This window comes from Agrobacterium sp. MS2, from assembly GCF_003261015.1.
GTDB classification, from domain to species: Bacteria; Pseudomonadota; Alphaproteobacteria; order Rhizobiales; family Rhizobiaceae; genus Agrobacterium; species Agrobacterium pusense.
Window position 1 is genome coordinate 1 of record NZ_QLNF01000028.1, and the last position, 45,173, is coordinate 45,173.

The following is a 45,173-nucleotide window of genomic DNA, read 5'->3' on the forward strand; positions in this document are numbered from 1 at the left end:
GGCTGTGGGCGGCGGGTTTCATCGGCAGGGTGGTGATGCGGCCGTTAGCGAAAGCCTCTCCCAACGCGGTGACGGTCGCTTCCATCGGGGTGTTGATAGCGCTGACGGAAAGTGCAAGGCTGGCCGCCGATACACGGCAATTATGGCTCCCGCCGCTTTTGTCGGAGCCGATACGTTTCTGGGCCGATGGCGGCTTCGCCGTGACGCTGACGCCGATGCAAATGCTGAATACGACGGCCTTCAGCCTGCTCATTCTCGCCGGATCGTTTTATCTTGGCCGCTCCGCTTTCGGCAGGCGCTGGAAGGCAGTGTCGGACGATGCTTTTGCTGCAGCCTTGTGCGGGGTAAATGCAGGCCGGATATTTCTCATGTCCTATTGCGCGGCGGGTCTCGTCGCCGCCATCGCGGGCGTGCAGGCCACATTTTATTACGGCACCATGGATTTCGGGGCCGGTCTGGTCTTTGGCCTGAAGGTGGTGCTGATTTCTGCGGCAGGCGGTTATGCCAGTCCGCTGATCTGTGGGCTGGGGGCCGCCGCCGTCGGTTTTGCGGAAACTTTCTGGGTCGGTTACGGACCGGCCGCCTGGCGGGATGCGATGGTCCTCGCGATGCTGGTCGGCTGGCTGGTTATCATGCGCAGCAGGGTTGAAGCGCCTTAGGGCATTGACGAAAGCGGTGCCCGCTTCCACCGGACCATGCGGGAAGAACAAGGCGTTATCGCCACTTTTCCCTGGCCGTATCGTCGGTTGTCTTTGCCGCAACCCACTCGCCCGCCTTTCCATCCTTGCCATGTTCCTTTTTCCAGAACGGCGCGGATGTCTTCAAGTAGTCCATCACGAAATTCGCGCCATCGAAGGCTGCCTGTCGATGCGATGAAGCAGCGATAACGAGGACGATATTTTCGCCCGTGGCGATCTTGCCGTGGCGATGGATGGCGGTGAGGCCAAGCAGGCCGAAGCGTTCCATCGCGAGCTTGGCGATGCGCGTCATTTCCGCTTCCGCCATGCCGGGATAATGTTCCAGTTCCAGCGCCGCGAGCGTGCCGCCATCATCCCGGCAGAGCCCGGTGAAGGCGACAACCGCGCCGATGCTCCTGTCACCTTCCGTCAGCCGGCGGGTTTCTTCCGCAGCGTCGAAATCCTCTGCCTGGACACGGACGGTCGGCTGCATTCGCTCATCCCCCCGTCATCGGTGGGAATATGCCGATCTCGCGCGCGCCGACGATGCTTTCATCATGCTCGACGTGTTCCTGATTGACCGCAACGCGGATGACATTGGGAAATTCGAAGGCAGCCTCGTAATTTTCACCGCGCGTCGCAAGCCAGGCAATCAGCTCGCCGGCCGTAGCGATGGAGGAAGGGAGGTCCAGCTCCTCTTCATCCGTGCCGATCTTCTCGCGAACCCAGGCGAAATAAACGATCCGTGTCATCATTCTTCGTCCACGATGTGCTTGAGGCCAGCCTTGAAGTAATCATAACCGGTATACATGGTGAGCGCTGCGGCCAGCCAGAGAAGCGTGATGCCCATCTCGGTCGTGTATGGCAGAACCTTGTCGCCAGCAGGACCCGCGAGCAGGAAAGCGATGGCGACCATCTGGATGGTGGTCTTCCATTTGGCGATGCGGGTGACGGGAACGCTGACCTTCAGCGCCGCCAGATATTCGCGCAGGCCGGAAACAAGAATTTCACGGCAGAGAATGGTGATGGCCGCCCAGAGCGACCAGCCGGCAATGGTGCCGTCGGCCGCCATCAGAAGCAGGACGGATGCGACCAGCAGCTTGTCAGCGATCGGGTCCAGCATGCGGCCGATATTCGACGTCTGGTTCCAGATGCGTGCCAGATAACCGTCAAGGAAATCGGTCAGCGAGGCGATGATGAACAGCCACAGTGCCGTCCAGCGCGCAAAATCCGAACTCTCCAGTTTTCCTTCAACGTAAAAGCAAAGGACAATGACCGGAACAGCGAGAATCCGGCCATAGGTGAGGAGGTTGGGAATGCTGTATGCGCGCGAAGCCATGGGGAAACCTGTCAGTCTGAGATCAGCTGCCTTGATGCCGCCGCTAGGGCATAGCGTCAACACGTGATTATGTTTTTTTAGCAGGTCAGCCCCGCCGTTCTGCGTCAATCGCTGCCGCTCTCGTGGAAGTGATTGTAAATTTGCCGCGCCACCGTCTCGGAAATGCCGGTGACGGCCATCAGGTCATTGAGGCCCGCGCGGGAAACCGCCTTGGCGGTTCCAAAATGCTGCAGCAACGAACGTTTGCGCCCCGGTCCGATTCCCGAGATTTCGTCCAGCGGATTGCGCACCATTTCCTTCTTGCGCCGGGCCCGGTGCGATCCGATCGCGAAACGGTGCGCCTCGTCACGCATGCGCTGAATGAAGTAGAGCACGGGATCACGTGGCGGCAGGGAAAAATCGCTGCGCCCGTCCGCGAAGAAACGTTCACGGCCCGCCTCGCGGTCCACGCCTTTGGCGACGCCGATGGCGGTCACGCAGTCGCGAATGCCGAGTTCGTCGAGGATGGCCCGCACCGCCGTCATCTGCCCCTGACCACCATCGATCAGGATCACGTCCGGCCAGGCGGGGAAGGGCATGTCGGCAGCTTCTTCTGCTGTCGGTATACGCTCGCGATCCGGCTTTCCTTCTTCTTTCAGCAGGCGAGAGAAGCGGCGGGTCATCACCTCCCGCATCATGCCGAAATCGTCGCCCGGCGTGATGTCGGTCGATTTGATATTGAACTTGCGATACTGGTTCTTCACGAAACCTTCCGGCCCCGCCACCACCATGCCGCCGACCGCATTAGTGCCCATGATGTGCGAGTTATCGTAGATTTCGATCCGCCGAGGCACGTAGGCAAGGCCGAAAGTCTCGGCAAAGCCCTTCAGCAGCCGCGCCTGAGACGATGTTTCCGCGAGCTTGCGGCCGTGCGCCTCGCGGGCATTGGCAAGCACGTGATCGGTAATGTCCTTCTTCTCGCCACGCTGCGGCACGCTGATCGTGACCTTGTGCCCGGCTTTTTCACCGAGGGCGGCCGCCAGCAGTTCCTGTTCCTCCACCGTTTCGGAAAGCAGGATCTGTTTCGGCACCGGCTTGTCGTCGTAGAACTGCGCCAGAAACGCGTTGAGAATTTCCGAGCCGGGCAGGGAAGGATCGGCCTTGGGGAAATAGGCGCGGTTGCCCCAGTTCTGGCCGGTGCGGAAAAAGAACACCTGAATACAGGAAATGCCGCCTTCGTGGTGGATGGCGAAGACATCCGCCTCTTCAATGCCGGCGGGGTTGATGCCCTGGTGGCTCTGGACGTGCGAAAGTGCCGCCAGCCGGTCGCGATAGATGGCGGCGCGCTCGAAATCGAGGTCTTCGGAAGCCTCGTTCATTTGTCGCGCAATTGCGGTCTTGACGCTCTGGCTCTTGCCGGACAGGAAATCCTTGGCTTCCTTGACCAGCTCCGCGTAGCCCTCGTCGCTGATCTCATGCGTACAGGGCCCGGAACAGCGCTTGATCTGGTACAGAAGACAGGGACGGGTGCGGGTTTCGAACACACTGTCTGTGCATGTGCGTATCAAGAAGGCGCGCTGCAGCGAATTGATCGTGCGGCCAACCGCGCCGGCGGACGCGAAGGGTCCGAAATAGTCGCCCTTGCGCGCCCTTGCTCCCCGGTGCTTGAAGATCGCTGGGGCACGGTTGTCGGCGGTGATGAGAATATAGGGGAAGGACTTGTCGTCGCGCAGAAGTACGTTAAATCGCGGCCGCAAGCGCTTGATTAGATTCGCTTCCAGAAGAAGCGCTTCGGTCTCCGTGCGGGTGGTGACGAATTCCATGTGCGTGGTGTGACGCACCATCTGGGCGATGCGGTTGGAATGCACGCGGCCCTGCGCATAATTGCCGACGCGCTTCTTCAACGAGCGTGCCTTGCCGACGTAAAGCACGTCGCCCGCCTCGTTGAACATGCGATAGACACCCGGCGCATTTGGCAGGTGTTTGACGAATTCGCCAATGAGGTCCATGCCCTTCAGGCCGGATTCGTTCTTCCATCCCGCATTCCAGTCCATGCCGGCGACGTCGCGCGGAGCCTCGGCCGATTCCGTTGCGGCAAGGCTTGCATCGTCATCTTCGTCGTCGGTGTCATCGAAGAGAATACCGCCATCAGGCAGCTTCTTTCCGTTCATTCAGGTATCTCCGCCACGTCAGGGGTTTCCCAGCCAAGGTGCTGGCCGCCGTCGAGCGCGATCATTTGTCCGGTGACCGACGGCGTGTCGTAAAGAAAGCGAATCGTCCGCCCGAATTCGTCCGGCGCAGGACCACGCTTTAATATAAGGCCGTCGATCTGCGCCTGAAAGTCCTCGGGCGCCTGTCTTTCGCTTTTGAAGGTGGGCCCAGGCCCGATGGCATTCACCCTGACGCGCGGCGCGAAGCTCTGCGCCATCGTCCGCGTTGCGGTCCAAAGCGCTGATTTCGAAAGGGTGTAGGAATAAAAGCGTGGCGTGAGCGCAAGCACACGCTGGTCGATGATATTGACGATCAGCCCGGATTTATCGGCAGGCAATTGTTCGACAAAGGCGGCGGCGATGAGGGAAGGCGCCCGCACATGCACGGCAAAATGCGCATCGAAGATATCAGGGTCAGGCGCTTCCGCCGTGTCGCCGAGAAAAACAGACGCATTGTTGACGACGACGCCGATGGGGCCGAGGGCGGAAGACGCCTTTTCGATGAGCGCCGCTGTCGGGGCTGATTGTGTCAGGTCCGCCTGAACGGCTGCAGCCCTGCCACCTTTCTGCCTTATTTCGTTAGCGAATTCCTCCGCCTGCGCGATCGATTCATTGGCATGGACCACGATCGCAAAGCCATGGCTGGCCAGATCGGTGGCGATAGCGCGCCCAAGCCGCCGCGCGGCCCCGGTAATCAAGACTGTCTTCGGTATATCTTCTTTCACAGCGGACCTGCATTTGCTCATACACGCCCTATTTGCTGGATATAAATGCAAATCGCAAGCTGTCACTCGGCCCGAAAAGAATTGGGCGATTTTTTATTCACAATGCAATTTCGGTTTAATTTTAATATAACGAAGTTTAAAGGCGATCTATTTTTGTTTAGCCTTCTGTTAGGGTTAATAAAACCCTTGTGGCAATTAGGCAACGTCTAATTCTAGTCACGCGTCTGCCCCAAACAATTCACATTTTGGCTCTTTGATCTCCGCATTCTCCCATCAAATTCGGTTTCCAGAGGGGCGATCAACCCGACGAATTATGCCGCGTCTGAAAACAATGTTTTGAGTGCAGAGCGGTCCTGAAAGGAGAATAACATGCGTATTTTCGTAGCAACCCTTATGGCTTCGACCATGGCCGCCGCTGGCTTTTCGGCTGCTCACGCCGCTGACGCCGTAAACGAAGTGCCGCAGGCACCGGTTTCCTACGACCAGCCAGCACCGGTCAAGGACTGGTCCGGCGCTTACCTCGGTGGTACCGTCAACTACGACTGGGGCCGTTTCAGCTCCAGCAACGACGGCCGTGACGCCAAGGGCGCTGGCGGCGGTCTGTACGGCGGTTACAACTGGCAGAATGGCCAGATCGTTTACGGTGCCGAAGCTGACGTCAACATGGGTGACGAGCGCGGTTCCGCCGGTACGGTCGCAGGTCGCTCGGTCGAAGGCAAGCAGGGCGTCAATGGCTCGCTGCGTGGCCGCGTTGGTTACGACATGAACCCGTTCCTGCTCTATGGTACGGCCGGTCTTGCTGTCTCCGACAACAAGGTTCGTGACGGCGTCAACAAGGACAGCGCCACGGCTCTCGGTTACACGGTTGGTGCCGGTGTAGAAGCTATGGTGACCGACAACATCACCGCCCGTCTGGAATATCGCTACAGCGATTACCAGAAGAAGGACTACACGCTCGGCAACGACGCCTTCTCGCGCGGTTATGACGACCACTCGGTCAAGGCCGGTATCGGCGTCAAGTTCTGATACTTTCCGGATCGGTCAAAGAAAAGCCGGGGTCATGCCCCGGCTTTTTTGTGTCTGTAATTTGCCGTTGAACGCCCGGCAAAAAGCCGGGTGTTCTGCGCGGTCACGTCAGGCGGCGGCCTTCATTTCCGTATAGGCCTCGAAACGCTTGCCGAAGGTTTCCGGCCACGCCGCCAGCGCATCGCGTCCTTCGGCCCACTCGCCCGCAAAACGCAGGTCTAGATAACCGATCATCGCAGCCAGCGCGAAATGGCCGCCGTGCAGCTTCTTGCCGGTCTTCGGCAGGTTGGCGTTGAGATGGTCGAGCCCGCGCACCACCTTGCTCCACTGCTTGTCGATCCAGGGCTGGTGAATTTTCTCTTCCGGTCGGAAACGGCGCTCGTAGACGATGGCCAGCAGGCAATCCATGATGCCGTCGCACAGCGCCTCCAGAATTTCCACATCCGTGCGCTTGCCGTTCTTTTTGGGGTAGAGTTTACCGCCTGAAAGACGGTCGAGATAATGCATGATGGCCACGCTGTCGTAGACCGATCCGCCATCATCAAGCAGCAGCACCGGAATCTTTCCCAGCGGATTATTTTCCATCAGCGTGGCCGGCTCGGCGTTGGTGTCAACGCGAACGGAGGTTATGTCGATGTCGAGATGACGGGCCGCCATGCGCACCTTGGCGGAATAGGGGGAGGCGGGCGAATAGAGCAGTTCCATGGTTGGGTCCCTGTGGGTTGATCAGCGAATGGGGATGATTTCGGTTGAACTCGCGCGGCAGCCCTTGCGGTCAAGCTCCGGGCAATCGCGGAATGTCATGTCCCGGTTAAGGCAGATGCGCACTTCTTCGAGGCGCTTGCCGTCGCAGCTGATGGAAATGCCGCGTTTCGACAGGCCGGGATTGGCATCGGTAAAGGCGGTTTCTATCGCATCGGCTGAAAGCGTGGCTGTTTCGGCGCCGGAAGCGATTCTCTCCGGCAGCCGGATGGCCTCGAAGGCGGCCCGCGTCGCCGAGAAATAGTCTCGCTGCGACAGGCCGGAACAGGAGCCGTGTTTGCGCCACTGATGGCCGATCAGGCCCATGGAGGGCATGATGTCGAACATGGTGCGGCCAATCGCGTCCGGAACACGCTCAGGCTCGTCGCTTCGGCAGAATTCGGGATAGCCGTTTTCGTTCTGCGGCCATAGCCCGTGCACCACGAATCCGTAACGCCTGTCGCTGCCGCACTGCTGTCGGTTGCCAGAGCCTTCGGAACTGGCGCAGAATGCCGGTGACCATGAAAGCGAGAGCACATAAAAATCGAAGCCGCTTCCGCGCGGCGGAGGCCTCTTATCCGGCTTCGCTTGAGAAACCGAGCGCCCTGGAGCATCCGGCCCGGAATTGCCGGCGGTCTGCGATTGGGGTTGTGTCTGCCGGTCGGCCGGTGTGGTTGGGGCCGGATTTTGCTGCGCGAACCATAAGGCGCCGAGCGACAGAAGGCCCAGGGCGATGAAACCGGCATAACGCTTCATTCCGTGTACGTTCCCCGGAAAATGGACGACCTCATATCGCCGGCAGGCGACGATCCGGTCTTACATCAACTTGTGAACGGGGCAAACCGCCAATCTTTGATGAAAAGGTTGAAAGCTTCGCCGCATAACGAATAGAGTCGAACGAATCTCCGCAAAAGACGGAACAGGCTGGGGTGAAGCTGGAGGAAATAGGCGGGCATGACCGCATGAAATTCAAGAAATATATCTGGCCCGTCGTTGGCTTTGCGACGATCGGTTTTTCCGCCTGGTTGCTCTTTCACGAATTGCGCGGCCTGTCGCTCGATGATCTCTGGGACAGCCTGAAGGCCATTCGGGTGCGGGACTGGTTGTGTTCGGGTCTCTCCACCCTGCTGGCCTATGCGGCGCTTGCCGGTTATGACCGCATCGCGTTGCAGCATCTTGGCCGCAAGGTGAACTGGCTCTTCATCACGCTCACCTCCTTCACCACCTATGCGCTGTCCCACAATGTCGGCGCGTCGGTGTTTTCGGGCGCCGTGGTGCGATATCGGGCATATACGTCGAAGGGACTAAGTGTGGCGGAAGTGGGCGTTCTCGTCGGCCTCTGCTCTTTCACCTTCCTCATCGGCACGATCATGCTGATCGGACTGGTGCTGCTTTACGAGCCTGACATCACTGAACGGTTCACGGGCATACTGCCGGTCGAAGCCTCGACCACGACAGGCGTCGTGCTGCTCTTTTTCGTCAGCCTTTATGTTCTCGGCAGCCTGCTCAGGCTGAAGCCTCTGAAGATCGGCTCCTTCGTGTTGCCATACCCGGCGCCGAAGCTTGTGGCGCAGCAACTGGTCATTGGCCCCATCGAGCTGATCGGCGCGGCGGGCATCATCTATTTCGCGCTGCCGGAAGCCGGCAATCCCGGCTATATGGTCATTCTCGGCATATTTCTGGTGTCGTTTTCCGCAGCGCTCATATCGCATGCGCCGGGCGGATTGGGCGTGCTGGAACTCGTCTTCGTCACCGGCCTGCCGGACATGAACCCGGCCGACGTCATCGCAGCGCTCCTGGTCTTCCGCCTGTTTTACCTCATCATCCCGTTCATCATGGCGCTGTTCGTGATCCTGTTCTTCGAAAGATCACAGCTTGCCGCGGCGCAGAAAAGGGAAGGGTTGAGGTAACTCAGCCGTCTTCCGGCTTTTCCTCGCCGCGCAGCCAGAAGGCGCGTTGCGAGGCGAACCTGTCCTGCGCCAGCCTTGTCTTGAGGTAAGGCAGCAGCGTGTGCAACTCTTCTTTCAGCGTGTAGGGCGGATTGACGATGATGAGGCCGGAGCCGCTCAGCCCATCCAGCCGGTCGCTCCTGACGGAAAGTTCCGCGCATAGCATCTTCGGAATCTCGAAGGATTGCAGCCGCTCGTGGAAATCCTTGATCGGCGCGCCTTTCTTGAGCGGATACCACAGGCAATATGTGCCAGTGGAAAAACGTCGGTAGGCCTTGTTCAAACCATCGGCCAGGCGCTGATATTCATTCTCCAGCTCGAATGGCGGATCAACGAGGATGAGGCCGCGTTTTTCTTTCGGCGGCAGATGCGCGCCAAGCGACAGCCAGCCATCGAGCTCGGTCACCCGCACCTGATAGTCACCTTCGAATAGCCGCGCGAGCGCGCGGCTGTCATCCGGGTGCAGTTCCATGGCCGAAAGCCGGTCCTGCGGGCGAAACAGCATACGCGCGAGTTTCGGTGAGCCGGGGTAGAATTTGACACCGCCTTCAGGATTGAGTTCCTTCACGGCGGCAAGATAGGGCTCCAGCAGCTCGGCGATAGGGTCGGGCAGATCACCCTCCATCAGCTTTCCGATGCCGGTCTGCCATTCGCCGGTTTTCTGCGCCTCTTCAGACGTCAGGTCGTAAAGACCGATGCCGGCATGGGTGTCCAGTACCCGAAAGGCCTTGTCCTTGTTCTGCAGGTAACGCACGAGGCGGGCGAGAACGACATGTTTGAGGACATCCGCGAAATTGCCGGCGTGATAAATGTGGCGGTAGTTCATGGATGTGTCTCGCTTGCCGTTTATCCGGATGAATGGTCAGGATGAATATTCTTGATGGACGTCACTTCGGCCTTTTTGCCGCATCGTTGATGCAATATACAAAAGACATGAACGTTGCGACCCCGATTTCCGCTGAAAAAGCCACCCTGAAGGCCGAAGTCCGTATCGGACACACGGTCTGCCCGCATGACTGTCCGAGCGCGTGCGCGCTGGAGGTCGATATCAATGCCGATGGCCGCATCGGTCGTGTGCGCGGCGCCAATGCCAACACCTATACCGCCGGCGTGATCTGCGCCAAGGTGGCGCGGTATTCCGAGCGCATCTATCATCCCGGTCGTCTGCTGACCCCGAAGCGCCGCAAGGGCGCAAAAGGGGCGGGCGACTGGCAGGAAATTTCCTGGGAAGCGGCGCTGGACGAGGTCGCCGACGCTTTTGTGAAGGCAGAAGCTCGGCACGGCGCGGAGGCCATCTGGCCCTATTTCTATGCGGGCACCATGGGGCAGGTGCAACGCGATTCCATCGAGCGGCTGCGCCACGCCAAGAAATATTCGGGCTTCTTCGGCTCGATTTGCACCAACATGGCCTGGACCGGCTATGTGATGGGCACGGGCGCCTTGCGCGGCCCCGATCCGCGCGAGATCGGCAAGGCCGATGTCGTCGTCATCTGGGGCACCAACGCGGTCGCCACGCAGGTCAATGTCATGACCCATGCGGTCAAGGCCCGCAAGGAACGCGGCGCGAAGATCGTCGTGGTCGATATCTATGACAATCCGACCATGAAACAGGCGGATATGCGCCTCGTCGTCCGACCCGGCACGGATGCGGCGCTGGCCTGCGCCGTAATGCACATCGCCTTCCGCGACGGTTACGCCGACCGTGGTTACATGGCGCGCTTCGCCGACGACCCAGCCGGGCTCGAGGCGCATTTGAAGACGAAGACGCCGCAGTGGGCATCAGAGATCACGGGCCTTTCGGTCGACGAGATCGAGGATTTCGCGAGGCTGGTTGGTGTCACGAAAAAGACCTTCTTCCGGCTCGGATATGGCTTTGCCCGACAGCGCAACGGCGCGGTCGCCATGCATGCAGCGCTTTCGATCGCCACGGTGCTCGGTTCCTGGCAATATGAGGGCGGCGGCGCGTTCCACAATAATGGCGACATCTTCCGGCTCAACAAGGCGGAGCTCATGGGCACGGCCTATGCCGATCCCGACGTGCGCCAGCTCGACCAGTCGCAGATCGGCCGCGTGCTGACGGGGGACGCCGAAGCGCTGCGCCACGGCGGCCCGGTGACGGCGCTGCTCATCCAGAACACCAATCCGGTCAATGTCGCGCCCGAACAGAGGCTGGTGAAGCAGGGCTTCCTGCGCGATGATCTCTTCGTCGCCGTGCATGAGCAATTCATGACGGAAACGGCCGAGCTTGCCGATATCGTGCTGCCCGCCACCATGTTCCTCGAACATGACGACATTTACCGCGCCGGCGGCCAGAATCACATCTTGCTTGGTCCTAAACTGGTGGAGCCGCCCGAAACGGTGCGTACCAACCTCTTCGTCATCGAGGAGCTGGCAAAGCGTCTCGGGATCGACCACATGCCGGGCTTTGGCCTTTCAGCGCGCGATCATGTCGATCATATGCTGAAAGTCAGTGGCTGGGGCGACTTCGATACGCTCGCCGAAGAGAAATGGATCGATGCGCAGCCACCGTTTGAGGTCGCGCATTATCTTGAAGGCTTCGGTTACGGTGACGGGAAGTTCCGTTTCAGCCCCGATTGGGCAACAGGGCCGTCTCCCAACAAACCGCCGAAGAACATCGGCGTGATGGGGCCGGTGTCGGAATTTCCGAAATTCCCGGATCAGGTCGATGTCATCGAGGTTGCGGATGCTGACCATCCCTTCCGACTGGCGACATCGCCCGCGCGCAACTTCCTGAATTCCACTTTCGCGGAAACCAAAACCTCCGTGCAGAAGGAAGGTCGCCCGGAACTGATGATCTGTCCTGAGGATGCCGCCATCAACGGCATTTCTGATGGCGACATCGTCCGCATCGGCAACGGGCGAGGCGAGGTCCGGCTCCACGCGAAAATCGTGGTAGGTGCTAGGCCGGGAGTGCTCATTGCCGAAGGGCTATGGCCGAACAAGGCGCATCTGGACGGCGAGGGCATCAACGTGCTGACCGGTGCCGACGCCGTCGCTCCCTATGGCGGCGCGGCCTTTCACGACAACAAGGTTTGGCTGCGCAAGAGCTGACGGAAGATTTTGAATGACGAAGTTCGACAACGTGAAAATTGAAATTCTGAAAGACGAAACGCTTTCAAAGAACTGGTATCACCTCCGCAACATAACCTACAATTACACCAATTCCCGTGGCGAAACGAAAGTCATCAGGCGCGAAGCCTATGACCGTGGCAACGGCGCGACGATCCTGCTGTTTGATCCACGACGCCAGACGGTTGTCCTGGTACGGCAGTTTCGCATGCCGGCCCATGTGAACGGTCATCCCGGCTGGCTCCTTGAAGCCCCGGCCGGCCTGCTGGACGGCGATAATCCGGCCGAAGCCATCCGCCGCGAGGTGACGGAAGAAACGGGCTACGTCGTGAGGGACGTGCGGTTCCTGTTCAAATCGTTCATGTCGCCCGGTTCTGTCACCGAGATCATTCATTTCTTCGCCGCGATTGTCGAATCTTCGGATCGTGTCGAAGAAGGCGGCGGTGCGGCCCATGAGGACGAGGATATCGAGGTCGTGGAAATCCCGCTGGACGACGCCATGAAGATGATCGAGACGGGCGAGATATGCGATGGCAAGACGATCATGCTGCTGCAATGGGCGGCCTTGAACCGCGCCTCCCTGACAGCCTGAGATTTCATCATCTTTCGGAGACTCTTATGAACGTGTCGCTCTTAAAGTCGCCCGCTGCCGCGACTGACCGGATCCGGCTGGTGGAAAAGGAAACCGTCTGGAAGGGCTTCGTGCATTTGCAGAAGCTCGTTTTTGACCAGCGCATGCCTGACGGCAAGACGATCCGTATTGTGAGGGAGGTCCATGATCACGGCCTCGCCGCCGCCATTCTCCTGTACGACCCGAAACGTGACAGCGTGGTAATGGTGCGGCAGTTTCGCCCCGCCGCCTTCGTCAACGGCGATCCGAACTTCATGATCGAAGTTCCGGCAGGGCTTCTCGATGGCGACGATGCCGCTGATGCGATCCGCCGTGAGGCGATGGAGGAATCCGGTTACGCCGTCGAAAAGGTTGAATACCTCTTCGACATGTATGCCAGCCCCGGCACACTGACGGAAAAGGTGAGCCTCTTCGTCGCCCGTATCGATCTCGACGTGCAAGCGGGCAGCGGTGGTGGACTGGAGGATGAAGGCGAAGATATCGAGGTTCTGACCTACGGTCTCGACGAAGCCTTCGGAATGATCGCCTCGGGTGAGATCACGGATTCCAAGACGATCATTCTGCTGCAATGGGCGATGTTGAATCGTGATCGGCTTTAAAGGCGGGGCGGCTTGAGCATATCCAGTGAACTAACCCACGGATACAGCCATCAACGCTAAAACCGCCCCCTGACGCCGGCACCCACGAAAATCGACTGCAAGTCGCCGCCACCAGCGTTCTTCTCCGACGACAGGCTTCCGGCGCCCGCGCCGCTATAATGCGTGTTCCCGCGCCCGAGGCTGGTATAGTCGTAAGCGCCGTCGAGGTAGATCGAGGCGTTTTCAGTCACGTCATAGGCAACGCCTGCCTTCACCCCGAACATGCCGGCAACGTCGAATTTGTCAGTGAAGCGCATGTCGCGCAGCCAGTGATCGTCAGTCGCCTTGGCGTAGACCATGGCGCCACCTTCGAGACCGAGATTGAGCGACCAGTTGCCGAATCTCTGGCCGCCCGTCAGGTTGCCGTAGAAAACCGGTATCTGTTGGCGATAGGTGATTCCCTTGAGGCCATCCTTGAATTTGCCTGAGAAATCGCGGCGGGAGAAAACACTGTAAACAGCGTTGCCGCCATAGGCCGACCATTGCACATCGGTGTAGCGAAAACCGACGCCCGCGCTGAGATATTGCTGCGGATCCTCCAGCAATGTGCGATTGAGTTCGAGGCCTCCCGAAAAATAATGGTCGAGCCGTGTGTCATCATGCTGGGAGCGATCGCTCCAATTCTCCTTGGAGCTGTCTTTCGAAAAGGGCCATACCCAGTCGTAGTCGGTCATGTAGCCATCGCCTTCAAAACCGATGCGGCCTTCCGCCTTGACGCGCCAGCCGGGCGCTAGTTCAAGGCCGAGCGAGCCGCGCAACGCCATGGCGTTTTTCGTTTCCCATTCCAGTTCGCTCACCTTGCGGCCACCGAGATGAACAGTTTCCGTCGCCCGGAGATTGAGAACGCCGGCATCCAGTGAAGCCGTAATGCCGTTTTGTTCGGCGGCGAGTGGCAGGCAGGTACCCATCAGTAAAGCCGCAGAAAGCGGCAGGGGAAATCTCGAAAATCGCATAATCGCTCCTGAACGTCCGGAGGGCCTGAAGTAGAGGCCGTTGCGGTCATTAAAGACGATTATGGTAAATGATCGGTTTATTTCACCGAAGATACCAATTCTGATTTATCTATGTACTTTAGGAATAGCTACATCACGAGGCAGAAACAAGGATGGAATACTCGGTTTTACTTTCGCTCTTGTCGAAAACGGCTTTTCCGCCTTCCATCCGTACCTTGCCTTCGGCGAGTAATTTCAGCGCCAGTGGATAGAGCTGGTGCTCGACGGTGAGGATCCGCGCAGCCAGGGTATCGGCCGTGTCGTCGGAAAGAACCGGCACAGCCCCCTGCGCAATCGTCGGGCCCTCATCCATGCCTTCGGTGACGAAATGGACCGTGCAGCCGGAAATCTTCATGCCGCTGTCGATGGCACGCTGATGCGTATGCAAACCGGGGAAAAGCGGCAGCAGGGAAGGGTGGATATTGATGATGCGGCCTTCATAGGGGGCAATGAAATCCCCCGAGATCAGCCGCATATAGCCGGCGAGACAGACGATGTCAGGCGCAATCTCCCCAAGAGCGGCCAGAATGGCGCCCTCATGTTCCGTCTTGCTCGCATAGGTCCTGCGTTCGAAGACGAGGGTCGGAATGCCGAAACCCCGTGCCTTTTCCAGCCCGCCGGCAGTTGCCTTGTCCGAGATCACGCAGGCGATTTCCGCCGGAAAATCCGCCGTCTGGCAGGCCTTTACCAGCGACACCATGTTGGAGCCGCTGCCGGAGATGAAAACGACGACACGTTTGCGGCCGGACGACAGGGCGGCGGGCATCATAGGGCGAGGGCGCCCTTGTAGATGGTGCCATGCGCGCCTTCTTCACGGGCGACCATGCGGCCGAGCGGGAAGACGGTCTCGCCTTGGGCCGTCAGAACTTCGGTGACCTTTTCGGCATTTTCAGCCGAAACCACGACGATCATGCCGACGCCGCAATTGAAGGTGCGCAGCATTTCCTTTGCTTCGACACCACCGGTTTTCGCAAGCCAGGAGAAGACGGCAGGAACCTCTATCGCTTCGAGGTCGATCTCGGCGGCGAGATGTTTGGGCAGAACGCGCGGAATATTCTCCGGGAAACCGCCGCCGGTAATATGCGCCAGTGCCTTCAGCGCGCCGGTCTCGCGGATCGCCTTCAGGAGCGGCTTCACATAGATGCGGGTTGGAGTCAGCAGCGCTTCGCCCAGCTTCTTGCCATCGGCGAAGGGAGCAGGTGCATCCCAGTCGAGTCCGGAGATCGATACGATCTTGCGCACCAGCGAGAAGCCGTTGGAGTGGACGCCGGATGAGGACAGGCCAAGAATGACGTCGCCCTCGGAAATGTCGCCGGCGGGCAGAAGCTGGCCGCGTTCGGCCGCGCCCACGGCAAAGCCCGCGAGGTCGTAATCGCCATCTGAGTACATTCCCGGCATTTCAGCGGTTTCGCCGCCGATCAGCGCACAACCGGATTCGCGGCAGCCGGCGGCGATGCCGGAAACGATCGCAGCGCCCTGGTCGGGATCGAGCTTGCCGGTGGCAAAATAATCGAGGAAGAACAGCGGTTCTGCACCCTGAACCACGAGATCGTTGACGCACATGGCGACGAGATCGATACCGACGGTGTCGTGATAGTTTGCGTCGATGGCGATCTTCAGCTTGGTGCCGACGCCGTCATTGGCGGCCACCAGAACCGGGTCGGTGAAGCCAGCGGCTTTCAGATCGAACAGGCCGCCGAAGCCGCCGATTTCGCCGTCCGCGCCGGGACGTCGCGTGGAACGCACCGCCGGTTTGATCTTCTCGACCATCAGATTGCCGGCGTCGATATCCACCCCTGCGTCACTATAGGTAAGACCGTTCTTGCCCGACTGGCTCATGGCTCTCGTCTCCGCTGGTTCCTTTGGCGTCGCCATTCGCACGGGACGGGGCCTGATGCAAGGGTTTGAGTGGCAAAACCTCCGGTTTTTAACGGCTTTGACGTTCCGCGATGGCCGCTCTCGGCAGCATTTGCCGCAATGCGGCGAAGGTGGGACCGAATATTCTGCGTTGTCGGCTTTTTCAGCCCCCGTTATCCCTTTGCCGACGCAGTCTTGACCATGTGCCCACGCCCATCCTATCTCCATGATGCGGGATGACGATGCGGTGACAGAAGGATGAACGGATGCAACCCCATGTAAGCGGTACCAGCCTGCGCCGGCAGGTGTTTTTCTGGATCGGCGTGCTTGCCGTCTTTATCCTCTTCCTGATGGTCTTCAGCTCCATTCTCCTGCCTTTCGTGGCTGGCATGGCGCTAGCCTATTTTCTCGATCCGGTGGCCGATTGGCTGGAGAGGCGCGGCCTCAGCCGGCTGATGGCCACAGTCGTCATTCTCATCTCCTTCGTGCTGGTCTTCGCGCTGTCGCTCATCATCATCATTCCGCTCATTGCCGCCCAGGCCTCGGAATTCATCACGCGCATCCCGCAATATATCTCGTCGCTGCAGCAGCTGATCGCCGGCGCGGATACCAATCTCCTGCCGGACTGGGTGAGCAGCCAGATCGATGCGGTAAAGGAGAACTTCTCGAAACTCCTCACCGAAGGTGCGGGTTTCATCGGCACATTGCTGACGCAGATATGGAATTCCGGCAAATCGCTGGTCGATGTCGTGTCGCTCCTGGTGGTCACCCCCGTCGTCGCCTTTTACCTGTTGCTTGACTGGGACCGGATGATCGACAAGGTCGACAGCTGGATACCGCGCGATTACGTGCACACGGTGCGCCAGATCGCCCGCGACATGGACAAGACCATTGCCGGTTTCGTGCGTGGGCAGGGCTCGCTCTGCCTCATTCTCGGGGTTTATTACGCCGTCGGCCTGTCGCTGGTCGGGCTTAATTTCGGCCTTTTGATCGGCCTTTTTTCGGGCCTCATCAGCTTCATTCCCTATATCGGCTCCATGGTCGGCCTGATCCTGGCGGTTGGCGTCGCCATCGTGCAGTTCTGGCCGGATTATCTCTATGTCGTACTGACCCTGGTCGTGTTCTTTTCCGGCCAGTTCATCGAAGGCAACATCCTGCAGCCGAAACTTGTCGGCAGCAGCGTCGGCCTGCATCCTGTCTGGCTGATGTTTGCCCTCTTCGCTTTCGGCGCGCTTTTCGGCTTCGTCGGGCTTCTCGTCGCGGTGCCGGCTGCGGCGGCGGTCGGCGTGCTTGTCCGCTTCGCCTTGTCGCGGTATCTTGAAAGCGATCTTTACCACGGGCACGCCGCCAACCTTCCCTGGGAAGCCAACCTCACCCTGGAAGAAAGGGAAACGTCCTCCGGCAAGGTTGACTCTCAGAGCTGACAATGACTGACCCAATCAAAACCGACAACGCCCGGTCGAAGGCCGAGCAGCTGCCGCTCGCATTTTCGCATCCGTCCGCCTCCGGCCGGGACGATCTCCTCGTGTCGGCTTCGCTGGAGGCCGCCGTCAGCCTCGTTGACGCATGGCCGCACTGGCCCTCGCCGGTGGTCGTGCTGGCAGGGCCGCCCGGTTCCGGAAAATCGCACCTTGCCAATATCTGGAAAAATATCAGCGAAGCCCGCGAGATTCATCCGCAAGCGGGCGCGGATGCCGCGCGCGCGGCCGAAAGGGGGGCGGTGCTATTCGAGGATGCCGATCGGCGTGATTTTGACGATACCGAACTCTTCCATGTCATCAACAGCGTACGCCAGAATGGCACGACGCTTCTGATGACCAGTCGGCAATGGCCGTCGGCTTGGCCGGTCACGCTGCCGGATCTGCGCTCGCGCCTCAAGGCCGTGACGGTGGTGGAAACGGGTGAACCGGACGAGGCGTTGCTGGCGCAGGTGCTGGTGAAGCTCTTCGCTGACCGGCAGCTTTACATGGATGACAAACTCATAGGCTACATCGTCAACAGAATGGAACGTTCGCTCGATACGGCGCAGACGATCGTAGAGCGGATCGACAGGCTGGCGCTTTCGCGCGGAACGAGGATCACCCGCCCACTGGTCGCGGAAGTCCTCAACGCGATGGACAATGCCGAGAGACATAACGGACCGGACGACGATTGACTGTCACAGTTCCGTCGTCAAACTGTTATACGGGCAAGAAGGACGATCGCGGGATGCAGCAGGATCACGGATTGGAAATTGGTCAGGGGATGGAACAGGGCATGGACGCTGTCGCGCAGGAAGATTTCAACAAGGTTCAGCCGCAGACCGAGGGCGAGAACCTCTGGGATAGCCCCGCGCGTTTCATCAACCGCGAATTCTCCTGGCTCCAGTTCAACCGCCGTGTCCTTGAGGAAACGCTGAACACCGATCACCCGCTGCTGGAGCGGCTGCGTTTCCTGTCCATCTCGGCGGCCAATCTCGATGAGTTCTTCATGGTTCGCGTCGCCGGCCTCGAAGGCCAGGTGCGCCAGAAGATCACCGTCAGGACCCCGGACGGCAAGACCCCGGCAGAACAGCTCGAAGATATTCTGAAGGAAATCGACAACCTGCAGATGGAGCAGCAGGCCTCGCTTGCCGTTCTGCAGCAATATCTTGCCAAGGAAGAAATCTACATCGTACGCCCGGCTGCGCTTTCGGATGAGGATCGCAACTGGCTGGAGACCGAGTTTGAGGAGCGCATGTTCCCGGTGCTGACGCCGCTCTCCATCGATCCGGCGCACCCGTTCCCCTTCATTCCCAATCTCGGCTTTTCCATGGGCCTGCAGCTGGACAGCGTCAACGGCCGCGAGCCGATGACGGCGCTTTTGCGCCTGCCGCCGGCGCTCGACCGCTTCGTGCGGTTGCCGGATGAAAAGAACGCCATCCGCTACATCACGCTCGAGGATGTGGTCGGTCTGTTCATTCACCGGCTCTATCCCGGCTATACCGTTCGCGGTTCCGGCACGTTCCGCATCATCCGCGATAGCGATATCGAGGTGGAGGAAGAGGCCGAAGATCTGGTGCGCTTCTTTGAAAGCGCGCTGAAACGCCGCCGCCGCGGTTCCGTCATCCGCATCGAGACCGACAGTGAAATGCCGCAGTCGCTGAGGCAGTTCGTGGTGCACGAACTCGGTGTGCCGGATAATCGCGTCGCGGTTCTGCCCGGTCTTCTCGCGCTCAACACTATCTCGGAAATCGTGCGCGCCCCGCGCGACGACCTGAAATTCGAGCCCTACAATGCCCGTTTCCCGGAGCGCGTTCGTGAACATGCCGGCGATTGCCTCGCTGCTATCCGCGAAAAGGACATGGTGGTTCACCATCCCTATGAAAGCTTCGACGTGGTGGTGCAGTTCCTCCTGCAGGCTGCGCGCGATCCCGAAGTACTCGCCATCAAGCAGACGCTTTACCGCACCTCTAACGACAGCCCGATCGTTCGCGCGCTGATCGATGCCGCGGAAGCAGGTAAATCCGTCACCGCGCTGGTCGAGCTCAAAGCGCGTTTCGACGAGGAAGCAAACATCCGCTGGGCGCGCGATCTGGAGCGCGCCGGCGTGCAGGTCGTGTTCGGCTTCATAGAACTCAAGACCCACGCCAAGATGTCGATGGTGGTGCGCCGCGAGGATGGCAAGCTCCGGACCTATTGCCACCTTGGCACGGGCAACTATCACCCGATCACGGCCAAGATCTATACCGACCTGTCCTTCTTCACCTGCAACCCGAAGATCGCCCACGATATGGCGAATATCTTCAACTTCATCACGGGTTACGGCGAACCGGAGGAGGGCATGAAGCTGGCCGTCTCGCCCTATACGTTACGCGCGCGCATCCTCAAGCATATTCACGAGGAAATCGAGCACGCCAAGCGCGGCGCGCCGGCGGCGATCTGGATGAAGATGAATTCGCTTGTCGATCCAGAGATCATCGATGCGCTCTACCATGCCAGCGCCGCCGGTGTTGAGGTGGACCTCGTCGTGCGCGGCATCTGCTGCCTGCGCCCGCAGGTGCCCGGCCTGTCGGACAATATCCGCGTCAAATCCATCGTCGGCCGCTTCCTGGAGCACAGCCGCATCTTCTGCTTCGGCAATGGTTTCGGCCTGCCGTCGGACAAGGCGCTGGTCTATATCGGCTCCGCCGACATGATGCCGCGCAATCTTGACCGCCGCGTGGAAACGCTGGTGCCGCTGACCAATCCCACCGTGCATGAGCAGGTTCTTTCACAGATTATGCTGGGCAATCTCATTGACAACCAGCAGAGCTACGAGATACTTGCGGACGGAACGTCGAGGCGCATCGAGGTGCGTAAAGGCGAAGAACCGTTCAACGCGCAGCACTATTTCATGACCAATCCCAGCCTTTCCGGACGTGGTGAAGCCCTGAAATCCAGTGCGCCCAAATTGATTGCCGGGTTGATTTCGTCCCGCAAGAAACAGGCTGAATGACTCGATCAGAAGCACAGGGGCGGCTGACCGGCCTTGCCCCCGTTTCCGTCATAGATATTGGCTCGAACTCCGTTCGTCTTGTCGTATATGAAGGTCTTTCCCGCGCGCCTGCGGTGCTGTTCAACGAAAAGGTGCTTTGCGGGCTTGGCAAAGGTTTGGCGCTGACGGGGCGCATGCATGAGGAAGGTGTAAGCCGCGCGCTCCTGGCGCTCAGGCGTTTTCACGCCCTCTCCGAGCAGGCGCAGGCGCAGCAGCTTTATGTGCTGGCCACGGCCGCGGCCCGAGAAGCGGAAAATGGTCCCGATTTCATTCGTGAGGCCGAAGCCATCCTCGGCTGTGAGATCGAGGTTCTGTCGGGTGAGAAGGAAGCGCTTTATTCGGCCTATGGCGTGATCAGCGGTTTCCATGATCCTGATGGCATCGCCGGCGACCTCGGGGGCGGCTCGCTGGAACTGATCGACATCAAGGGCAAGAGCTGCGGCGAAGGCATCACCCTGCCGCTTGGCGGTTTGCGGCTTTCGGAGCAATCGGACGGCTCGCTGGAAAAAGCGGCGACCATTGCCAGAAAGCACGTCAAATCCTTCGCCAAACTTCTGGCGGCGGGTGAGGGGCGCACCTTTTACGCCGTCGGCGGCACTTGGCGAAATATCGCCAAGCTGCACATGGAGATATCCGGTTATCCCCTGCACATGATGCAGGGTTATGAATTGCCGCTAGAGGAAATGCTGAATTTCCTCGAGGAGGTCATCGTCTCCCGGGATAGCAAGGATCCCGCCTGGCAGGCGGTCTCCAAGAACCGCCGCTCGCTCCTGCCATTCGGTGCCATCGCCATGCGCGAAGTTCTGAAGATGATGAAGCCGGCCAGGATCGCTTTTTCCGCACAGGGCGTACGCGAGGGTTACCTTTATTCGCTGCTGACGGAGGCGGAGCGCGAATCCGATCCGCTGCTGGTGGCCGCCGACGAACTTGCCATTCTGCGCGCCCGTTCTCCGGAGCATGCGCGAGAACTGGCGGACTGGAGCGGTCGCACCTTCCCGGTTTTCGGCATCGACGAGACGGAAGAGGAAAGCCGCTATCGGCAGGCCGCCTGCCTGCTGGCCGACATCAGCTGGCGCGCGCATCCGGATTACCGCGGTCTGCAGGCGCTCAATATCATCGCCCACTCGTCCTTTGTGGCGATCACCCATCCCGGGCGCGCCTATATTGCACTTGCCAATTATTACCGCTTTGAAGGCCTGAACGACAACGGCACCACCGAGCCGCTTGCCGCCATGGCGGGGGAGCGTCTGCAGGAACTCGCCAAACTGCTGGGCGGCCTGCTGCGCGTCGTATATCTTTTTTCAGCCTCCATGCCGGGTGTCGTGGATCACCTGAAATTCCGCAAGACAGATAATCCGGATCTCGATCTGGAATTTGTGGTGCCGCATGATTATTGCGATTTTGCCGGCGAGCGGCTGGACGGACGTTTGCAGCAACTGGCGAAGCTGACGGGCAAGCGGCTGGCCTTCGTGTTCGAATAAGAAGCGGCGGAGTTTCCGTTCACGACAGAAACGACATTGGCCCCGTGCTAGGACCAGCGCTCGCAGAACGCTTCGATATCGTTTGACTGAAAGTCGCCAAGCCGCGCCATGATCGTCTCGAAGGGCCAGTCCCACCAGGCAATAGCGGTAAGCTTCTGCGCAATCGATCGTGAAAAGCGCTCGCGAATGATTTTTGCGGGTACGCCGCCGACGATGGTATAGGGCGGCACGTCCCTGGTTACCACGGCGCCGGCGGCCAGCACCGCGCCGTCTCCCACCTTGACGCCCGGCAGGACGATGACCCCGTGCCCGATCCAGACATCGTGACCGATAACGGCGCGATCCTGCTTCCGCTGCGCAAAAAAGGCCTCGTCGCGCACTGCATCGACCGAGTAATATTCAGGGCAGTAGCTGAAACGGTGCATGGATGGCCGGTCCATCGGATGGTTGGGAGCGCCTATCCTGACCTCCGCGGCGATGGCGCAGAACTTGCCGATGATCGCATCCCCCACCATGCAGCGGGGACCGAGATAGGAGTAATTCCCGAGTTCGACATTGTGCAACGAGGTATCAGCCAGAATTTCGCAGCATCTGCCGATACTCGAATCTCTTACGCTCGCCGTCGCGTGAATGACGGTCTCTGCGAGCTTCGGGCGTTTGATCTGTGCGGTGGGGTCCATTCCAGTCTCCGGATTTTGCGCCTGCTTAACCGGGAATGATGAAGGGCCTGTGACGCGGAATGGCGAAGCAGTGTGGTCGTGACCAGCATCTCCTCACAAATGGGGATCAAACCTATTGCTTCGCGCAACACCTCCTTTCTTGGAGGGGTATCACCTATCGGTGACTTTAGCCGCAATGTCGTTTTTCTTCCAGTAGTGCTCGGTTATGTTCTGCGCGTTCCGAATGATATGACCGGCGATGTCAGGGTCTCCACCCTCGAATGTTTCCGGGTCGGCACCGCATAACAGCAAGAAGAGCTGCTGATGAGCGACAGCGGTAAAATAATCGCGGGGTGGGGGCTGCATGTCTGAATCGGCGGCCTGGAATGCCTCGGAAACCTCTTTGCTGGCGCGCTCAAGCGCTGCGTGAATGGCGGCCATCATCGCCGCTTCCTTGCGCTGCAATATGTCCTGAATTTGCCGCTCAGCCGGTGTCAGGACCGGGCAACTCTCGCTCATCGAATACCTCTCCTGTCGGCACAACCATGTCGTTGAGCGATATTATCGCATGGATTGTGTCCGCTTTACGGGAAAGATTGAAATCGTGGTCCTGAAACATGGCGCGATGGCTCGCCACCATGCCGGGACACATGGATCAAAACGGCAATGGGCCGGCACTGCTTTGCAACCGGCTCAGCCGTGCCCCAGCGCCTTGCGGATGCAGGCGCTGAGATAGGCATATTGCAGCGGCGTTATCGTCGCCATGGCTTCCGTGCGGCTGGCGAGCCGGTCCTGATAACCGACCGGAATATCGAATTGGCTGAAGGTGAAATCCCAGCGGGTGCCTTCGACGATATTATAGAAATGCTCGGCACCGCTGACAGCGGTCTTGGCGAGCTCGCCGCCGAAGATGTCCTGTACCACCAGTGCGGTGACGCTGCCTTGCCCTTTTGCGGGGTTGTCGCGTGACCAGAGGTTGCTGGTCTCACCCGACCAGCTTTTCTTCAGGGCGTAATAAAGTCTCTCTGCATGGTCCTGCATGAAATGTCTTCTTTTCCGCAAGCATGTTTCCGTTGAAGTATGGCGAATCGGAACGGAGCGCCATGCAGATATTGGTCTACCGGGCGCTCCGTCGGGTCATTCGCCGCTGCCAAAGCGATTGGCAACAGCTTCGGTCTTATTTCGCCTCGAGCAGGTCCTTGACCTCAAGCAGAACGAATTCGTTGTCATCAGCCTTGTCCAGCGCCCGCCCGGCAGAGAAAGGCAGGTTGTTGTCATTGCCGACGATGATATGCGTGGCATCGACGCGGTCGACATTCTCGATGGTGACGAAAGGCATGTCGTAGAAACCGTTGCCGCCGCCCTGGCGCTTCTTGTTATCAGGGTCGGAGATCTTCATCAGGTCGATATAGCCGATCTTGCGGGCGGCCTTGCCGACATTGGCGTCGTTGAATTCGATCTTGTAGATGCGCTTGACCTTGGCTGGGCGGGCGAAGCAGTCCGCAGTGGGAGCCTTCGGGTCGGCGCAGGCCTTGTCGGCCGTGCCGGCGCCGTTGTCGCGTTCGATGACGAGGGCAGTGGTCTCGTCCAGCATGTTGAAGTCACCGATCGCCTCGCCGCCTTCCGCCAGCGGATAAAGCCAGCTGCGACCGGTCCACTCTTTCCTGGCGGTGTCCAGTTCGATGATGCGCAGCGCGGTCGCGCCGTCTTCGGTCTTTTCTACCTGCCCGTCCGCCATATAAAGCGGTCCTTCGAGAAGGCCGTAGAGCTTTGAGCCGTCCTTGGAGAGCGCCATGCCTTCATAACCGCCGGAGCGTTTCAGGTTGAAAGCGGGCATTTTCTGAGTCGGGTTGCCAGGCAGTGCGAGAGCCGGATGGTCGGGAGACTTCACCTCGATATCACCGGCCTTGGTGGAGATCACATCGGTCAGCTTGCCGTCGCGGGTGAATTTCAGGATGTAAGGACCGAATTCCTCACCCACCCAGAAACCGTCGGCAACAGGCTGAATGGATTCGACATCGAAATCGGCGCCCGTCAGGTAGCGCTTTTCCGTGCCTTCCAGAACGATGGGGAAGGGCGATTTCATGTCGGGGTCGGAGAGAAACACAGTTTCAAGCGCATTGACCTTGCCGGCTTCCCAGTCGAACTTCAGATGGTGAAGCATCAGCATGGCGTCGCTCGAATTGAGCTTGGAGCCGAAACCGTTGTCGGAAAGGCTCCAGAAGCTGCCGTCCGGCATGGCCTTGATGCCGGAAAAGCCCTGCATGGGCTGGCCGTTGAACGGCATGGAAAGGCCCGTCAGGCGCACGCCGTCCTTGCCGGGCACGGTGCCGAGGCCTTCGGCGCGCTTGCGGTCGGCTGTGGTGAACTTGGCGGAGGTCTTGAGATGTGCCGGCGCATCGGCAGGCGCGGCGATGATGGTGTTGGCCGGCAGAATGGCATGTGAAACCAGCTTTGCCGGAAACTCCTTTTCCGCTGCCTGCGATGCGGAAGCGAGCGCGAGAACCGCGCAAGAGGCGAAAAGAACGTGCTTCATGTTGAGACCCCTCTCAGTACCTGTTGAAGACAGGATTGACGCGATAGGGGCAGCACATGACAGAGAGGTGATTGCCGTTTGAAGCTTTGATGAATTTTGATGACGGCGGCCGCTGGCAAAGGTGACGGCGACGTTGCTTCGCCCTAAGCGGCGGGGGCCTGATACTGGCTGAGCGTGCAGACACCGAGCGTCTGACCACGGCCCTTGACCGCGTGCTCGCCGAGATATTCGCTGCGCACGCCCTTGGGCAGCACCAGCTGATGGGCGAGGTCGGCGGAAATCAGCACGGGGTGGCCAAGCATCTTGCTCAGCGATTCGAGTCTGGAGGTCGTGTTCACCGTATCGCCGAAATAGGTGATCTTGTGATGGTCAACGCCGATTTCCGCAGTGATGACAGGTCCGCCATGAATGGCGAAGCGCAGGCGCGGCACTTCACCAAAGCGGGAAAGCCACATGTCGCGCTTTTCCTCGATGGTCGCCTGAATATCGAAAACGCAGCGCACGCAGGCGGCGCGCCGTATCGCCCTATGGTATGGCCAGGTGATGATCGCGGCGTCGCCGATGTAATCGTCGATGACGCCGCCGTGTTTCCTGACCGGTGCGGCATAGCTCGCGAAGATTTCGCCGAGAAACTCCTGTGCCTTCAGGTCGCCATGGGTTTCTGCGAAGGAGGTGGAGCCGACAAGGTCGATGAAGATGAAGACACGGTCTTCGCTCACCGGTCTGCGATAACGCCCGAGAATGAGGTCGATGAAGATATCGCGGCCAAGAAGTTCACGCACGCGCATGATGAAGACGATGATGCCGCAGACGATGAGCGTGAAGACCAGCGTCTGTACTTCGGCATGAACGGCGCGTTTCCAGGTGCCGGGAAAGATGCCACTCAGCCACAGGATCGTGCCGCCCAGCCCGAACCCGCAGAAGACGAGAACAGCATAGATGACAAGACCGACGGCAATGTAAACCGGTGTCGGCAGGGCGCTGACCTGCCGCGACAGGCCGGGCATGATGTAACCGCGCTCGAAGGCGAGGATTGGCGCGCAGGCAAACAGCGCATAGGTCGCGCCGATGAGCGCGCCACCGCCATATTCCAGGAAGGCGTAGGCCACGCCGCTGCCGGCCACGGCAACGAAGAGCACCACGTAATCCAGAATGGGCAGCAATTTTCTCATGTCGATTCTTGATCTCGGGAAGGGCAGGCCCGTCGCTCCTTGCGGGCAAAGCTTCTGTTCAGGTCATATGCGACATTAATGTGGAAAAAGCGCTGGAAAAAGTGAGCAATCGGTAAGGTTGCATAAAGGATCGGAAAGCCTGTTGCCCGGTTGCCGCAACGGACGGGGCCCGCACCCCGCCTAAGTTTATATTGTGTATTCGATGGCTTCACCGATTTTGTCGCCCGACGCGCTGTCGGGCGATTCGGGTGTTCGGCCAGCGCCATTCAGATGCAGCGCTAGCGAATGAGGCGACACGCGGTATGAGAAGGTCGCGGAAAGAGCGAGCGTTACGACTCGTTCGCCGCAACCTCTACAGCCTCGACCTTCTTGCCGGCAAAACGCAGGGCGACCTCACCATTGATGAGCTTCAGCGCCACATTGCCGAAAAGCTCCCGCCGCCAACCGGTCAGTGCTGCCACCGTTGCCTTTTCGCCCTCGGCGGCGATCTTGTCCAGATCGTCGCTATTGGCGATGACCTTGGCGGCGACGCCGTGCTTGTCAGCTGTCAGCTTCAGCAGAACCTTCAAGAGTTCCACGGCAGCGCCCGAACCTTCCGGCGCGTGGCTGTGACGCGGTGCCTTCGGCATTTCTTCTTTCGGCAGCGCCAGCGCCGCATTCACCGTCTCGACGATGGCGTTGCCGGACGCGGAGCGTTCCCAGCCCTTGGGAATGGTGCGAAGCCGCGACAGCGCCTCGGCATCCTTTGGCTGCTGCTGGGCGATTTCGAAGATCGCATCGTCTTTCAGCACGCGCGAGCGAGGCACGTTGCGGGAGCGCGCCTCCCGCTCGCGCCAGGCGGCGACGAATTTGAGGATGGCAAGCTCGGTCGGCTTGCGCAGGCGCGATTTCAGCCGCAGCCAGGCATCGTCGGGATGCATGTCATAGGTGTCGCGAGACTCGAGAATATCCATCTCTTCGGTCAGCCACAGCGAGCGGCCTTCGCGCTCGAGCTGGGCTTTCAGCGAGAGATAGACATCCCGCAGATGGGTCACGTCGGCCAGCGCGTAATCCAGCTGCTTTTCGGTCAGCGGGCGGCGGCTCCAGTCGGTGAAACGGGAGGATTTGTCGATCTGCACGTTTTTGATCTTCTGAACCAGCTGGTCGTAGGAGATCGAATCGCCGAAACCGCAGACCATGGCGGCGACCTGCGTGTCGAAGATCGGATGCGGAATAAGCCCGCCGAGATGGTAGATGATTTCGATGTCCTGTCGCGCCGCGTGGAAAACCTTCACGACGTCGGGATTGGCCATCAACTCGAAAAGCGGCGTAAGATCGAGGCCCTTCGCCAGCGGATCGACCAGCACCTCGAGAGTCGGGCTTGCCATCTGCACGAGGCAGAGTTCCGGCCAGAAGGTGGTTTCCCGCAAAAATTCGGTGTCGATGGTGATGAATTCCGATTTCGCCAGTTCCGTGCAGGCCTCGGCGAGGGCGGCAGTCGTTTCAATCATTGCAAATGGCCACTCGTGAAAATTATCCGTCTTACTTTCCCTTTGCCGGGCGCATGTCAATACAAAGCCCGTTTTTGAAGGCCTAACGATCGTTTTTCTCCGGCGGATTGGGCTCCGACCCATTCTTTTTAGGTGGTGTGGGTGCGGCGAGCTTCTGGAAATAGGCCGAGGTGCGCAACAGCGAACTGAACCGCCAGTTCCTCTCCTCAAGCGGAACGCCCTCGCGCACCTGCAGCCGATATATGGTGTAGGCGATGAAAACGATCTGGATCGCGGCGGTATAGCTGAACAGCGCCTTCGGACCGAACTGATCGATCAGGACGGAGGCGAGAAGCGGCCCCACGGTTGCGCCCACCGACCAGAAGAACAGCAGTCCGGCTGACATCATCGCATGTTCGCCTTCCCTGGCGTGGTCGTTGCCATGCGCCGAACTCAGCGAATAAAGCGGCAGGGCGAAGGCGCCGAAGATGAAGACGCCGATGATATTGCTCCACTCGTCCGTGCCGGCGAAGAAAGCGAGAAACAGCCCGACGATGACAGAGGCGGCCGTGGTGGCGAGAATGATGATGCGCCGGTCATAACGGTCGGAATAAACGCCAAGCGGATATTGCAGCACCACACCGCCAATAATGCCCGCACTCATGAAGGTGGCGATGGCGGTAACGGAAAAGCCGATCTGTTCGGCATAGATCGGGCCAATGTTGCGGAAGGCCGCCATGCTGAGGCCGACTGCCACGCAACCGACGACGGCAAGCGGGGAAATGCGCCAGACGGCGAAAAGGTCGAAGGGAATCTGCTTCGGCGGGGCAGGGTTGGATTTGTCGGCAAGCGAGATCGGCACCAGAGACAGCACGAGCGCTATCGCGATCAGCGAAAACACCACCGGGCCTTCGACACCCATCACGGCAATGACATATTGCGCCAGCGTCACGGAGCCGAGATCGACGAAACGATAGATGGAAAGCGTGCGCGCGCGATTGGAATTCGTCACCTGGGCATTGATCCAGCTTTCGATGGCCGCAAAAAGACAGGCGACGGCAATGCCGATGACGAAACGCATCAGCATCCAGAATAGCGGGTGGATGATGAGCGGCATGGCGATGGAAGCGGCCGAGGCGACCGCTGCCATGGTGGCAAATGTTCTGATATGGCCGATCTTTCGCAGAAGCCGCGTCACCGAAATGCAGCCGAGTGCGAATCCGATGCTGTAGGCGGCGCTGATGACGCCGATGGTGCTGGCGGAAAAACCTTCGGAGATGCCGCGCAGGGCAATATAGGTTCCCTGCAGGCCGTTGCCGCCGATCAGGATGCCGGCGGTGACGAGAAGCGGGATGAGGGGTCTGATCTGGCTCATTGCGGGCCGACTCGGTTTGGCGGGCTGAATATGCACTATCTAAAGCCAAGGCGGGGGAAAGGACAGGCTGAAGGCGACATTGTTGCGCTTTGCCTTGACAAATCAGGCTGGCCATGCGCTTTTCCGGCAAATTTCGACAGTGCCGCCCATCTGGCCTCCAACGGGCCCACGACACGTTCCAGGATAAAAAAATGCATCGTTACCGCAGCCACACCTGTGCCGCTCTCCGCAAGTCCGACGTCGGCGAAACCGTTCGCCTTTCCGGTTGGGTTCATCGCGTGCGAGATCATGGCGGCGTTCTCTTCATCGACCTTCGCGACCATTACGGCATCACCCAGGTGGTTGCCGATCCCGACAGCCCGGCTTTCAAGGTTGCGGAAACCGTGCGCGGCGAATGGGTCATCCGCATCGACGGCCTCGTCAAGGCGCGTTCGGAAGACACCGTCAACAAGGGCATGGCGACCGGCGAGATCGAACTTTACGCTCAGGAGATCGAGGTTCTCGGCGTCGCCAAGGAACTGCCGCTGCCGGTCTTCGGTGAGCCTGACTATCCGGAAGACGTTCGCCTGAAGTACCGCTTCCTCGACCTGCGCCGCGAAACGCTGCACAAGAACATTGTCAAGCGCACGCAGATCATCTCCGCCATGCGCACCGGCATGGCCGATGCCGGCTTTGCCGAATATACGACGCCGATCCTCACGGCCTCCTCGCCGGAAGGTGCACGCGACTTCCTCGTGCCGTCGCGTATTCATGAGGGCAAGTTCTTCGCGCTGCCGCAGGCGCCGCAGCAGTACAAGCAGCTTCTGATGGTGGCGGGTTTCGACCGTTACTTCCAGATCGCGCCGTGCTTCCGCGATGAAGACCCGCGCGCCGACCGCCTGCCGGGCGAATTCTACCAGCTCGACGTCGAAATGAGCTTCGTGACCCAGGAAGATGTCTGGACCACGATGGAGCCGATGATGACTGCCGTCTTCGAAAAGTTTGCCGAAGGCAAGCCTGTCACCAAAGAGTGGCCGCGCATTCCCTATGATGAAGCGATCCGCAAATACGGCTCCGACAAGCCGGACCTGCGCAACCCGATCGTCATGCAGGCCGTGACCGAGCATTTCGATGGTTCGGGTTTCAAGGTCTTCGCGAACATGATCGCCTCCAACCCGAAGGTTCAGGTCTGGGCAATTCCGGCCAAGACCGGCGGTTCGCGCGCATTCTGCGACCGCATGAACGCCTGGGCGCAGTCTCAGGGTCAGCCCGGCCTCGGTTACATCTTCTGGAAGGAAGAAGACGGCAAGGTCGGCGGCTCTGGCCCGCTCGCCAAGAACATTGGCGAGGAACGCACCGAGGCCTTGCGTCAGCAGCTCGGCCTCGAGGCAGGTGATGCCTGCTTCTTCGTCGCCGGTGATCCCGCCAAGTTCTACAAGTTTGCCGGTGAGGCGCGCACCCGCGCTGCCGATGAACTGAACCTGATCGATCGCGACCGCTTCGAAATGTGCTGGATCGTCGACTTCCCCTTCTTCGAATACAACGAAGAAGAAAAGAAGATCGACTTCGCCCACAACCCCTTCTCCATGCCGCAGGGTGGTCTGGAAGCGCTGGAAGGGCAGGACCCGCTCTCCATCAAGGCCTTCCAGTATGACGCCGTCTGCAACGGCTTCGAAATCGCCTCCGGTTCGATCCGTAACCAGTCGCCCGAGTTGATGGTCAAGGCTTTCGAAAAGGTTGGCCTGTCGCAGACCGACGTTGAAGAGCGCTTCGGCGGTCTCTACCGCGCCTTCCAGTATGGCGCGCCTCCGCATGGCGGTTGCGCTTTCGGTATCGACCGTGTGGTCATGCTGCTGGTCGGTGCGAAGAACCTGCGCGAAATCACGCTGTTCCCGATGAACCAGCAGGCGCAGGACCTCCTGATGAACGCGCCGTCGCCGGCAACGCCGACGCAGCTTCGCGAACTGGCGCTGCGCGTCGTTCCATCCAAGAAAGACTGATCGTGTTGAAGACGCTGCTCGACCGTGTTCGCGCAGCCTTCACCCGTGCATTGGCGGCCGCACTTGCGGCCGCTTTTGCGTTCTGGGTCGCGCATCGCTGGCTAGGCCACCCGCAACCCGTCTTCGCGGCGATCAGCGCGCTCATCTGTCTGGCGCCGGGAATTCCAAGCCATGTTCGTCAGGGCCTCGGCTTGATGGTGGGCGTCACCGTCGGCATTCTCGTCGGGGAAATAGCCCTCCTGGTCCCGCATGATTTCGCCGAAATCAGGCTGGCCTCGGCGACCTTCATCGCCATGATCCTCGCCTCCATGTTCGGCCTGCCGCCGGTCGTGCCGATACAGGCTGGTGCTTCCGCCATGCTCGTGCTCCTCATGGGGCCGCAGGTTGCCGGCCTTGTCCGCTTCATCGACGTGATCGTGGGTGTCGCGACCGGTGTCACCGTAGCGCTGGTCTTCTTTCGCGAACGGCTGAAACTCTAGCCGTCACCACTGGTGGATGAGGAATTTTCCGTCTTTTTTCTCGCGAACGCGGCAAAGACACAATTTTACCGCGAGTCGAACCCACTTCCGCACATAATCAGCCGAAATCCGATCCCAGTATAGCCCTGCGTCCACCAGGGGGATGCAAGTCTAACGCAGATTTTAAACTTGGGACGGCGCCGACCGAACGTTGAATCCGGTTCGCGCGATAATATTGGTAAGGATTTCAGAATGGTTCATCAAACGGAAAAAGACCCTGCCATCGCGGCCGGGCATGTGCATCCGGCCACGCACCGCACTCATTTCGCGGCCGGGCTGCGCTCGCCGGGCGCGAAATTTGTCATGATCGGCTTCATTTCGATGGTCTTGCTGGTGCCGCTCCTGCTGGTCTGGGCATTGACGGAAGAACGCGCCTCGCGTGCACAAGAGGTATCCGGACGGATCGCCCATGGATGGGGTGGCGATCAGGTGGTGAATGGACCTTATCTTGCCGTGCCCTTCGATGTGGAACGCCGCCGCGAGGTCAATGGCCAAAGCGTCGTTGATCGTGTGACGGAATGGGTGCTTGTCATGCCGGAAACACTAAAGGTCACGGCTGATCTCAAGACCGAGGAAAAGCAGCTGTCGATCTATAGCTTGCCCGTTTATAAAGGCGATCTCGCGCTTGCCGGTCGCTTTGGTTCCGGCATCCTGACGGATCTCGCCCGTTTTGCTGGCACGCCCCGTCTCGACAACGCCGTCCTGGTTCTCAATATCGCTGACATGACAGGCATCCGGTCCAGCGCAGGCGTCCGGATAGACGGCGGGCCCGTTCTGCCATTTGATCCCGGCATGCGGGACATGTCCGCAACGGCAACGCATGACGACCCGCAGGCGCGAATGATGTCCGATGCCGGAGTGCATAGGCAGATTGACAGAAGCCTCATTGAAACCGGCTTTGCCTTCGATATCGCCTTTTCGCTGAACGGGTCGGGCAGTTTCGCCGTCGCGCCGGCAGGTCAGACGACGAGTTTTGCCGCAAAAGCCAATTGGCCACATCCGGGTTTCGAAGGCCTGTTTTTGCCGGAGGAAAAAACGATCACCGCCACGGAGTTCAGTGCCAGTTGGACCATTCCGTATCTCGCACGGGGCTTGGATCGGGTTGTTGAAGGCCCGCGATTGCCGCTCTCCAACAGTCTGATGACAATCAATCTCGTAGAGCCAGTGAAATTTTACCAGATCATCGCGCGGACACTGAAATATTCGATCGGGTTCATCTCTCTCGTTTTCCTTGCCGTCTTTATCGTCGAACTCAAGGGCGGCACCATCGTGCACTGGCTACAATATGTGCTGACAGGGCTGGCGCTGATCGTTTTTTATGTACTTCTCCTGGCGCTTTCGGAGCACACGGGATTCACCATTGCTTATGTCGCCGCCGCACTTTCAAAAGCGGTCCTGATCTCCTTTTATCTCGGCAGCGCAACCCGTAGCCGAAGGAACGGCATTGCCCTGTTCGGCGTGCTCTCACTCGCCTACAGCGTCATGTATTTGGTGCTGAATGAAGATGAATATGCGCTGTTGGCCGGCGCGGTAATCTCGTTCATCGCCATAGCCGCCACAATGTTTGCGACGCGCCGCGTTGACTGGTCGGGAGCGGGCACTGCAGGTGAGGGCAGGATAATCGCACAGGGCGAAACGGCCTGAGCGCCACTGCCGCCCCCAAAAGCGGGACGCAAGCTGCGATCCGCTTTTGGCGTTGATCGTGAGATAAGTTATCGGGAGCTGACGACATTCCCGGATGTTAATTGAGCACAAAAGGAAAGCCCCGGTGCAATGGACCGGGGCTCTTTCGTCTTATTCGTTTGCCGTCACCGTGACGCCGAGCATTTTCGGCAAGGTGTTCGGCGCGCCCATGGCAGCGCCCATGATCATGGGGAAAGGGACCGGCTTTTCCGGCGCTGCCGTGATCGAGAAGTTCTTCGGATCGTCGATATAGGTGTTGATCGCCGCCGACACCATGTTCTGCAATTCGGGAACGTTGAGCGAGGCCATCATGATCGGCGCCATGCCCTTGATGGTCTGTGCAAGCTGGTCGCCCGTCATACCCTGCTGGCTCGCCGCATAATCGATCGCGCGCTTGGTGATGCTGGCGTCTTCGAAGCTGATCTCGGCGTTGACGAAGGAGAGTTGCTGCATCAGGCCGAGCATGGCAAGGCTCGCGGCCTGGTCTGCCTGTTCCTTGTTCGGGTTGGCAGCCTGCGCCTTCACCGTTTCCTGCATCGACTTGATGAAGGCGAGCGTGTAGCCGGAGAAACCGAACGACATGTTCAGGCGGCCGACATCATCGAGGTCGATCGCGTATTCCTCGACATCGACAGTCCCGGAAGCCACTTCCCAGCTGCCGCTCATGGTCATGTCGCCGGAAAGCGCCTGCAGCTTCAGTTTTTCGATTGCATCCTTGGTGGCGGGGTCGGTGACGTCGCTGAGGTCGGCCTTGAAGCCGGAGGCGTCGAGGTCAAAGCCGATCGAGTTCTTGTCGTCGCTGACCGACATCGTCGCACTGGTTTCCTCGAGCGAGAAAGCCTGCTTCCCGTCGACGGACACGGAAATCGGGCCGCTATGGGCTTCGTCGTAGAACATCAGCGCATCGACCGTGCCGGTGGTGGCATCAGCGGGGATGACAAGGCCGGACAGGTAGATGTCGCTGGCCTTGATCTCGACCTTGTCCTGCTTGTAGTCGATATTGTCGAAGCGGGCGTTCTTGATCTTGTAGCCGCCGTTGTTTTCCTCGACGCCATCAAGCGTGATATTGCCAACCGGGATTTTCTTGGCCGGGTCGGCAGCGGCACTGAGGGTCACGTCGTTCAGCGTGACCGTCGAGCCGTTGACGGCGACGGAGCCTGCATCAATTTGACCGCCCTGCGCGGCATAGGCCGCATTGATCTTCTTCAGCACATCCCCACCATCCAGCGCGAAAGCCGGCGCGGAAAGGGCAAGAAGCGCGGCGCTCGCAAAAAGAACCTGCCGGGTGGATTTCAGTCTCATGATGTTTCTTCCCTCAACGTACGGCTGCAAACCGAGCCTTAATGCTAATGGTGATACTTATATTCGCTGATAATCAAAGGTCTAGGGTATTTAGATCGATTCCCATGACGGCGGCATTGCGGCATTTGCAGCGCGGTTAACAAAAAACCGCATGGAAGGGCTGGTTTCATCCACAGCCGCGACCCCTGTGTTTCTTGCCGGGAATCGCCATTTCCGCTAGTCAAGCACCATGGGAAAAAATCTTGTACCTCCGTCCGGCGGAGACGATAATATTCATCCGGTCGATTTGAAGGCAGCGCTCGAAGAGCGCTACCTCGCTTACGCCTTGTCCACGATCATGCATCGTGCGCTGCCGGATGTTCGCGATGGCCTGAAGCCGGTCCATCGCCGCATTGTTTATGCGATGAGCGAAATGGGCCTGAGACCCAATTCCGCCTTCCGCAAATGTGCCAAGATTGTCGGTGAGGTGATGGGTAACTACCACCCCCACGGCGACCAGGCGATCTATGATGCGCTGGCGCGTCTGGCGCAGGATTTCTCGCTGCGTTATCCGCTGGTCGACGGGCAGGGCAACTTCGGTAACATTGACGGTGATAGCCCCGCCGCCATGCGTTACACCGAAAGCAAGATGACGGCGGTGGCCGAGCTTCTGCTGGAAGGTATCGGGGAAGACGCGGTCGATTTCCGCGACACCTATGACGAATCCAATTCCGAGCCCGTGGTATTGCCCGGCGCTTTCCCCAATCTGCTGGCGAACGGTGCTTCCGGCATCGCTGTGGGCATGGCGACGTCGATCCCGCCGCACAATGCGCATGAACTGTGTGACGCGGCGCTGTACCTCATCAAGCATCCCGATGCGACCGTTGAAAAGCTGGTGGAATTCATTCCCGGTCCCGACCTGCCGACCGGCGGCGTGATCGTTGAAAGCCGCGAGAATATTCTCGATGCCTACAAGACAGGCCGCGGCGGTTTCCGCGTGCGCGCCAAATGGGAGACGGAAGACCTCGGGCGCGGCGGTTATCAGATCGTCATTACCGAAATTCCGTTCCAGGTGCAGAAATCACGCCTGATCGAAAAGATCGCCGAACTGCTGATCGCGCGCAAGCTGCCGCTTCTGGAAGATGTCAGAGACGAATCCGCCGAGGATGTGCGTATCGTTCTGGTGCCGAAGAGCCGCACCGTCGATGCGACGCTGTTGATGGAATCGCTCTTCCGTCTCTCCGATCTTGAAAGCCGCCTGCCGCTCAACATGAACGTGCTGTCGCTCGGCAAGGTGCCGAAGGTGATGGCGCTGAACGAGGTGCTGACGGAGTGGCTGGCGCACCGCAAGGACGTGCTGGTCCGCCGCTCGCGCCATCGTCTGGCGGCAATTGATCGCAGACTGGAAATTCTGGGCGGCCTGCTCGTCGCTTATCTTAATCTTGATGAGGTGATCCGCATCATCCGCGAGGAGGATGAGCCGAAACAGGTGATGATGGCGAAATGGTCGCTGACGGACCTGCAGGCCGAATCCATCCTCAACATGCGGCTGCGCAACCTGCGCAAGCTCGAGGAATTCGAAATCCGCAAGGAATTCGACGAACTGACGAATGAGAAGGCCGAGATCGAAGCGCTGATCGCCTCTGATGACAAACAGTGGCAAACCATCGCCTGGGAAATCGGCGAGGTCAAAAAGAAATATGCCAAGGCGACCGAACTCGGCCGCCGTCGCACGCAGTTTGCCGACGCTCCGGATGCCGATATCGAGGCCATTCAGCAGGCGATGATCGAGAAGGAACCGGTCACCATCGTTATCTCGCAGAAGGGCTGGATCCGGGCGCTGAAGGGTCACATGTCCGACACCTCGACCCTGACCTTCAAGGAAGGCGACGGTCCAAAGCTTGCCTTCCCGGCGCAGACGACCGACAAGCTGCTGCTGCTGACGACAGGCGGTAAGGCCTATACGCTCGGCGCCGACAAGCTGCCGGGCGGACGCGGCCATGGCGAGCCGATCCGCATCATGGTCGATATGGAAAACGATCAGGATGTCCTCACCGCCTTCGTGCATGATCCGTCGCGCAAGCTGCTGCTCGTTTCGACGGCCGGGAACGGCTTCGTCGTTGCGGAAAGCGAAATGGTCGCGAATACCCGCAAGGGCAAGCAGATCATGAACGTATCCATGCCCGATGAGGCCAAGCTCGCGGTTCCCGTTACCGGCGACCACGTCGCTGTCGTCGGCGAAAACCGGAAGCTCCTGGCGTTCCCGCTGGCGCAGGTTCCGGAAATGTCACGTGGCAAGGGCGTGCGCCTGCAGCGTTACAAGGATGGCGGCGTCGTGGATGTGAAATGTTTCGCGCTTGCCGAAGGCTTGTCTTGGTCCGACACGGCCGGGCGCATCTTCACCAAGGTTGGTGAAGAACTGCGCGAATGGTTGGCCGACCGTGCAACGGCAGGCCGCACTGTGCCGAAGGGCTTTCCCCGCAGCGGGAAATTTGGTGGGTAAAGCCGCCTGGTATTGACAGGTTATCGATGAAGCGCCGCGCATCGGAAAGATGTGCGGCGTTTCTGTCTATTCGAGTGGGATGACGTGGTCCTTGAGGAACAGATATGCGCCGTCCTCATCGATCTCACCTGCCGCGACATCAAGAACAAAAGCCACGATCTCCGCTTGTTCGGCAACGACTTCAAGTCGGTTGATAAAAAGGAAGGTGTAGGCGGCAAGAAAAGCGGTCCGTTTGTTACCGTCGGAAAAGGGATGGTTGCGCGCTATACCGTAAAGATAAGCGGCGGCGAGTTTCAGCGGTTCCTCTTCTCCATAGGCAGCTTTGTGCAATGGACGCGCCAAAGCTGCCTCGAGTGCGTTTTCATCCTTAAGGCCCGGCAAGCCACCATGTTCGGCTAATTGCTCTTGATGTATAACTTCGATGGCGACACGGGAGAGCCACTTTATATTGCTCACTTAGCGAGTTCTCTCAGAGCTTTATGGTATTTTTTCATACCACGCCGGGCGGCTTCAAGCTGTTCTCTCATTTCCGCATGCTCGGGAATGAGTTCGATATTGCCGGCAGTTTCTCTGAGTTCCAGCGCGTCGCCGGCCTTGAGACCCATGCGATCCAGAACTTCCTTCGGAATGAGGATGCCTTCGGAATTGCCGATTTTGCGGATCGTAATGTTCATGGTAGTAACTCCTGTTATAACAGTGGTTATAACATGGCTGAAATTCGTACACAATGTACGATTTCCGGAGGTTCTCGGTATGACACTTCCAAACGCGGGTTACTTATCTTCCGGCGTATAAACCTCCCACCCGCGCGGCGTCAGATGCTCCTGCGGGTGGTAGCGGGTCTTATAGCCCATCTTTTCAGAGCCATCGACCCAATAGCCGAGATAGACGTGTGGCAGGCCGAGCGCGTGGGTGCGGGTGATATGATCGATGATCATGTAGGTGCCAAGCGAGCGCTTCTCGAGTTCCGGGTTGAAGAAGGAATAGACCATCGACAGGCCGTCGCTCATCACGTCGCTGAGCGCCACGGCGAGAAGCTCGCCGCGTTTGCTGGAATCGATGCCGGAGCCGGGCTCGCGGACGCGGTATTCGATGATGCGGGTGTTCACATGTGTGTCTTCCACCATGATCGCATAATCCAGCGCCGACATGTCGGACATGCCGCCAGACTGGTGGCGGTGGTCGAGGTAGCGGCGAAACAGGGCGAATTGTTCGGTGGAGGGTTCGGCCGCATGCACCGTGGCGACGACATCCTTGTTGGCGGCAAGAACGCGTCGCATCGATTTCGTGGGTTGAAACTGCTCGGTCAGGATCCGCACGGAAACGCAGGCGCGGCAGTTTTCGCAGGCCGGACGATAAGCGATGTTCTGCGAGCGCCTGAAACCGCCCTGGGTCAGAAGGTCGTTCATTTCCGAGGCGCGCGGGCCAACCAGATGGGTGAAGACCTTCCGCTCCATCTGGTTCGGCAGATAGGGGCAGGTGGCCGGCGCCGTAAGATAGAATTGTGGAGAGGGCGTCGCCTGCGTGTTCATCGAACCGTGATCGCCTCCTGCGTCTGTTATAAAGCGCGCCGCGAATTCACGGAGCTGACGGCGGCGCTTCAAGCGACATGCATAATGTCACAGAATGGCAAAATGACGGAAAACGTCAACTGCGGGATGAGGTATTTGGCGGGGTGAAAGCCACGTTTCCGTGGCTTTCCGTAATATTAGCGTGTTCTGACGATGACGGTGCCGAGCAGGAAGTCGTGAACGAGGCGCGAGCGCTCCGTAAACAGGCCGGCAAGCAGGATCAGCGGCGTCAAAACCGAGTTGATGATCCAGAAAAGCACGATGTGAACGGTGGACAGCAGGAAATCGATTCGCCGCCCATCCATGCGCGCCATCGCAATCCCCATCGCCCGCATACCGGGGGTGGCCTGCGACGGGCCTCCGAGCGTCATGCCGAAATAGAGTACCGCCACAATGACGAACAGCGCCGGGTAGAGGAAGAAGCCGAGACCCAGCGTGATCACGCCAAGAAAGAAGACAATCACGGCGGCCGGGATGCACAGGAGGAGAACGATCGCATAATCGATCAGGAACGCGAAGACCCGCCGGCTCAGGACGCCGCTATAGGCGCGCCAGTCATCCGGTGCGGCATAGGTGGGGTTCTGGTCGAGGCTCATCGGTCGTTTTCTCCTGAAAGAACTGACAGCTCGGCATGAGTGCCGTGTCAGCAACAATATGGGTAAGGAACCACCGAATACAATAAGCGCTGGCCTTAGCCCCTGTTGAGTTTGCGTGCGGCTTCGATGGCGAAATAAGTCAGAATGCCGTCGCAACCCGCACGCTTGAAACAGAGAAGCGTTTCCATCATCACCCGCTCGCCGTCGATCCAGCCGTTCATCGCCGCAGCCTTGATCTGGGTATATTCGCCGGAGACCTGATAGGCAAAGGTTGGCAGGCCGAAATTCTCCTTCAGCCGCCAGCAGATGTCGAGATAGGGCAGGCCGGGCTTGACCATCAGCATGTCCGCGCCTTCTTCCACATCGAGCGCCGCGTCGCGGATGGCCTCCATGCCGTTGGCAGGGCTGATGTAATAGCTTGCCTTGTCGCCCTTCAGCAGGCCGGCGGTGGAAATCGCCTCGCGATAGGGGCCGTAATAGCCGGATGAGAACTTTGTCGCATAGGCCATGATCCCGACATTCTGGTGCCCGGCCGCATCAAGGCCGCGGCGGATGGCGCCGATACGGCCGTCCATCATCTCAGAAGGAGAAATAATGTCCGATCCGGCTTCCGCCTGCAGGATCGCCGCCTTGACGACCTGTTCCACGGTCTCATCGTTGACGATCTCGTTGCCGCGCAGAATGCCGTCATGCCCGTGGCTGGTGAATGGGTCGAGCGCCACGTCGGTGATCATGCCAATATTGGGAACGGCTTTCTTGACGGCGGCAGTCGCCTGATTGATGAGGTTATTGGCCTCAAGCGCGTTCGAGCCGGTCTCGTCCCGCAATTCCATCTCGACATTCGGGAAGGTGGCGATTGCCGGAATGCCGAGATCGGCGGCTTCCTTCGCCGCTTCGACCAGTCTGTCGACGCTCATGCGGTTGACGCCAGGCATCGCCGGAATGGGCTCCAGAATATTGCTGCCCGGGACGATGAAGACCGGCCAGATCAGGTCGTCCACAGTGAGGCGGCTTTCCTGTACCAGACGGCGCGTCCAATCCGCCTTGCGATTGCGACGCATGCGGCGATGGCCGGTGATCTCGTCGACCAGGTGGGTTTTGTCCTGCATGTCAGAATGTCCTTCGATCAAATTTGGAAGGCTGCATACCATGAAGCGCGGCGCATGCGAATGCGACAATCTTCCCTCATTGCCGTCCGGCAATGACGATGATGCTTTGACAAGGCAGGCGGCGGAATTCAATATGGGCTGGTCGCCCGTTCGTCGAGACCGTATCTTCCGGCCATGGAACCTGATTCTCAACCTCTGCCGAAGCGCCCGCTCACTGAAATCCTGTTTCTGGTCTTCATGAGGCTGGTCGCGGTTTCGTGTTTCTGGTTCGGGCTGCAATATTGGGCAATGCTGACGGGCTATTCTCTGGGCGGTCACGGCAGGTTCGATATGCTGAACCTGCCCTGGCGTGTGGCCGGCAGCGCGCTTGCCGTCATTTTCCCGGTCGCGGCCCTCGGCCTTTGGCTCGGCGCCTCCTGGGGCGCTGTCATGTGGGTGATGGGCGCGGGCACGCAGATCGCGATGTACAAGGTGTGGCCCCACATCTTCGGCGCCAACACGCTGGTGCCCGTCATGCACGGTCTCGTGGCAACCATTTATATACTATTCCTGGTCGCTTTCTGGCTGGATCAGCGCCAGAATGAAGAACGGGCAAGAATTGATTTACCATAAGAATAAAGCAATTCGGCCTGATTTGCGGCCGAATTTCATATTTAACCCATTGATTTATAACGATCGCCTGTCAGGCATTCCCGCTTCGCCACAAGTTGGGGCCTCCAGGCAAAATGCAGGTAACCATTTGTTAATCGTAGCTTTTAAGTAGAATTTTATGCGCATTGATTAGGTTCTCACTCAAGGCGGGAGACAAACAAACACACCGCCAAACAAAACAGTGAGGCAGTCATGATCAATAGCAAAGTTAAGCCCCAGGCCGTTGTTGCCGATGCACATGAAGATACCATCCGCTCGCTCTACATGGAGTCGCTGCATCTGGTGGAACGTCTCCACCGCCGTCTCCTCGATGTCATCAAGGATGAGTTCGACCGCCAGGGTCGCGATGACGTCAACGCCGTTCAGGCCCTGCTGCTGTTCAACATCGGCAATTCCGAACTGACCGCCGGCGAGCTTCGTTCGCGTGGTTATTATCTCGGCTCGAACGTTTCCTACAACGTCAAGAAGCTGGTCGACCTTGGTCTCATCAACCACCAGCGCTCTCGCGTCGATCGCCGCTCGGTTCGCATCAGCCTGACCGAAAAGGGCCAGGAAATCGCCGAAACGGTTGCCCGCCTTTATGAACGCCACGTCGGCTCGATCGAAAAGGTCGGCGGCATCGGCACCGGCGAGTTCTCCGAAATGAACAAGCTGCTGCAGCGCCTCGATCGCTTCTGGAACGACTCGATCGCTTACCGCCTGTAATACCGCGACGGTTTCACTGTTTAGGCCGGGGGCATTCTTGCTCCCGGCCTGCGGATTCGGCGGCTACATCTCTGCCGTTTCTTCATGTCAAGCCCAACCTGCAAAGCTCGTAGGAACCCTGTTTTGTGGGGCATACACAGCTTCGTGAGAAATGGCCCGTGACACGAATTGGCCATATTGATATGGGACCCGCAAAGCTTGAGGAGCCGGCTGTTTCTCCTGCTGTCGCGGCAAGTCCCGACCGTTCTGCCAGACAATAGCGCCCAGGCGATGGGTGTCGAGTATTCCAGGCCGGCAGGCACGTTGTACGTGTTTGTTAATCATATTGATTTAGGCATTATAGAGAATGCCGAATAGAGTGGCTGGTAGGTAGAATGACAAAGACATCCGTTTCCAATTCCGTATCGCGCCGCACGCTTCTGCGCTCGGCCGTTTCCGCTGGTGTCGCCGCGCTCGCTGCGCCGGCCTTGGCGCAGGACGCGTTTAACGATCTCATGGGTTCCTCGCGCCGCGGCAACTGGGATGACCAGTTCGACGCCAATACGTCGCGTTCGGCTGTGGGCGTCGTTTCCAACAATCCGGTCCTCGGCCGCGAAGCCCCCGTCTATATGCAGCAGGCGATCATGCAATATCAGCAGATCGTGCAGAATGGCGGCTGGCCGGAAGTTCCGGCGTCGCAGCAGCGTCTGCAGATCGGCGTCTCCGATCCCTCCGTTCAGGCACTGCGCCAGCGACTGATGGTATCGGGCGACCTGCCGCGTGAAGCCGGCATTTCCAGCGCCTTCGACTCCTATGTCGATGGCGCGCTGAAGCGTTTCCAGGCCCGTCATGGCCTTCCGGCTGACGGCGTCAGCGGCGAATATACCACCAAGGCTCTCAATGTGTCCGCGCAGATCCGTCTCGCGCAGCTGCAGACCAACCTCGTGCGCATCCAGTCCATGTCCGGCGATCTCGGACAGCGTCACCTGATGGTGAACATTCCGGCCGCCGCCATTGAAGCCGTTGAAAACGAACGCGTCGTGCTGCGCAACACTGCCGTTGTCGGCCGCGCCAGCCGTCCGACGCACGTTATCAATTCGAAGATTTACGAGGTCATCCTCAACCCCTATTGGACCGCACCGCGCTCGATCGTCGAAAAGGACATCGTGCCGCTGATGCAGAAGGACCCGACCTATCTGGAGCGGAACAACATCCGCCTCATCGACGGCAAGGGACAGGAAGTCTCGCCTACCACGGTGGACTGGTTCGCGCCGAAGGCGCCGAACCTGATGTTCCGCCAGGACCCCGGCAAGATCAACGCCATGTCCTCGACGAAGATCAACTTCCACAATCCGAACAACGAATACATGCACGACACGCCGCAGCAGGGCCTGTTCAACAAGCTGATGCGCTTCGAGTCCTCCGGTTGCGTCCGCGTGCAGAACGTGCGCGACCTGACGTCATGGCTGCTGCGCGACACGCCCGGCTGGTCGCGCCAGGAAATGGAACGCGTCATCGCCTCGCGCGTCAACACGCCGATCAAGCTCGCACAGGAAGTGCCCGTCTACTTCGTCTACATCACCGCATGGTCGGCGAAGGACGGCGTGGTTCAGTTCCGCGACGATATCTACGGCAAGGACGGCAATGCCGAACTGGCGCTGAACACGACGGCGGGCATGGAACAGCCGGCCGGTGCCGTGGACGACGATCTGCTGCCGCGCAACTGATCGGGCTTTTGCAATAAGCTTTGAATTGTGAGCGAGGGGAGAGGTGATCGCGGAAACCGGCCAGTCCCTCCGCCGTCATCCTCGGGCTTGTCCCGAGGACCTAATCACCTATCGTAAAATAGAGCATTGCAGATCCTCGGGGCCAGCCCGAGGATGACGCAGGTGCGCGGCTTGGCCGCGCATCATCGCAGCGCCGCCTTTAAGTTTCCGTCGCGCTCTGCTTTTCCTGAAAACAACTGCCACTTTTCGTCGCGACGTCGCAGTTTGACGGGCAAATCTCGCTCTCCGTATTGCTCTTGTTCGGGCAGGGCGCTAAGACGCCATCGCATTACTGTTTCAGGAGCCTTCACCATGTCGAACACAGATGCTTTCTTCTCCAGTCCGCTTGCCGATGTCGATCCGGAAATTTTCGGCGCGATCGAGAAGGAACTGGGCCGCCAGCGCCACGAGATCGAACTGATTGCCTCGGAAAACATCGTTTCCCGTGCCGTGCTCGAAGCACAGGGTTCGATCATGACGAACAAATATGCGGAAGGTTATCCGGGCAAGCGTTATTACGGCGGCTGCCAGTTCGTCGACATTGCTGAAGAACTCGCCATCGAACGCGCCAAGAAGCTGTTCGGCGTCAACTTCGCCAACGTTCAGCCGAATTCCGGCTCGCAGATGAACCAGGCCGTGTTCCTCGCGCTGCTGCAGCCGGGCGACACCTTCATGGGTCTCGATCTGAATTCGGGAGGTCACCTGACGCATGGTTCCCCGGTCAACATGTCCGGCAAGTGGTTCAATGTCGTGTCCTACGGCGTGCGCGAAGGCGATAACCTGCTCGATATGGACGAAGTGGAGCGCAAGGCCAAGGAACATAAGCCGAAGCTCATTCTCGCCGGCGGCACCGCCTATTCGCGCGTCTGGGACTGGAAGCGCTTCCGCGAAATCGCTGACGAAGTCGGCGCTTACCTCATGGTCGACATGGCTCACATCGCCGGTCTCGTGGCTGGTGACCAGCACCCGTCGCCGTTCCCGCACTGCCACGTCGCGACCACGACGACGCACAAGTCCCTGCGCGGCCCGCGTGGCGGCATGATCCTCACCAACGACGAGGATCTGGCGAAGAAGTTCAACTCCGCCGTCTTCCCCGGCCTGCAGGGCGGCCCGCTGATGCACGTCATCGCCGCCAAGGCTGTTGCCTTCGGTGAAGCGCTGAAGCCCGAGTTCAAGGATTATGCCGCACAGGTCGTGAAGAACGCCAAGGCGCTGGCCGAAACCCTGGTTGAAGGCGGTCTTGATGTCGTTTCCGGCGGCACAGACAACCACCTGATGCTGGTCGACCTTCGCAAGAAGAACGCCACCGGCAAGCGTGCGGAGGCAGCACTTGGTCGCGCCTACATCACCTGCAACAAGAACGGCATTCCCTTCGACCCGGAAAAGCCCTTCGTTACCTCTGGTGTCCGTCTCGGCACGCCGGCCGGCACGACGCGCGGTTTCAAGGAAGCGGAATTCCGCGAAATCGGCAAGCTGATCGTTGAGGTTCTCGATGGTTTGAAGGTCGCCAATTCGGATGAAGGCAATGCCTCCGTCGAGGCTGCGGTGCGTGAAAAGGTCGTCGGCCTGACGGACCGTTTCCCGATGTATCCGTACATGTAAGGAAAGAAGACGATGCGCTGCCCATTCTGCGGTTCCGAAGACACACAGGTCAAGGACTCGCGTCCGGCGGAGGACAACACCTCCATCCGGCGGCGGCGCATCTGCCCGGATTGCGGCGGCCGCTTTACGACCTATGAGCGCGTGCAACTGCGCGAGCTGATGGTCATCAAGAAAAGCGGCCGCAAGCTTC

Annotated in this window: 43 protein-coding genes; 19 read left to right on the plus strand and 24 right to left on the minus strand. The window is 59.3% G+C overall.

Annotated features, from left to right (window positions below; genetic code table 11):
- Positions 1-659: branched-chain amino acid ABC transporter permease (locus tag DOU54_RS12470; RefSeq protein ID WP_113731340.1), on the plus strand; the 659-nt coding region annotated here is incomplete at its 5' end.
- Positions 660-714: 55 nt separating this feature from the next.
- Here DOU54_RS12470 and DOU54_RS12475 read toward each other — a convergent pair.
- From DOU54_RS12475 to DOU54_RS12495, 5 genes are all read right to left on the minus strand, one after another.
- Complete coding sequence (locus DOU54_RS12475; RefSeq protein ID WP_112555079.1) at positions 715-1,170, minus strand: molybdenum cofactor biosynthesis protein MoaE; 456 nt, start codon at positions 1,168-1,170, stop codon at positions 715-717.
- Between the two features lie 4 nt (positions 1,171-1,174).
- Positions 1,175-1,429: a molybdopterin converting factor subunit 1 gene (gene moaD, locus DOU54_RS12480; RefSeq protein WP_034496240.1), complete on the minus strand. Its 255-nt coding sequence runs from the start codon at positions 1,427-1,429 to the stop codon at positions 1,175-1,177.
- Complete coding sequence (pgsA, locus tag DOU54_RS12485; RefSeq protein WP_004441114.1) at positions 1,429-2,016, minus strand: CDP-diacylglycerol--glycerol-3-phosphate 3-phosphatidyltransferase; 588 nt, start codon at positions 2,014-2,016, stop codon at positions 1,429-1,431. Before pgsA ends, moaD begins: the two co-directional genes overlap by 1 nt.
- 104 nt (positions 2,017-2,120) lie before the next feature.
- Positions 2,121-4,166, minus strand: coding sequence for an excinuclease ABC subunit UvrC (gene uvrC / locus DOU54_RS12490; RefSeq protein ID WP_162749763.1), 2,046 nt, complete (start codon positions 4,164-4,166; stop codon positions 2,121-2,123).
- A complete protein-coding gene (locus DOU54_RS12495; protein WP_045534216.1) occupies positions 4,163-4,951 on the minus strand; it encodes an SDR family oxidoreductase in 789 nt (262 codons plus the stop codon). The genes uvrC and DOU54_RS12495 overlap by 4 nt, the downstream gene beginning before the upstream one ends.
- 348 nt (positions 4,952-5,299) lie before the next feature.
- Here DOU54_RS12495 and DOU54_RS12500 point away from each other — a divergent pair, with 348 nt between their 5' ends.
- Positions 5,300-5,956 carry an outer membrane protein gene (locus DOU54_RS12500; protein ID WP_004441118.1) on the plus strand — a complete coding sequence of 219 codons (657 nt, stop codon included), beginning with the start codon at positions 5,300-5,302 and terminating at the stop codon, positions 5,954-5,956.
- Positions 5,957-6,064: 108 nt separating this feature from the next.
- On the opposite strand, the gene DOU54_RS12505 is transcribed toward DOU54_RS12500, so the two are convergent.
- Positions 6,065-6,661, minus strand: a complete 597-nt coding sequence (locus DOU54_RS12505) for a glutathione S-transferase (RefSeq protein ID WP_113382590.1) — start codon at positions 6,659-6,661, stop codon at positions 6,065-6,067.
- A 21-nt stretch (positions 6,662-6,682) separates the two neighbouring features.
- Entirely contained in the window at positions 6,683-7,453 is a 771-nt protein-coding gene (locus tag DOU54_RS12510; protein ID WP_004441120.1) for a ribonuclease T2 family protein, read from the minus strand.
- Between the two features lie 206 nt (positions 7,454-7,659).
- Here DOU54_RS12510 and DOU54_RS12515 point away from each other — a divergent pair, with 206 nt between their 5' ends.
- Positions 7,660-8,607, plus strand: coding sequence for a lysylphosphatidylglycerol synthase domain-containing protein (locus tag DOU54_RS12515; RefSeq protein ID WP_004441121.1), 948 nt, complete (start codon positions 7,660-7,662; stop codon positions 8,605-8,607).
- A 1-nt stretch (position 8,608) separates the two neighbouring features.
- Here DOU54_RS12515 and DOU54_RS12520 read toward each other — a convergent pair whose 3' ends face one another.
- The gene (locus DOU54_RS12520) at positions 8,609-9,472 is read right to left on the minus strand and encodes a 23S rRNA (adenine(2030)-N(6))-methyltransferase RlmJ (protein ID WP_113382589.1); all 864 of its coding nucleotides are present in this window, start codon (positions 9,470-9,472) and stop codon (positions 8,609-8,611) included.
- Between the two features lie 41 nt (positions 9,473-9,513).
- Here DOU54_RS12520 and DOU54_RS12525 point away from each other — a divergent pair, with 41 nt between their 5' ends.
- The 3 genes from DOU54_RS12525 to DOU54_RS12535 are packed head-to-tail and all read left to right on the plus strand — an operon-like array spanning position 9,514 to position 12,966.
- Entirely contained in the window at positions 9,514-11,718 is a 2,205-nt protein-coding gene (locus DOU54_RS12525; protein ID WP_162749762.1) for a molybdopterin-containing oxidoreductase family protein, read from the plus strand.
- A 13-nt stretch (positions 11,719-11,731) separates the two neighbouring features.
- Positions 11,732-12,328, plus strand: coding sequence for an NUDIX domain-containing protein (locus tag DOU54_RS12530; protein WP_004441124.1), 597 nt, complete (start codon positions 11,732-11,734; stop codon positions 12,326-12,328).
- 26 nt (positions 12,329-12,354) lie between these two features.
- Positions 12,355-12,966 (plus strand): NUDIX domain-containing protein, encoded by a 612-nt coding sequence (locus tag DOU54_RS12535; protein ID WP_035207694.1) that lies wholly within the window; start codon positions 12,355-12,357, stop codon positions 12,964-12,966.
- 56 nt (positions 12,967-13,022) lie between these two features.
- Here the strand turns inward: DOU54_RS12535 and DOU54_RS12540 are convergent, their stop codons facing one another.
- The 3 genes from DOU54_RS12540 to purM all read right to left on the minus strand — a co-directional run bounded on the left by DOU54_RS12540 (position 13,023) and on the right by purM (position 15,836).
- Positions 13,023-13,958, minus strand: a complete 936-nt coding sequence (locus DOU54_RS12540) for an omptin family outer membrane protease (RefSeq protein ID WP_113382588.1) — start codon at positions 13,956-13,958, stop codon at positions 13,023-13,025.
- Positions 13,959-14,091: 133 nt separating this feature from the next.
- Positions 14,092-14,766 (minus strand): phosphoribosylglycinamide formyltransferase, encoded by a 675-nt coding sequence (gene purN, locus DOU54_RS12545; protein WP_113382587.1) that lies wholly within the window; start codon positions 14,764-14,766, stop codon positions 14,092-14,094.
- Positions 14,763-15,836, minus strand: a complete 1,074-nt coding sequence (gene purM, locus DOU54_RS12550) for a phosphoribosylformylglycinamidine cyclo-ligase (RefSeq protein WP_004441129.1) — start codon at positions 15,834-15,836, stop codon at positions 14,763-14,765. The genes purN and purM overlap by 4 nt, the downstream gene beginning before the upstream one ends.
- Before the next feature lie 284 nt (positions 15,837-16,120).
- Between purM and DOU54_RS12555 the strand changes: the two genes are divergently transcribed.
- The 4 genes from DOU54_RS12555 to ppx all read left to right on the plus strand — a co-directional run bounded on the left by DOU54_RS12555 (position 16,121) and on the right by ppx (position 21,829).
- On the plus strand, positions 16,121-17,278 hold the full coding sequence (locus DOU54_RS12555; protein ID WP_004441130.1) for an AI-2E family transporter: 1,158 nt from the start codon (positions 16,121-16,123) through the stop codon (positions 17,276-17,278).
- 2 nt (positions 17,279-17,280) lie between these two features.
- Entirely contained in the window at positions 17,281-18,009 is a 729-nt protein-coding gene (hdaA, locus tag DOU54_RS12560; RefSeq protein WP_113382586.1) for a DnaA regulatory inactivator HdaA, read from the plus strand.
- Positions 18,010-18,110: 101 nt separating this feature from the next.
- Positions 18,111-20,309: an RNA degradosome polyphosphate kinase gene (locus DOU54_RS12565; RefSeq protein WP_034496238.1), complete on the plus strand. Its 2,199-nt coding sequence runs from the start codon at positions 18,111-18,113 to the stop codon at positions 20,307-20,309.
- Complete coding sequence (ppx, locus tag DOU54_RS12570; protein ID WP_004441136.1) at positions 20,306-21,829, plus strand: exopolyphosphatase; 1,524 nt, start codon at positions 20,306-20,308, stop codon at positions 21,827-21,829. The genes DOU54_RS12565 and ppx overlap by 4 nt, the downstream gene beginning before the upstream one ends.
- A gap of 47 nt (positions 21,830-21,876) precedes the next feature.
- On the opposite strand, the gene DOU54_RS12575 is transcribed toward ppx, so the two are convergent.
- The 7 genes from DOU54_RS12575 to DOU54_RS12605 all read right to left on the minus strand — a co-directional run bounded on the left by DOU54_RS12575 (position 21,877) and on the right by DOU54_RS12605 (position 29,040).
- Positions 21,877-22,509 (minus strand): DapH/DapD/GlmU-related protein, encoded by a 633-nt coding sequence (locus tag DOU54_RS12575; RefSeq protein ID WP_113382585.1) that lies wholly within the window; start codon positions 22,507-22,509, stop codon positions 21,877-21,879.
- Between the two features lie 150 nt (positions 22,510-22,659).
- Complete coding sequence (locus DOU54_RS12580) at positions 22,660-23,007, minus strand: hypothetical protein (protein ID WP_113382584.1); 348 nt, start codon at positions 23,005-23,007, stop codon at positions 22,660-22,662.
- Positions 23,008-23,181: 174 nt separating this feature from the next.
- Positions 23,182-23,529: a YunG family protein gene (locus DOU54_RS12585; RefSeq protein ID WP_113382583.1), complete on the minus strand. Its 348-nt coding sequence runs from the start codon at positions 23,527-23,529 to the stop codon at positions 23,182-23,184.
- Positions 23,530-23,665: 136 nt separating this feature from the next.
- Positions 23,666-25,024: an esterase-like activity of phytase family protein gene (locus DOU54_RS12590; protein WP_004441143.1), complete on the minus strand. Its 1,359-nt coding sequence runs from the start codon at positions 25,022-25,024 to the stop codon at positions 23,666-23,668.
- A gap of 143 nt (positions 25,025-25,167) precedes the next feature.
- Positions 25,168-26,196: an adenylate/guanylate cyclase domain-containing protein gene (locus tag DOU54_RS12595; protein WP_004441145.1), complete on the minus strand. Its 1,029-nt coding sequence runs from the start codon at positions 26,194-26,196 to the stop codon at positions 25,168-25,170.
- A 329-nt stretch (positions 26,197-26,525) separates the two neighbouring features.
- Positions 26,526-27,686: a ribonuclease D gene (gene rnd / locus DOU54_RS12600; RefSeq protein WP_004441147.1), complete on the minus strand. Its 1,161-nt coding sequence runs from the start codon at positions 27,684-27,686 to the stop codon at positions 26,526-26,528.
- A gap of 82 nt (positions 27,687-27,768) precedes the next feature.
- Complete coding sequence (locus DOU54_RS12605; protein ID WP_113382582.1) at positions 27,769-29,040, minus strand: MFS transporter; 1,272 nt, start codon at positions 29,038-29,040, stop codon at positions 27,769-27,771.
- Between the two features lie 191 nt (positions 29,041-29,231).
- On the opposite strand from DOU54_RS12605, the gene aspS reads away from it, so the two are divergent.
- From aspS to creD, 3 genes are all read left to right on the plus strand, one after another.
- Entirely contained in the window at positions 29,232-31,019 is a 1,788-nt protein-coding gene (gene aspS / locus DOU54_RS12610) for an aspartate--tRNA ligase (RefSeq protein ID WP_004441151.1), read from the plus strand.
- A 2-nt stretch (positions 31,020-31,021) separates the two neighbouring features.
- On the plus strand, positions 31,022-31,498 hold the full coding sequence (locus tag DOU54_RS12615) for an FUSC family protein (protein WP_022555974.1): 477 nt from the start codon (positions 31,022-31,024) through the stop codon (positions 31,496-31,498).
- 231 nt (positions 31,499-31,729) lie between these two features.
- Positions 31,730-33,181, plus strand: a complete 1,452-nt coding sequence (gene creD / locus DOU54_RS12620) for a cell envelope integrity protein CreD (RefSeq protein ID WP_022555975.1) — start codon at positions 31,730-31,732, stop codon at positions 33,179-33,181.
- A gap of 150 nt (positions 33,182-33,331) precedes the next feature.
- Here the strand turns inward: creD and DOU54_RS12625 are convergent, their stop codons facing one another.
- Complete coding sequence (locus DOU54_RS12625; protein WP_113382581.1) at positions 33,332-34,522, minus strand: aq_1923 C-terminal domain; 1,191 nt, start codon at positions 34,520-34,522, stop codon at positions 33,332-33,334.
- Positions 34,523-34,751: 229 nt separating this feature from the next.
- Here DOU54_RS12625 and parC point away from each other — a divergent pair, with 229 nt between their 5' ends.
- A complete protein-coding gene (parC, locus tag DOU54_RS12630; RefSeq protein ID WP_113382580.1) occupies positions 34,752-37,004 on the plus strand; it encodes a DNA topoisomerase IV subunit A in 2,253 nt (750 codons plus the stop codon).
- Positions 37,005-37,070: 66 nt separating this feature from the next.
- Here parC and DOU54_RS12635 read toward each other — a convergent pair whose 3' ends face one another.
- The 5 genes from DOU54_RS12635 to hemB form a co-directional block, all read right to left on the minus strand.
- Entirely contained in the window at positions 37,071-37,460 is a 390-nt protein-coding gene (locus tag DOU54_RS12635; RefSeq protein WP_004441159.1) for a type II toxin-antitoxin system death-on-curing family toxin, read from the minus strand.
- Positions 37,457-37,678 carry an AbrB/MazE/SpoVT family DNA-binding domain-containing protein gene (locus tag DOU54_RS12640; protein ID WP_004441162.1) on the minus strand — a complete coding sequence of 74 codons (222 nt, stop codon included), beginning with the start codon at positions 37,676-37,678 and terminating at the stop codon, positions 37,457-37,459. The genes DOU54_RS12635 and DOU54_RS12640 overlap by 4 nt, the downstream gene beginning before the upstream one ends.
- A 99-nt stretch (positions 37,679-37,777) precedes the next feature.
- Entirely contained in the window at positions 37,778-38,536 is a 759-nt protein-coding gene (locus DOU54_RS12645) for an arginyltransferase (RefSeq protein WP_006700197.1), read from the minus strand.
- 176 nt (positions 38,537-38,712) lie between these two features.
- Positions 38,713-39,171, minus strand: a complete 459-nt coding sequence (locus DOU54_RS12650) for an RDD family protein (RefSeq protein ID WP_022555979.1) — start codon at positions 39,169-39,171, stop codon at positions 38,713-38,715.
- Positions 39,172-39,266: 95 nt separating this feature from the next.
- Positions 39,267-40,280, minus strand: coding sequence for a porphobilinogen synthase (gene hemB, locus DOU54_RS12655; protein WP_006700199.1), 1,014 nt, complete (start codon positions 40,278-40,280; stop codon positions 39,267-39,269).
- 174 nt (positions 40,281-40,454) lie between these two features.
- Here hemB and DOU54_RS12660 point away from each other — a divergent pair, with 174 nt between their 5' ends.
- From DOU54_RS12660 to DOU54_RS28020, 5 genes are all read left to right on the plus strand, one after another.
- Entirely contained in the window at positions 40,455-40,892 is a 438-nt protein-coding gene (locus DOU54_RS12660) for a DUF6163 family protein (protein ID WP_006700200.1), read from the plus strand.
- Positions 40,893-41,126: 234 nt separating this feature from the next.
- Positions 41,127-41,636: a transcriptional regulator LdtR gene (gene ldtR, locus DOU54_RS12665; RefSeq protein WP_026363448.1), complete on the plus strand. Its 510-nt coding sequence runs from the start codon at positions 41,127-41,129 to the stop codon at positions 41,634-41,636.
- A gap of 374 nt (positions 41,637-42,010) precedes the next feature.
- On the plus strand, positions 42,011-43,342 hold the full coding sequence (locus DOU54_RS12675; protein WP_006700203.1) for a L,D-transpeptidase family protein: 1,332 nt from the start codon (positions 42,011-42,013) through the stop codon (positions 43,340-43,342).
- A gap of 351 nt (positions 43,343-43,693) precedes the next feature.
- Positions 43,694-44,983 carry a serine hydroxymethyltransferase gene (gene glyA / locus DOU54_RS12680; RefSeq protein ID WP_004441171.1) on the plus strand — a complete coding sequence of 430 codons (1,290 nt, stop codon included), beginning with the start codon at positions 43,694-43,696 and terminating at the stop codon, positions 44,981-44,983.
- 12 nt (positions 44,984-44,995) lie between these two features.
- The coding region (locus DOU54_RS28020; protein ID WP_502695966.1) for an NrdR family transcriptional regulator at positions 44,996-45,173 on the plus strand (178 nt) is incomplete at its 3' end.

Bases quoted from the DNA above. Each gene is read 5' to 3' on its own strand.
- DOU54_RS12475 (WP_112555079.1), bottom strand. From the start codon at position 1,170: ATGCAGCCGACCGTCCGTGTCCAGGCAGAGGATTTCGACGCTGCGGAA.
- moaD (WP_034496240.1), bottom strand. From the start codon at position 1,429: ATGACACGGATCGTTTATTTCGCCTGGGTTCGCGAGAAGATCGGCACG.
- pgsA (WP_004441114.1), bottom strand. From the start codon at position 2,016: ATGGCTTCGCGCGCATACAGCATTCCCAACCTCCTCACCTATGGCCGG.
- uvrC (WP_162749763.1), bottom strand. From the start codon at position 4,166: ATGAACGGAAAGAAGCTGCCTGATGGCGGTATTCTCTTCGATGACACC.
- DOU54_RS12495 (WP_045534216.1), bottom strand. From the start codon at position 4,951: ATGAGCAAATGCAGGTCCGCTGTGAAAGAAGATATACCGAAGACAGTC.
- DOU54_RS12500 (WP_004441118.1), top strand. From the start codon at position 5,300: ATGCGTATTTTCGTAGCAACCCTTATGGCTTCGACCATGGCCGCCGCT.
- DOU54_RS12505 (WP_113382590.1), bottom strand. From the start codon at position 6,661: ATGGAACTGCTCTATTCGCCCGCCTCCCCCTATTCCGCCAAGGTGCGC.
- DOU54_RS12510 (WP_004441120.1), bottom strand. From the start codon at position 7,453: ATGAAGCGTTATGCCGGTTTCATCGCCCTGGGCCTTCTGTCGCTCGGC.
- DOU54_RS12515 (WP_004441121.1), top strand. From the start codon at position 7,660: ATGAAATTCAAGAAATATATCTGGCCCGTCGTTGGCTTTGCGACGATC.
- DOU54_RS12520 (WP_113382589.1), bottom strand. From the start codon at position 9,472: ATGAACTACCGCCACATTTATCACGCCGGCAATTTCGCGGATGTCCTC.
- DOU54_RS12525 (WP_162749762.1), top strand. From the start codon at position 9,514: ATGAATATTCTTGATGGACGTCACTTCGGCCTTTTTGCCGCATCGTTG.
- DOU54_RS12530 (WP_004441124.1), top strand. From the start codon at position 11,732: ATGACGAAGTTCGACAACGTGAAAATTGAAATTCTGAAAGACGAAACG.
- DOU54_RS12535 (WP_035207694.1), top strand. From the start codon at position 12,355: ATGAACGTGTCGCTCTTAAAGTCGCCCGCTGCCGCGACTGACCGGATC.
- DOU54_RS12540 (WP_113382588.1), bottom strand. From the start codon at position 13,958: ATGCGATTTTCGAGATTTCCCCTGCCGCTTTCTGCGGCTTTACTGATG.
- purN (WP_113382587.1), bottom strand. From the start codon at position 14,766: ATGATGCCCGCCGCCCTGTCGTCCGGCCGCAAACGTGTCGTCGTTTTC.
- purM (WP_004441129.1), bottom strand. From the start codon at position 15,836: ATGAGCCAGTCGGGCAAGAACGGTCTTACCTATAGTGACGCAGGGGTG.
- DOU54_RS12555 (WP_004441130.1), top strand. From the start codon at position 16,121: ATGCAACCCCATGTAAGCGGTACCAGCCTGCGCCGGCAGGTGTTTTTC.
- hdaA (WP_113382586.1), top strand. From the start codon at position 17,281: ATGACTGACCCAATCAAAACCGACAACGCCCGGTCGAAGGCCGAGCAG.
- DOU54_RS12565 (WP_034496238.1), top strand. From the start codon at position 18,111: ATGGACGCTGTCGCGCAGGAAGATTTCAACAAGGTTCAGCCGCAGACC.
- ppx (WP_004441136.1), top strand. From the start codon at position 20,306: ATGACTCGATCAGAAGCACAGGGGCGGCTGACCGGCCTTGCCCCCGTT.
- DOU54_RS12575 (WP_113382585.1), bottom strand. From the start codon at position 22,509: ATGGACCCCACCGCACAGATCAAACGCCCGAAGCTCGCAGAGACCGTC.
- DOU54_RS12580 (WP_113382584.1), bottom strand. From the start codon at position 23,007: ATGAGCGAGAGTTGCCCGGTCCTGACACCGGCTGAGCGGCAAATTCAG.
- DOU54_RS12585 (WP_113382583.1), bottom strand. From the start codon at position 23,529: ATGCAGGACCATGCAGAGAGACTTTATTACGCCCTGAAGAAAAGCTGG.
- DOU54_RS12590 (WP_004441143.1), bottom strand. From the start codon at position 25,024: ATGAAGCACGTTCTTTTCGCCTCTTGCGCGGTTCTCGCGCTCGCTTCC.
- DOU54_RS12595 (WP_004441145.1), bottom strand. From the start codon at position 26,196: ATGAGAAAATTGCTGCCCATTCTGGATTACGTGGTGCTCTTCGTTGCC.
- rnd (WP_004441147.1), bottom strand. From the start codon at position 27,686: ATGATTGAAACGACTGCCGCCCTCGCCGAGGCCTGCACGGAACTGGCG.
- DOU54_RS12605 (WP_113382582.1), bottom strand. From the start codon at position 29,040: ATGAGCCAGATCAGACCCCTCATCCCGCTTCTCGTCACCGCCGGCATC.
- aspS (WP_004441151.1), top strand. From the start codon at position 29,232: ATGCATCGTTACCGCAGCCACACCTGTGCCGCTCTCCGCAAGTCCGAC.
- creD (WP_022555975.1), top strand. From the start codon at position 31,730: ATGGTTCATCAAACGGAAAAAGACCCTGCCATCGCGGCCGGGCATGTG.
- DOU54_RS12625 (WP_113382581.1), bottom strand. From the start codon at position 34,522: ATGAGACTGAAATCCACCCGGCAGGTTCTTTTTGCGAGCGCCGCGCTT.
- parC (WP_113382580.1), top strand. From the start codon at position 34,752: ATGGGAAAAAATCTTGTACCTCCGTCCGGCGGAGACGATAATATTCAT.
- DOU54_RS12640 (WP_004441162.1), bottom strand. From the start codon at position 37,678: ATGAACATTACGATCCGCAAAATCGGCAATTCCGAAGGCATCCTCATT.
- DOU54_RS12645 (WP_006700197.1), bottom strand. From the start codon at position 38,536: ATGAACACGCAGGCGACGCCCTCTCCACAATTCTATCTTACGGCGCCG.
- DOU54_RS12650 (WP_022555979.1), bottom strand. From the start codon at position 39,171: ATGAGCCTCGACCAGAACCCCACCTATGCCGCACCGGATGACTGGCGC.
- hemB (WP_006700199.1), bottom strand. From the start codon at position 40,280: ATGCAGGACAAAACCCACCTGGTCGACGAGATCACCGGCCATCGCCGC.
- DOU54_RS12660 (WP_006700200.1), top strand. From the start codon at position 40,455: ATGGAACCTGATTCTCAACCTCTGCCGAAGCGCCCGCTCACTGAAATC.
- DOU54_RS12675 (WP_006700203.1), top strand. From the start codon at position 42,011: ATGACAAAGACATCCGTTTCCAATTCCGTATCGCGCCGCACGCTTCTG.
- glyA (WP_004441171.1), top strand. From the start codon at position 43,694: ATGTCGAACACAGATGCTTTCTTCTCCAGTCCGCTTGCCGATGTCGAT.